This is a genomic window from Megasphaera lornae, from assembly GCF_000214495.1.
In the GTDB taxonomy this organism is placed as follows: domain Bacteria; phylum Bacillota; class Negativicutes; order Veillonellales; family Megasphaeraceae; genus Megasphaera; species Megasphaera lornae.
The window spans coordinates 57,672-115,342 of the sequence record NZ_AFIJ01000032.1 but is presented as its reverse complement, the minus strand read 5'-3'; the positions used below and the strand labels follow the sequence as shown (position 1 = coordinate 115,342).

The 57,671-nt window shown below is 46.9% G+C and carries 45 protein-coding genes, 5 tRNA genes, 1 other RNA gene and 1 pseudogene (2 of these 52 cut by a window edge); all 52 read left to right on the top strand.

Annotation, left to right across the window (positions count from 1 at the left end):
• Window positions 1-458: the 3' portion of a bifunctional methylenetetrahydrofolate dehydrogenase/methenyltetrahydrofolate cyclohydrolase gene (locus HMPREF1039_RS04975; protein ID WP_007391266.1), read on the top strand. The gene continues 370 nt to the left of window position 1, outside the view; only the last 458 of its 828 coding nucleotides appear in the window; its start codon lies beyond the left edge, outside the window; the stop codon is at window positions 456-458.
• Window positions 459-484: 26 nt separating this feature from the next.
• Window positions 485-1,651, top strand: coding sequence for a class I SAM-dependent methyltransferase (locus HMPREF1039_RS04970; RefSeq protein ID WP_007391283.1), 1,167 nt, complete (start codon window positions 485-487; stop codon window positions 1,649-1,651).
• A gap of 211 nt (window positions 1,652-1,862) precedes the next feature.
• Window positions 1,863-5,396, top strand: a complete 3,534-nt coding sequence (nifJ, locus tag HMPREF1039_RS04965; protein ID WP_007391296.1) for a pyruvate:ferredoxin (flavodoxin) oxidoreductase — start codon at window positions 1,863-1,865, stop codon at window positions 5,394-5,396.
• A gap of 72 nt (window positions 5,397-5,468) precedes the next feature.
• Complete coding sequence (locus HMPREF1039_RS04960) at window positions 5,469-6,050, top strand: histidine phosphatase family protein (RefSeq protein ID WP_007391216.1); 582 nt, start codon at window positions 5,469-5,471, stop codon at window positions 6,048-6,050.
• A gap of 245 nt (window positions 6,051-6,295) precedes the next feature.
• Window positions 6,296-7,567 carry a UDP-N-acetylglucosamine 1-carboxyvinyltransferase gene (gene murA, locus HMPREF1039_RS04955; protein WP_007391248.1) on the top strand — a complete coding sequence of 424 codons (1,272 nt, stop codon included), beginning with the start codon at window positions 6,296-6,298 and terminating at the stop codon, window positions 7,565-7,567.
• Complete coding sequence (gene mreB / locus HMPREF1039_RS04950; RefSeq protein WP_288888998.1) at window positions 7,536-8,621, top strand: rod shape-determining protein; 1,086 nt, start codon at window positions 7,536-7,538, stop codon at window positions 8,619-8,621. The genes murA and mreB overlap by 32 nt, the downstream gene beginning before the upstream one ends.
• Window positions 8,622-8,632: 11 nt before the next feature.
• Window positions 8,633-8,926: a DUF2118 domain-containing protein gene (locus HMPREF1039_RS04945; protein WP_007391232.1), complete on the top strand. Its 294-nt coding sequence runs from the start codon at window positions 8,633-8,635 to the stop codon at window positions 8,924-8,926.
• Window positions 8,927-8,938: 12 nt separating this feature from the next.
• On the top strand, window positions 8,939-10,894 hold the full coding sequence (locus HMPREF1039_RS04940) for a SpoIVB peptidase S55 domain-containing protein (RefSeq protein ID WP_007391290.1): 1,956 nt from the start codon (window positions 8,939-8,941) through the stop codon (window positions 10,892-10,894).
• Between the two features lie 164 nt (window positions 10,895-11,058).
• Window positions 11,059-11,820: an MlaE family ABC transporter permease gene (locus HMPREF1039_RS04935; protein WP_007391264.1), complete on the top strand. Its 762-nt coding sequence runs from the start codon at window positions 11,059-11,061 to the stop codon at window positions 11,818-11,820.
• Between the two features lie 8 nt (window positions 11,821-11,828).
• Window positions 11,829-12,593, top strand: a complete 765-nt coding sequence (locus HMPREF1039_RS04930) for an ABC transporter ATP-binding protein (RefSeq protein ID WP_007391322.1) — start codon at window positions 11,829-11,831, stop codon at window positions 12,591-12,593.
• Window positions 12,577-13,812, top strand: coding sequence for an MlaD family protein (locus tag HMPREF1039_RS04925; RefSeq protein WP_007391292.1), 1,236 nt, complete (start codon window positions 12,577-12,579; stop codon window positions 13,810-13,812). The genes HMPREF1039_RS04930 and HMPREF1039_RS04925 overlap by 17 nt, the downstream gene beginning before the upstream one ends.
• 62 nt (window positions 13,813-13,874) lie before the next feature.
• On the top strand, window positions 13,875-15,320 hold the full coding sequence (locus tag HMPREF1039_RS04920) for a TolC family protein (protein ID WP_007391291.1): 1,446 nt from the start codon (window positions 13,875-13,877) through the stop codon (window positions 15,318-15,320).
• 128 nt (window positions 15,321-15,448) lie between these two features.
• A complete protein-coding gene (locus tag HMPREF1039_RS04915) occupies window positions 15,449-19,744 on the top strand; it encodes a translocation/assembly module TamB domain-containing protein (protein WP_007391312.1) in 4,296 nt (1,431 codons plus the stop codon).
• A gap of 15 nt (window positions 19,745-19,759) precedes the next feature.
• A complete protein-coding gene (locus tag HMPREF1039_RS04910) occupies window positions 19,760-20,407 on the top strand; it encodes a sigma-70 family RNA polymerase sigma factor (RefSeq protein WP_007391314.1) in 648 nt (215 codons plus the stop codon).
• Window positions 20,408-20,603: 196 nt separating this feature from the next.
• Window positions 20,604-21,086: a hypothetical protein gene (locus HMPREF1039_RS04905; RefSeq protein ID WP_007391324.1), complete on the top strand. Its 483-nt coding sequence runs from the start codon at window positions 20,604-20,606 to the stop codon at window positions 21,084-21,086.
• 12 nt (window positions 21,087-21,098) lie between these two features.
• The gene (locus tag HMPREF1039_RS04900) at window positions 21,099-23,156 is read left to right on the top strand and encodes a BamA/OMP85 family outer membrane protein (RefSeq protein ID WP_007391305.1); all 2,058 of its coding nucleotides are present in this window, start codon (window positions 21,099-21,101) and stop codon (window positions 23,154-23,156) included.
• A 6-nt stretch (window positions 23,157-23,162) separates the two neighbouring features.
• Entirely contained in the window at window positions 23,163-24,437 is a 1,275-nt protein-coding gene (locus tag HMPREF1039_RS04895; RefSeq protein ID WP_007391241.1) for a hypothetical protein, read from the top strand.
• A gap of 15 nt (window positions 24,438-24,452) precedes the next feature.
• A complete protein-coding gene (locus tag HMPREF1039_RS04890) occupies window positions 24,453-24,938 on the top strand; it encodes an OmpH family outer membrane protein (RefSeq protein WP_007391308.1) in 486 nt (161 codons plus the stop codon).
• A gap of 36 nt (window positions 24,939-24,974) precedes the next feature.
• On the top strand, window positions 24,975-25,868 hold the full coding sequence (locus HMPREF1039_RS04885; protein ID WP_007391317.1) for a hypothetical protein: 894 nt from the start codon (window positions 24,975-24,977) through the stop codon (window positions 25,866-25,868).
• A gap of 15 nt (window positions 25,869-25,883) precedes the next feature.
• A complete protein-coding gene (locus HMPREF1039_RS04880) occupies window positions 25,884-26,303 on the top strand; it encodes an OmpH family outer membrane protein (RefSeq protein WP_007391228.1) in 420 nt (139 codons plus the stop codon).
• A gap of 15 nt (window positions 26,304-26,318) precedes the next feature.
• Window positions 26,319-27,335: a UDP-3-O-(3-hydroxymyristoyl)glucosamine N-acyltransferase gene (gene lpxD, locus HMPREF1039_RS04875; protein WP_176603348.1), complete on the top strand. Its 1,017-nt coding sequence runs from the start codon at window positions 26,319-26,321 to the stop codon at window positions 27,333-27,335.
• An 11-nt stretch (window positions 27,336-27,346) separates the two neighbouring features.
• Entirely contained in the window at window positions 27,347-28,249 is a 903-nt protein-coding gene (locus HMPREF1039_RS04870; RefSeq protein ID WP_176603347.1) for a lysophospholipid acyltransferase family protein, read from the top strand.
• A 118-nt stretch (window positions 28,250-28,367) separates the two neighbouring features.
• Entirely contained in the window at window positions 28,368-30,368 is a 2,001-nt protein-coding gene (gene tkt, locus HMPREF1039_RS04865; protein WP_007391243.1) for a transketolase, read from the top strand.
• 130 nt (window positions 30,369-30,498) lie between these two features.
• Window positions 30,499-30,677: non-coding RNA, 6S RNA (ssrS, locus tag HMPREF1039_RS07830), on the top strand.
• 95 nt (window positions 30,678-30,772) lie between these two features.
• Window positions 30,773-32,092 (top strand): replication-associated recombination protein A, encoded by a 1,320-nt coding sequence (locus tag HMPREF1039_RS04860; protein WP_007391293.1) that lies wholly within the window; start codon window positions 30,773-30,775, stop codon window positions 32,090-32,092.
• A gap of 17 nt (window positions 32,093-32,109) precedes the next feature.
• Window positions 32,110-34,572 carry a DNA translocase FtsK gene (locus HMPREF1039_RS04855; protein WP_007391219.1) on the top strand — a complete coding sequence of 821 codons (2,463 nt, stop codon included), beginning with the start codon at window positions 32,110-32,112 and terminating at the stop codon, window positions 34,570-34,572.
• A gap of 78 nt (window positions 34,573-34,650) precedes the next feature.
• Window positions 34,651-35,028 carry a helix-turn-helix domain-containing protein gene (locus HMPREF1039_RS04850; protein WP_007391229.1) on the top strand — a complete coding sequence of 126 codons (378 nt, stop codon included), beginning with the start codon at window positions 34,651-34,653 and terminating at the stop codon, window positions 35,026-35,028.
• 56 nt (window positions 35,029-35,084) lie between these two features.
• Complete coding sequence (locus tag HMPREF1039_RS04845; RefSeq protein ID WP_007391320.1) at window positions 35,085-36,131, top strand: ABC transporter substrate-binding protein; 1,047 nt, start codon at window positions 35,085-35,087, stop codon at window positions 36,129-36,131.
• Window positions 36,132-37,463, top strand: coding sequence for a 30S ribosomal protein S12 methylthiotransferase RimO (gene rimO, locus HMPREF1039_RS04840; RefSeq protein ID WP_007391275.1), 1,332 nt, complete (start codon window positions 36,132-36,134; stop codon window positions 37,461-37,463).
• A 16-nt stretch (window positions 37,464-37,479) separates the two neighbouring features.
• Window positions 37,480-38,733 (top strand): competence/damage-inducible protein A, encoded by a 1,254-nt coding sequence (locus tag HMPREF1039_RS04835; RefSeq protein WP_007391226.1) that lies wholly within the window; start codon window positions 37,480-37,482, stop codon window positions 38,731-38,733.
• 12 nt (window positions 38,734-38,745) lie between these two features.
• A complete protein-coding gene (gene recA / locus HMPREF1039_RS04830; protein WP_007391299.1) occupies window positions 38,746-39,792 on the top strand; it encodes a recombinase RecA in 1,047 nt (348 codons plus the stop codon).
• Entirely contained in the window at window positions 39,789-40,208 is a 420-nt protein-coding gene (locus HMPREF1039_RS04825; RefSeq protein ID WP_007391267.1) for a regulatory protein RecX, read from the top strand. Before recA ends, HMPREF1039_RS04825 begins: the two co-directional genes overlap by 4 nt.
• A gap of 221 nt (window positions 40,209-40,429) precedes the next feature.
• Complete coding sequence (gene rny / locus HMPREF1039_RS04820; protein WP_007391270.1) at window positions 40,430-41,965, top strand: ribonuclease Y; 1,536 nt, start codon at window positions 40,430-40,432, stop codon at window positions 41,963-41,965.
• Window positions 41,966-42,161: 196 nt separating this feature from the next.
• Window positions 42,162-42,238: transfer RNA gene (locus HMPREF1039_RS04815), tRNA-Asp, on the top strand.
• A 5-nt stretch (window positions 42,239-42,243) separates the two neighbouring features.
• Window positions 42,244-42,319: transfer RNA gene (locus HMPREF1039_RS04810), tRNA-Phe, on the top strand.
• A gap of 8 nt (window positions 42,320-42,327) precedes the next feature.
• A tRNA-Gly gene (locus tag HMPREF1039_RS04805) sits at window positions 42,328-42,402 on the top strand.
• 3 nt (window positions 42,403-42,405) lie between these two features.
• Window positions 42,406-42,479 (top strand) — tRNA-Cys (locus tag HMPREF1039_RS04800).
• A 16-nt stretch (window positions 42,480-42,495) separates the two neighbouring features.
• A tRNA-Leu gene (locus HMPREF1039_RS04795) sits at window positions 42,496-42,584 on the top strand.
• A gap of 63 nt (window positions 42,585-42,647) precedes the next feature.
• Window positions 42,648-43,442 (top strand): segregation and condensation protein A, encoded by a 795-nt coding sequence (locus HMPREF1039_RS04790; protein WP_007391257.1) that lies wholly within the window; start codon window positions 42,648-42,650, stop codon window positions 43,440-43,442.
• Window positions 43,393-44,031 carry an SMC-Scp complex subunit ScpB gene (scpB, locus tag HMPREF1039_RS04785; RefSeq protein ID WP_232217202.1) on the top strand — a complete coding sequence of 213 codons (639 nt, stop codon included), beginning with the start codon at window positions 43,393-43,395 and terminating at the stop codon, window positions 44,029-44,031. Before HMPREF1039_RS04790 ends, scpB begins: the two co-directional genes overlap by 50 nt.
• Complete coding sequence (locus HMPREF1039_RS04780; RefSeq protein ID WP_007391309.1) at window positions 44,003-44,719, top strand: pseudouridine synthase; 717 nt, start codon at window positions 44,003-44,005, stop codon at window positions 44,717-44,719. The genes scpB and HMPREF1039_RS04780 overlap by 29 nt, the downstream gene beginning before the upstream one ends.
• 15 nt (window positions 44,720-44,734) lie before the next feature.
• Window positions 44,735-45,976, top strand: coding sequence for a BaiN/RdsA family NAD(P)/FAD-dependent oxidoreductase (locus HMPREF1039_RS04775; RefSeq protein ID WP_007391263.1), 1,242 nt, complete (start codon window positions 44,735-44,737; stop codon window positions 45,974-45,976).
• Window positions 45,973-46,644 carry a (d)CMP kinase gene (cmk, locus tag HMPREF1039_RS04770; RefSeq protein WP_007391288.1) on the top strand — a complete coding sequence of 224 codons (672 nt, stop codon included), beginning with the start codon at window positions 45,973-45,975 and terminating at the stop codon, window positions 46,642-46,644. Before HMPREF1039_RS04775 ends, cmk begins: the two co-directional genes overlap by 4 nt.
• The gene (locus tag HMPREF1039_RS04765) at window positions 46,641-47,255 is read left to right on the top strand and encodes a lysophospholipid acyltransferase family protein (protein WP_007391284.1); all 615 of its coding nucleotides are present in this window, start codon (window positions 46,641-46,643) and stop codon (window positions 47,253-47,255) included. The genes cmk and HMPREF1039_RS04765 overlap by 4 nt, the downstream gene beginning before the upstream one ends.
• Window positions 47,252-49,159, top strand: coding sequence for a bifunctional 4-hydroxy-3-methylbut-2-enyl diphosphate reductase/30S ribosomal protein S1 (locus HMPREF1039_RS04760; protein WP_007391236.1), 1,908 nt, complete (start codon window positions 47,252-47,254; stop codon window positions 49,157-49,159). Before HMPREF1039_RS04765 ends, HMPREF1039_RS04760 begins: the two co-directional genes overlap by 4 nt.
• 120 nt (window positions 49,160-49,279) lie before the next feature.
• Window positions 49,280-50,611, top strand: a complete 1,332-nt coding sequence (gene der / locus HMPREF1039_RS04755) for a ribosome biogenesis GTPase Der (RefSeq protein ID WP_007391315.1) — start codon at window positions 49,280-49,282, stop codon at window positions 50,609-50,611.
• Window positions 50,608-51,225 carry a glycerol-3-phosphate 1-O-acyltransferase PlsY gene (plsY, locus tag HMPREF1039_RS04750; RefSeq protein WP_007391301.1) on the top strand — a complete coding sequence of 206 codons (618 nt, stop codon included), beginning with the start codon at window positions 50,608-50,610 and terminating at the stop codon, window positions 51,223-51,225. The genes der and plsY overlap by 4 nt, the downstream gene beginning before the upstream one ends.
• Window positions 51,226-51,289: 64 nt before the next feature.
• Window positions 51,290-51,862 (top strand): 16S rRNA (guanine(966)-N(2))-methyltransferase RsmD, encoded by a 573-nt coding sequence (gene rsmD, locus HMPREF1039_RS04745; RefSeq protein ID WP_156210601.1) that lies wholly within the window; start codon window positions 51,290-51,292, stop codon window positions 51,860-51,862.
• Window position 51,863: 1 nt separating this feature from the next.
• Window positions 51,864-52,354: pseudogene (gene coaD / locus HMPREF1039_RS04740) on the top strand (pantetheine-phosphate adenylyltransferase).
• An 11-nt stretch (window positions 52,355-52,365) separates the two neighbouring features.
• A complete protein-coding gene (locus HMPREF1039_RS04735) occupies window positions 52,366-52,833 on the top strand; it encodes a hypothetical protein (protein WP_007391234.1) in 468 nt (155 codons plus the stop codon).
• Window positions 52,834-52,991: 158 nt separating this feature from the next.
• Complete coding sequence (locus HMPREF1039_RS04730; RefSeq protein ID WP_007391238.1) at window positions 52,992-55,397, top strand: DUF3656 domain-containing U32 family peptidase; 2,406 nt, start codon at window positions 52,992-52,994, stop codon at window positions 55,395-55,397.
• Window positions 55,398-55,409: 12 nt separating this feature from the next.
• Window positions 55,410-57,671, top strand: partial view of an endonuclease MutS2 gene (locus tag HMPREF1039_RS04725; RefSeq protein WP_007391313.1) — the 5' portion only. Its footprint extends 111 nt past the window's final position; only the first 2,262 of its 2,373 coding nucleotides appear in the window; the start codon lies at window positions 55,410-55,412; its stop codon lies beyond the right edge, outside the window.

The following is a 57,671-nucleotide window of genomic DNA, read 5'->3' as shown; positions in this document are numbered from 1 at the left end:
GTGTGGCACGATTATATACAGGCAAGCCGTCGTTTATACCGTGTACGCCTAAAGCGGTGATGGCAGTATTGGCGTATTATCATATTGCGTTGGCAGGTAAAGAAGTGGTGATTGTAGGGCGCAGTAACATTGTAGGCAAACCGTTGGCACAATTATGTTTGCAGGAAAATGCGACGGTAACCGTTTGTCATTCTCATACGCAGGCGTTGTCGCAAGTAGTACGTCGGGCCGATGTTGTTATAGGGGCGGTGGGAAAAGCGGCATGTATTACAGGGGATATGATTAAGCCGGGCGCCGTCGTGATTGATATCGGTATTAATTGTAAAAACGGTAAGACTGTCGGCGATGTTGCGTTTGACGAAGCGGCAAAGATTGCCGGAGCGATAACACCTGTACCGGGGGGGATAGGCGCTGTGACGACTACTATGGTATTGGAAAATGTACTTACACACAAATGAGAAAGTTAAAAAAGGGGTGCTTGATTATGAATATTTTAGATTCGTTTTTTATTCACTATTTACATCGGTTCGATAAATATTGTTTTACCGTAGAACTTCATGGGAAAAAATATACTATCGGTGCGGGGGAACCGGCTTTTGAAATTGCTATTCATAAAGACATTCCCAAGCGGGAATTGTTATCTTCAACTTCTCTGGCTTTAGGGGAAGCCTATATGCGCAAAGATTTGGAAATTAAAGGGGATTTATTTACGGCTTTGCAATGTATGTTGAGTCAAAATAATCAATTTTCCTTGGATAAAAGTGCGTTAGGAAGAATTTTATATACGTCGGAATCAAAATCCAAACAGAAGGAACAAGTATCCTCTCATTATGATTTGGGGAATGATTTTTATTCGTTGTGGTTGGATCCTTCTATGAGTTATTCGTGTGCATATTTTAAGAACGACACGGATACATTGGAAGAAGCGCAGCATAATAAGGTGCATTATATTTTAGAAAAATTACATTTGCAACCGCAGATGACGTTGTTGGATATTGGTTGCGGCTGGGGATATTTATTGATTGAAGCGGCAAAAAAATACGGCGTGAAGGGATTTGGCTGCACCTTAAGTAAGGAACAATGGAAAAAAGGGCAAGAACGTATTAAAGCGATGGGATTGGAAGGGCAAGTTCAGATTGAATTGATCGATTATCGGGACTTGGAACAATCGGGGCGTACCTTTGATCGTATTGTCAGTGTGGGGATGTTGGAACATGTAGGCCGCTCCAATTATCCGTTGTATATGGAAACGGCGGAACATTTGTTGGTAGAAGGCGGGTTGTTCTTGTTGCATTATATTAGCGGACATGATGAAACGGTAGGGAATCCGTGGATGCGCAAATATATTTTTCCCGGCGGTACCTTGCCGTCTTTGCGGGAAATCATCAGTTTGGCATATGACAATGATTTCCAAGTTATTGATGTAGAAAGTTTGCGACGCCATTATTATAAAACGTTGATGTGCTGGTACCATAATTTCCAAGGTGTACGGGATCGGGTTATTGCGGCAAAAGGTGAAGAGTTTGCACGTATGTGGGATCTGTACCTTTGCGGTTGTGCCGTCTCGTTCTTTATCGGAAATATTGATGTGCATCAGGTGTTAATGACGAAGGGCACGAATAATGAATTGCCGATGACACGGTGGTATTAAAAAGTTGTATATATCGGATTCGGAACGTATCTGCGAAGCGGATACGTTCTTTTTTTGGGAAAGAAGAGATACTTGCATTCTCGATATTTTTTAGAAATAATAATGCCTAAATGGCAATCATAATATGCTTTACTTTTATCGCTTGCTGAACTATACTTAAGTTAAACGTATAACTTTTGTCGATATAGAGAATAAGAAGGGAGCTGGTTTTATGGTCGGACAACTTACGAAAACCATGGACGGCAATGAAGCAGCGGCACACGTGGCCTATGCGTTTACGGAAGTGGCAACGATTTATCCCATTACGCCGTCTTCACCTATGGCGGAGCATGTGGACGTTTGGGCAGCCAAGGGCAGAAAGAATATTTTCGGCCAGCCTGTAAAATTAGTGGAAATGCAGTCGGAAGCCGGTGCTATAGGTGCGGTTCACGGCGCGGCGGAAACGGGGAGTTTGTGTTCGACCTTTACGGCTTCTCAAGGTCTGATGCTTATGATTCCTGTCATGCATCGCTTGTCGGGTCAGTTAAAACCGGTGGTAATGCATGTGGCGGCACGAACGGTCGGATCGCATACGATGTCGATTTTCGGGGATCATTCGGACGTTATGGGGTGTCGTAATACGGGATTTGCCATGCTTTGCAGTGCGAATGTGCAAGAATGTGCCGATTTGGCGGCTGTGACACATTTATCGGCGATTAAAGGACATGTGCCGTTTATGCATTTTTTTGACGGCTTTCGTACATCCCATGAAATTCAAAAAATTCAATTGTTGGACGAGGATACATTGGCGGCGTTAGTGGATCGGGAAGCCTTGTATGCGTTTAAACATCGGGGCCTGAATCCGGAACATCCGGTGATGCGCAGTACGGTTACCAATCCGGATATGTTCTTTCAAGCACGAGAAGCAAATAATCTCTGGTATGAGCGGTTGCCGGGGATTGTGCAGGAATATATGGATGCGATAGGGGCTTTAACGGGGCGGACGTATAAAATATTCGAATATTACGGCGCGGCGGATGCGGAAGATATTGTTGTAGCGATGGGATCCGTTGCGGGGACGATTCAAGAAACTGTAGATGCCTTAAATCGGGAAGGAAAGAAAACCGGTTTGCTACAGGTGCGGTTGTTCCGGCCATTTTCATTGGAACATTTTTTGCAAGTGTTACCGCCTACTGTCAAGCGCATTACTGTTATGGATCGGACGAAAGAACCGGGCGCCTTGGGAGAACCTTTGTATTGTGATATTTGTGCAGCTTTGGAACATAGAGGCTTGCCGTTGTCGGTCTATGCCTGTCGGTACGGGCTTTCCTCTAAAGACGTGCCGCCGGCCTCTATTCATGCAGTGTTTCAAAATATGTGGAATCCGGCGCCGAAAAAGCATTTTACCATAGGAATTTTGGACGATGTTACGAAGTTATCCGTTCCGGATACACCTATTTCGGTAGACATGCGGGGAACGATAAATTGTAAGTTTTGGGGATTCGGTTCGGACGGAACGGTCGGTGCGAATAAAAATTCGATTAAAATTATCGGTGATAATACGGATATGTTTGTACAGGCTTATTTTGAGTATGACACGAAAAAATCGGGAGGGGTTACCAAATCCCATTTGCGCTTCGGACAGCAGCCGATTCGGGCTACATACTATATAAAACAGGCGGATTTTTTAGCGTGTCATAAAGAAGCCTATATGGATACGTATGATATTATGGATGAAGTGCGGGTAGGGGGCACTTTCCTTTTAAATTGCAGTTGGCGTGCGGAAGAATTGGAAACCCGTCTTTCGGCGGCGGTTAAACGGAAGCTTGCCGAAAAGAAAGTAAAGTTTTATATTATTGATGCGGCGGCGATTGCGGAAGAAATCGGCTTGGGAAGAAATCATACCAATATGGTTTTACAGGCGGCATTTTTTGCGTTGACCCGTATTTTACCTTTGGAAGATGCGGTGAAATACATGAAAAAAGCCATTGTCGAGACATATTTAGTAAAAGGTGAAAAAGTTATTGCCATGAATCAGGAAGCGGTAGACCGCGGTATTAACGGATTGGTGGCCGTGTCGGTACCGGAACATTGGGCGACGGCGGAAGACACTCGTCCCGTTGAAGAACGTCGGGTTCCGGATTTTATTAAAAAAATTGTAGATCCGGCCAATGCACAGAAGGGCGATTCCATACCGGTCAGTGAGTTTGTGCCGTATGTGGACGGCTCGTATCCGTTAGGCACTACACAGTATGAAAAACGCGGCATTGCTTCGACCGTTCCCGAATGGATTCCGGACCGTTGTATACAATGTAATCGCTGCGCTTTGGTATGTCCGCATGCCTGTATTCGGCCGTATTTAGTCGATGAACAGGAAAAAGCGGCGGCGCCGGCTTCTTTTGTGACCAAAAAGGCGATCGGCAAAGACATGGGGGCATATGAATTTCGTATCCAAGTATCGCCGTTGGATTGCTATAGCTGTGATACGTGCGCCAATGTGTGCCCCGCAAAAGATAAGGCGTTAGTAATGCGCCCCTTGGAAACGCAACGACAGGAAGATGTGAATTGGCAATTTGCACAAACCGTACAACCAAAAGTGACGGGAATGGATAAATTTTCGGTTAAAGGGAGTCAATTTAATAAACCGCTTTTGGAGTTTTCGGGGGCTTGTGCCGGTTGTACGGAAACGGCATATATGAAGATTTTGACACAACTTTTCGGTTCGCGTATGTTGGTGGCCAATGCCACCGGGTGTACGCAGGCTTGGGGCTCGGCAATGCCCAGTATTCCGTATACGACGAATCATGAAGGGTATGGGCCGGCATGGTCCAATTCCGTGTTTGAAGATAATGCGGAATTTGCGTTGGGAATGGCCTTGTCTATGGAGCAGCAACGGGAAGACATACGGCTGAAGACCGAACAATTGGCGGCCCTTACGGTCGGCCCGTTGCAAGAGGCGGCTGTCGCCTGGTTGGCGTCCATCGGTGTCGACAATGAAGGCGAAGTGACGGAAGATATCAGTCGTCGGTATATTCACGAATTACAGCAAGTTACGCTGACGGGAGAAGCGGCCGTACTACAACAATACATTTTGGCACATAGAGAACATATAATAAAGAAAACAATTTGGATGTATGGCGGTGACGGTTGGGCATATGATATCGGCTATGGCGGACTGGATCATGTGATGGCCATGGATGTCAATATTAATATTATGATTGTTGACACGGAAGTGTATTCCAATACGGGCGGGCAATCTTCCAAAGCAACGCCTATAGGAGCGGTGGCGCAATTTGCGTCATCCGGTCGTAAATTTAATAAAAAAGATTTAGGACGTTTACTCATGACATACGGTCATGTGTATATTGCACAAGTGGCGTTGGGCGCCGATCCCGGTCAGCTGATCAAGGCGATTAAAGAGGCGGAAGCTTACAACGGACCGTCCGTTATTATTGCCTATGCACCTTGTATTAATCACGGCTTAAGCTGCGGCATGGGACACGCGCAGGAGGAAATGAAGCGGGCCGTGGCTTGCGGATACTGGCATTTGTATCGCTATAATCCGGTATTAAAACAAGAAGGAAAAAATCCTTTTATATTGGATTCCAAAGAGCCTCAGGAATCGTTCCGGGATTATTTAATGGGGGAAACTCGCTATGCGGCGTTAACCCGAACGTTCCCGGAATTGGCGGAAGAATTATTTGTAAAGGCGGAAGAATTTGCCAAACAAAAATATGAAGTATACAGGATGTTGGCGGGCAAATAGAGAAACGGCAAGCATACAGTCGGAAAAGGGCCGTATGCTTGCTTTTCCGCATATAGAAAGGAGGAGAAAAGAATGAAAACCATTTGGTTTGTGCGTCATGGAGAAAGCGTAGCCGATAGGGGGGAAGCTACGGAAAATCCGCAATTTATTTTTTTATCGTCGGCAGGCATTACGCAAGCCGGAACCTTTGCGGAGCGCTTTCCGTGGCAACCGGAACTGATTCTGACATCTCCTTATTTGCCGGCGGAACAAACGGCGTTAAAAATGATTGCCCGGTTTCCGGAAGCGGCAACGGGGATCTGGGAATGTGTGCGGGAATTTGTGTGTTTATCTCCCGGACGTTTTATGAGCACCACTTCCGCCGAACGGCAACCGGCATTGGCAGCCTATTGGCAACGGGAAGATCCGGATTTTGTTGACGGCCCGGGAGCGGAAAGTTATCGGCAGTTGGCGGCGCGAACGGAGCATATGTGGGAATTATTAAGCCGGAGAAGAGAGCGACATATTCTTATATTTTCGCACAGTCGTTTTATCAGCAATGTATTATTGCAATATTATCATCCCGGGTTGGCGGCGGAGACTTATATGCGACTTTTTCCTCGAGAAAAAGTAATCCCGCCTTGTACGGTACAGGAAGTACAAGTTTTTCAATGAAATATAAGGGGCGACCGTTGTATTCGTTCGGGCTTGGGCGCGGAAAAATTTTTTCAAAAAGCGTTATTGATGTTTTTTCTTTAGGGAGCGGCAATCGGACCGTTCGGTTTGCTGTAAGTTTCTCTTTCGGTTTCGGCATATTTATGGTACAATGACTTGATAGTGAAACTATTTATTATGGCGGAGCATGGGATCATTTTGCTCATAAATATACCTTGACTCAAAGCTATCAGGAGGCAACGGATTTGGAGAAGCTTGTTATTCGTGGTGGAAAACCTCTTCGGGGAACGGTACGTGTCAGCGGTGCAAAAAATGCTGTTTTGCCGATTATTGTCGCATCCATGTTGGGAATGACGCAAAGTACCCTGACGGAAATTCCGGAATTGGCGGATGTGCAGACGGTTTGCGATGTCATTCGTTCTTTAGGCGTAGAGATTAAAAAGTTACAAAAAGGCGTGTTGGAAATCGACGCGGCAGGATTAAATGCAACGGCGGCACCCTATGATTTGGTACGACGTATGCGTGCTTCTTTTTTGGTAATGGGACCGCTGTTGGCACGCAAAAGAAAGGCGGAGATTTCCCTTCCCGGCGGATGTTCTATCGGTGCGCGCCCGATTGATTTGCATTTAAAAGCATTTGAAGCGATGGGGGCGTCTATTACGTTGGCGGACGGCAATATCAAGGCGGAAGTGCCGCAAGGGTTGAAAGGCGCACAAATTTATTTGGATTTTCCGAGTGTAGGGGCTACGGAAAATGTGCTGATGGCGGCGGCTATGGCGGAAGGTAAAACGATTTTGGAAAATGCGGCGGAAGAGCCGGAAATAGTGGATTTGGCGACTTATTTAAACAGTATGGGCGCCAACATTCGCGGTGCCGGTACGAATGTTATTCGCATTGAAGGCGTGAAAACATTACATGGAGCCGCACATGCCGTTATTCCCGATCGTATTGAAGCCGGCACGTTTATGGTGGGTGCCGCAATGACCGGGGGCGATGTGTTTGTGGAAAATGCGTTATCAGAGCATTTAAAACCTTTAATTGCCAAGTTGAAAGAGGTAGGTGCAACGGTTGAAGAAGAAATTGACGGCATTCGGGTCATGGGCGGTTCGCAGCGGCGTTCTGTAGACATTAAAACGCTGCCGTATCCGGGATTTCCGACGGATATGCAGGCACAATTTATGGCCTTAACGACCATCTGCAAGGGTACGAGTGTAGTCACGGAAACTGTTTTTGAAAATCGCTTTATGCATGTGGATGAATTTAAACGAATGGGTGCAAAAATTCGCATTGAAGGAAGAAGCGCCGTGATTGAAGGGGTGCCTGTGTTGCGAGGCGCTTCCGTGAGTGCTACGGATTTACGTGCCGGTGCGGCGTTGGTTTTGGCCGGATTGGTAGCGGAAGGCGAAACCAAAGTGGGATATTTGTATCATATCGATCGCGGCTATGATAATTTGGTAGCAAAATTGCAAAGGCTAGGTGCTGATATTGTTCGGGTCAATATGGAAGAAGAAAACTGATACTTCATCATGCCGGCAAGAAAAGAAATCCGTTTGGTCGAAAAATCATTGGCCGGGAAAGGATATTGCCATTGATTTGGGGACGGAGAACATTGTCATATATGTAAAAAAACGGGGAATTGTGGTGAATGAACCGTCGGTCATTGCTGTGGATACGGAGCGAAATACAGTGGTGGCGGTAGGGAAAGAAGCGTATGCGATGCAAGGACGAACGCCCGGAAATATTGCCGCCTACCATCCGTTGCAGGCCGGCGTGATTGCCGATTATGACGCCACCGCATATATGTTACATTATTTTATCGGTAAGGCAATCAGAAAAGTACGTCTTTTTAAGCCGCGCGTGTTGGTTTGTGTACCGTCGGGTATTACGAATGTAGAGCGTCGGGCGGTTATGGAAGCGTTGGTACAAGCCGGCGCCGGTAAAATTGTTATTATGGAAGAAACGTTGGCGGCGGCAGTAGGCGCCGGTATAGATACGGCCCGTTCGAACGGCTCTATGGTAGTGGACTTGGGCGGCGGTACTACGGATGTGGCCGTTTTAAGTTTAAGCGGGATCGTGATCAGTGCGTCTTTGCGGCTGGGAAGTCGGACGTTCGATCAAGCCGTTCAGCAGTATTTGGAGCGGTATAAACATATTACAGTAGGCTGCGGTACGGCGGAAAAATTAAAAATATTGATCGGCACGGCGTTGGCGGACGGTAAGCAGGATACGGCGGTAGTGCATGGACGCAGTACGGAAACGGGATTACCTGCGGAAGCGGATATTGACTCCCAAGAAATTCGACAGGCGTTACAGGAACCGTTGGATTGTATTTTAAAAACTATTTTGGATATGTTAGAAAAAACGCCGCCCGAATTAGCTGCGGATATTGCGGATCACGGTATTTTATTGACCGGCGGCGGCATGTTGTTGGACGGATTGGACCGATTGATTGTACAAAAAACGGGCATTGCCGCTTATTTATGTGAGGCGCCGTTGCTCTGTGTTGCACAAGGTGCCGGAAAGGCGTTGCGCCATATGAATGATTTTAAAAATAATATGGAAGATATTTAAAGGAGTGTACCATGCGTATAGTAAAGAATGTGATGACCGTCATGTTGGGGGCGTCCTTCCTGGCGGTAACGCCGGTAATGGCTGAAGAGGTATCTTGCGCCTCCGTATTAACCGGAACGGTGGTATCCGTTGCGGCTGTAGGGACGCAAGTAAAAGAAGGCGATGTTTTGCTGACCGTAGCGTCTTTAGCCGGTCCCATGCCGGCGATCAGAGCGCAAAGGGACGGGGTTGTCAAAGTGGTTAAAACTGCGCCGGGGGCAGAAGTACAACAAGGCGCGGCAGTTATTATTGTGGATGAAAAGTAAGGGTATGCACGCATGATAAATTGGCGAAAAATTCGAAAAATAGCAGGGTATTCCCGGCTGCTGGTATTGTGTTGTGTAATGACCATGTCTGTACAGGCACAAGAATTTATGGCAGTCAAAGATGTGCAGGAAGGCATGACGGGATATGCCAAAACCGTTGTCCACGGTACTGCGATAGAAACTTTTCCCGTTAAAATTATCGGGGTCATGAAAAACAGCGGTCCTTCCGGCGATTTGGTATTGGCGGAATTTTCAGGGCCGTTAATTGAACGCAGCGGCGGGATTGCACAAGGAATGAGCGGCAGTCCCGTATATATTAACGGAAAATTATTGGGAGCCGTGGCCTATGGGTGGTCTTTCACGAAATCGCGTTTGGGCATGATTACGCCTATTACCGATATGGTGAAATTATGGAATGTGCCGAATGAAAATGAAATGCGACCGTTTAATGCGAGAGAAGCTTCTTTAATACCCATTACCACGCCGTTAATGACGTCCGGTTTGGATAGTGCTTCGTTACAGTGGTTTGTGGGAAAGTTACCTCAATATCGGTTTCATCCGGTGGCGGCCCCGACGTCTTCCGGCGACGGCGCATCGGTTGCTTTGGAGCCGGGAAGCGCGGTGGCGGCGGCGTTAATGAACGGTGATATGAAAATGGGCGCTATCGGTACGGTAACCTATGTGGACGGCGATCATATTGTGGCGTTCGGACATCCGTTTCTAAAAAAAGGAAGCATTAATTATTTTATGCATAATGCTTATATATTTACGATTGTCAACAGTTTAAATACTTCGTTTAAATTGGGATCGATAGGACGGGAAACGGGGGTTATTGAACAAGATCGCGGTGCCGGTATCGCCGGGCGCCGCAACGATCTGCGTCCGGGAATCCCGGTCATTATTAAAGCTACCGATGAAGATACGGGGACAACTTTGGAAAAACGAGTAAAAATAGTGGAAGATAATGAGCTGACTCCGGTGTTGGCTTCCACGGCCGTCTATAATACGATTAATAAAACGTTGGATCGATTTGGCGGCGGGACGGTTTCGTTAACGTATACGATCCGGGGTGCCGGGGGGACGGATAGAGATATTACGCGACACAATATGTATTATTCATCAGAAAATATCAATGAAAAAAGTATTGATGAATTATATAATGTGTTGGATATGTTGAAGCATAACGAATTTATTGCGTACCCCGTATTGGATATTCAGATGAATGTGCGTGTATCGCAAGCTAAAAAAACGGCGCGTATTGTAGATGCTTCGGCGGCTCCTGCAGTAGTCGCTCCCGGTGATGAAATTTATTTAAAGGTTAAGTTGCATCCGTATCGCGGTGCCGATGAAACGCGTATCCTGAGTTTTACGGTGCCGAAAGATCAGCCTCCGGGAGAAATGATTTTGGAAATTCGCGGCGGCGGGGTGACGCCGCTTCCGTATTTGATCGAGCGGCAAAAATATAATTTAACGGATGAAATTTTAGCTCGCCTGCGTCATTATAAAGATTTTGCGGAGTTGAAGAAAAAAATTGAAACGGAAGAAAGTAATAATGATTTAGTGGTTGAAATCTTAGATAAAAATGTCAGTATGGTACCGGATAAAAAGGATACATCGGATAAGGTGAAGATTCGTGAAAAAGTAGAGAATCCGACCGATTCGGACTTACGGAAGCCGCACAAAAAAGGGGCAAAAGAGGAAAAGGATACAGAAGCCAAGACCTTGGTTCCTACGCCGTATATTATTCTTGGTGACGGTCAATTGACGTTTCAGGTAGTACGTCCGCAAGAAAGAGAAAAATACAGGAAAAAGTACCGGTCGGCAGCCGGAGCTTCGGCCGTTATGAAAGCGGCGATAGAAACGGCAGAAGGAGCCACAAAAAAAGACCGGAAAGACAGTAAGACAAAGAACGCGGAAGAGGCGGCGGCAGTGTCGGCGGACACGGATACCGTCATAGGCTCTTTATAATCGTAAGAAAACGCCTGTCCTTGGAGGACGGGCGTTTTCTTATGGTGCCTCTTGCTATCAAAGGGGGATAATGCTATTATCATAGATAGTTGAAACTGAAAAATTCGGGCCTTATATGCGCGGGCAGCAGCATCATGAAATATCTGAAGAGGTGACATAGTGGCATGACCGTTTTGGAGTGTATAGGAAATCGGGTACTTTCTCTCTTCTCGCAGGTAGGGGCGTTTACCTTACTTTGGGGACGTACGATTAGACAATTGCCGAATATAAAGTGGCATTTGACGATATATCAAATGGCGAAATTGGGTGTCGATTCATTGCCTATTGTCAGCTTGACGTTATTGTTTGCCGGCATGGTTATGACGTTACAAATTGTGGATATTTTGTTGCGATACGGCGCGCAATCTACGTTGGGCGGGGCTATGTCCGTATCTATGGGGCGAGAACTGGGACCTATTTTAACAGGGGTTGTTATGGCCGGACGGGTAGGGGCGGCGATGACCGCGGAAATCGGGACGATGAAAGTGACGGAACAAATCGATGCCTTGCGGTGTCTGGCCGTGAATCCGATTGCGTATTTAGTTGTGCCGCGGTTTGTTGCCTGTGTGCTCATGGTGCCGCTCTTAGCTTTTTACGGCTATGTTATCGGCACTGCCGGCGGTTATGCCGTGGCTGTATGGGGCGCCGGTTTGGCACATTTTACCTATGTAAATTCCATTGCCGTATTGACGGCGGTCGGGGATATTGTATACGGGCTGATTAAAGCGATGTTTTTCGGCGGTATTATTGCCGTTATTGCCTGTTATGAAGGATTCCATGCCGAAAGCGGTGCCGAAGGAGTGGGCCGGGCGACGACGAAATCGGTGGTTACTTCCATTGTATTCATTTTTATTTGTAATTATATTTTATCGGTTATCTTATATTAGGAGTACGTATGATTTCCTTATGTGATCTAAGCTTTGCGTATAAATCTCAATGTATCTTGGACCATGTTAATTTAGAGATACACCAAGGGGAAACCCTGGCGATTTTAGGTGCGAGCGGTTCCGGAAAAAGTACCTTATTGCGGTTGCTTATAGGCCTGCAGAAACCGACGAGCGGGAAAATATTGTGGGACGGACAAGATATTTCCCGGTTTTCCGAAACGCAGTGGGATCGGGCAAGAATGCGCATGGGTATGGTATTTCAATATTCCGCTCTGTTCGACTCTTTGTCGGTGGGGGAAAATGTAGCTTTCGGTTTGCGGCAACGAACTTCTTTGGCGGATACGGAAATACGGCGTATTGTCGCTGAAAAATTGGCGCTTGTCGGGTTGGCGGGGAAAGAAGAGGCCCGACCGAATGAGTTGTCGGGCGGCATGAAAAAGCGGATCGGTTTGGCTCGGGCGTTGGCGCTGAACCCTGAAATTATTTTGTATGATGAACCGACCGCCGGGTTGGATCCGTTGCGCAGTGCGGATATTAATCGTTTAATACGGGATATGCAACAACAATTACAAGTAACGTCGGTGATCGTTACACATGATATGACTTCGGCTTTTTATGTGGCGGACAGATTGGCTTTTTTGCAACAGGGAAAGTTTCGGTTAATTGCCGATAAAGAAACGTTTAAAAAAACGAAAGATCGGGATATTCAGTTATTTATTCATGGAGGAATACTTCCGCATATGGAGATGAGAAATAATGAAATGGAATGCTGAAGCAAAAGTGGGGTTGGTTACGATCGTCGGCGTTTTGGTATTTTCGTATGTCATTATTGATTTGGCGCAAGCCGAAATTTTCGGCAAACCCGGCTATGAAGTGCAAGCGTTGGTGGCGGATGCGAACGGATTGCAAAAAGGAAATGTCGTACGCTATGCCGGGGTAAATGTGGGGCGTGTGGAAAAAGTGGTGCCCACCGCCGAAGGCGTCAGGGTGACGCTGAAGTTGAATAATGAGGTAAAAATACCGAAAGATTCGCAAATTTCTATTACAACGGACGGATTGATGGGAGAAAAAATTGTGTCCATCAAAGCCGGACGGGACACGACGCATTATTTGCAGTCCGGAGATCGCGTGGCGGGAATGCCCGCCAAGACGATGGCGGATATGATGGACAGTGCCGGTTCTTTAATGAATAATGCGAATACGATGGTAGAAAATATAAATGCCATTGTGGGAGATGCACGGACGCAACAGGCGGTGCGCGGCTCTTTGCAACATATTAATGGGATTACGGCACAAACGGATGCCTTATTACAGCAAAATTCGGGAAATATTCGACAAATTACACAAAATATGGCCGCTTTAACGGGGCAAATGAACGTTTCTCTGCAACGGCTTGACGGCGACGGCGCGACCTCGGAAAATGTGCGATCCGTAGTGCGAAATATGCAGATTACGAGTGCTAAATTGGCGGTGGTGGCCGATTCTCTGGCAAGTGTATCCGGTGATGCACAAACGCAGTCGGATATAAAAACAACCTTAAAAAATACAGCCGCTATTTCGCAGAAGGTAAATCAGTTATTGTCGGGAAATAACGATGTACAGACTACCGGCGAAGCCGGTATATTATATAATACGAGTAAAAAAGAAACTTATGGATATGCGAATTTTATAGTAAAGCGCAACAAGAAATTTATTTTGTTGGGCTCTGAAGGTATCGGGAATAGAACACGTATGAATTTGCAATATGGAACGGACGGTAAATTGATGGATGCGCGCTGGGGGCTGATTAACGGTGAGTTGGGAATCGGATTGGATTTTTTTGCCGACGGCCCGTTGCGGTTGTCGATAGAGGGATATAATCCGAATCAGTGGCAATATCGTTTTAAGGGACAATATCGCGTGGCTCCGAATGTGTATCTTTTCGGACAAATAACGCGGCCTTTCCGACAGCAGGACGGCGGTAATTATTATGGGCTGAATTATTCTTTTTAGTGTCGAGACCGAAAGGGAAAGATGGGGGTTTTTATGAAAAAAATATAGTACAAAAAATAGGTATGATTATGGCTTTTTCCGCCGTTACGATGACCGTTGCGGCGGCAACCCCGGGGACGGCGGACGGTGTTCCGGAAAATGGGAACATTCGTCCCGTAGATGTAACCCCTTTGATGCGAGAAGAATTGGCCGAACAAATTGCGGCTCATACGGCGGTGATTCGTGAACGGGAAGCAAAAAAAGCGGCGGCTTCGGTTATAACGGACAAGGGAGCGCATACGACGCAGATGACCTTGGATTTGCCCAAAACGGTACGGTTGGCACTGGCGTATAACAGAGATTTAAAAGCGTCTCGTTATGCTGTTAAAAAAGCGGAAGCGGCTATCGGTGAAGCCAAAGCGGCACGCAGTATAACCGGCGAATATACATTTTCCGCCGGACGCGGCTCGGCGGTAACGGCGATGGGACCGATGACGGGCAATCAATATAATCATGAATTGACCGTGTCCTTGCCGTTGTATACGGGGGGGCGGATAGAACACGGGATCGCCTTGGCTGAATTAGGAAAAGAAGCGGCGCAGGAAGACTTGTTAAAAAGCGAACAGAATACGAAATTAGAGGCGGTTAAAGGATATTTTTCTTTATTGGCGGCACGGGAAGTGCAGCGTGTATATAAAGAGGCGGTTGCCAATTTACAAGCGCATGTACAGAATGTAAAAGCGCAATATACGGTAGGTACCGTTGCCAAGGTAGATGTGCTGCATTCCGAGGTTTCATTGGCTGCGGCTAAGACGCGCGCTGTAGGAGCGGATAATGAGGCGGCTTTGGCGGAAGATAATTTGGATAATATTTTAGGATTACCGCTTACGACGGCGTTGACCTTACAAGATCATCGCCTGCCGTTTCAAGCCTATACGTTGTCTTTGCAAGAATCCACGCAGTATGCATTGACGTACAGACCGGAAGTTTTACAGGCGGCGTTGTCTGTACAAAAAGCGGCGACGTATATGGCTTTGGCCAAGGCGGACAATCGACCGACGGCGGGCATTCGGTTTACACAAGCCTGGAATGATACGGCATTTCCCGGCACCAAGCATAAAACATGGTCTTTAGGCGGGCAAATATCCTATCGGTTTTATGACGGCGGAGCCGGGAAACATAAAATTTCTCAAGCTCGGCAGGACTTGAATATTGCCGGTGAAATAGAACAAAAAACGCGAGACGGTGTGCAATTGCAAGTTAAACAGGCTTATTTGGCCGTTCGCAGTGCGGCACAGCGTGTACGGGAAACGCAGGCGGCAGTGACGCAGGCGGCCGAAGGCTTTGCTATTTCACGGGTGCGTTATGAAGCCGGCGTGGGGATCAATTTGGATGTATTGGATGCACAGTTGGCATTAAATCAAGCCAAAATAAACCATATACAAGCTTTGTATGATTATAATGTGGGAATTTCTTCTTTAGAACAGGCGATGGGGATGGACGTGCGTTCCGGCGTTGTTCGGCCTTGATAAAAGGTACCTGTCGGGGCGGCTCTTTCCGGCTTGATTTTATAAGAGGGGATCGGTACAATGAAGAGAGAATTGTGAAGAGAACAGTTCTCTCTTTAATTATTAAGAATCGATAACAGGTGAGAAGCGTGAAAAAAACACAGATTGTCATGGGGACAATCGGGGTATGCGTAGCGGTCGGTCTTGTTGCAATACAAGCGGAGAAACCCGTATTGTTACAAAAGGTTGCGACCGTCATACGGTATTCGGTCAATAAAAAAATAAATGGTTCATTGCAATTTTCTTCTTTGCAGATTGATTGGCAGGGGGCCGTCGTTTTACAGCACCCGGTCATTACCGATCGACAAGGGCGTATTGTGGTATCCGGAAATAAGGTCACGTTACAGTTGAATCCGTGGCGCCTGCTTTCCGTATGGAAAGGCGCGAACGCGGCAGTCGCCATTGATCGCGTGGATATTGATGCGCCTACGTTGCATGTTTGGCGGAATGTAAATGACAAACAGTGGAATATACAATCTATTTTACAATTTGAACAATCGCATACGGATAACGGCTTCAGGGCGGTTATCGGGGTGCGAAACGGCACGATACGCGCTTCTTTGCCCGGAAGAACGGGCATACGGATTAAAGATTGTAACGGTACGGCTGATTTTTCTTCGCCGCAAAAGGTGCGGGTGAATTTGGACGGCAAGCTGGAAGGGCGACAAATTTCGTTACAGGGGATATATGGGTCGTCGCAATTTTGGCAAGGTACCTTGCGCAGTGACGGCATTCCCCTGGTATGGTGCCAAGCGATAATTCCGCCGCAGGCGGTGCCGGTTACGTTTCAAGGCGGCATGATACAGCGGCTGCGGATTGGCGCGTCACAGCACGGGACACAACGAAGGCTGCAGGGGCGATTGGAAATACAAGCCGGTAAAGCCGCAGTTAAAGGGGTGCATTTGACGGCTGTTGACGGTACGTTGGTATTAGATTCTTCGGTGATTCACGTGCGACAAATGCAGGGGAAGGTGAACGGGCAGGCGGTACAAGTAGCCGGGAATGTAGATATTTCCGGCGCCGTTCCGCAATGTAATATGGCGGTAGATGCCGAACGTATACAGCTACGTGCTTTTCCGGCCTATGTGCCGCAGGCGTTGACCGGAGAGGCGGGATTTTCCGGACGGATACAGGGAAAGATAAATGATTTGCAAGTGCAAGGTCGGGTTACCGTTCCTCGGGCTTCGTATCAAGGTGTGTCATTGCGGCAAGGACGGGCGGAAGTGGAATTTAAGCGGCATCGCCTGGCGGTTAAACGAATATACGGACAAGCGGCAAACGGTACGGTGACGGGAGACGGGACGTATGACGGGAAAACGCATATTTTTTCGGCAAAGTTGAAAGTAGCGCAAATGCAATTAGCCAAGATACCCTATTGTCCCCGGTCGTTACAGGGCGTGATTACCGGTAATATTTGGCTGCATGGACCGCTGACAATATCCGGTATACAAGCTGCCGTGCAAGGGACTGTACGGAATTTGACATACAAAGGGGTACAGATTCCGTATTTGCAAGGGAACGTGCAGTATACCGGGGGCATGCTGCGAGTTTCTTCTATGCAGGCGCATGCGGGCGGCGGTGCCGTACAGTTGCAGGGAACCTATGACTATAACCGCCGCATTCCCGATTTTTCTTTCCGTATACAGGGTGTGCAGCCGCAGTTTTTATCTACCCGTCTTCCCATAGCGATCAGGGGAATTTGGAACGGTAAGGGTGCGGTGTATGGTCCCTTATGGCAATGGCGATTACAATTTCAGGCTGTTAAAGGGGCGGTGCAGCAGCGGCGTTTTGATACGTTGACAGGCGAGTTGCAGGGCGATCGCCATATGATTAATATACAGCAGGCGCAATGGCGATATCATGACGGCATTCATACCGCACAGGGCCGGGTGAATGTAGCGGCAAAAACGTTGAATTTATCTATTCACAGCAATCGTGTACGGCTGGAAGATATAGCGGGTAACATGGTACCTCGTCATATGCGCGTAACCGGTTGGGCGGCGAATGATGTACTGATTCGAGGACAGTGGACTCGACCGGAAGCTATCGGGCGCATTCATTTATGGGACGGTTCGGTACAGGGGTATTTATATCAACAAGTGCAAGGGGACTATCATTATCAAGACCATACGTTGTATTTGAATAATGTGACGGCTTCGGCTTATGATGCGAATTTTACCGCCAAGGGGTCTGTAGGGAAAAAGATGGATCTGGCAGTACACGGTCAATCGATTGAAGTGCCGCGATTTATCAGAAATAGTCCCCTGCAGCCGCAGGGCTTTGTGGATGTACAGTTGCATGTCGGCGGTACGCCGACAGCACCCGACCTGCAAGGAAATGTACGGAGTCGACGCTTTATTGTGCAGGGATTTCCCATGGAAGCAGTGAACGGTGATTTTTCTTATGTAAATCATATTTGGCGATTGAACAACTTGTCCTTTAGACAGGGACAGGGTAAATACTCCGCGGTCGGGACGGTAAATGTACGGACGGGAAAACTGTCCGCTTATACGAAAATCGCACAGGGGAATTTGCAAAATATATTGCAAGTGGCCCATATTCCCGTACAGAATGTTAAAGGAAGCGTTGATGGCGAAATTCGAGTGCAAGGGACAAGGAAAGATCCGCATGTAGACGTGGTCGGCACCCTTACGCAGGCGGCTTTAAACGGGTTAAACATAGAGCCTTCACCGGTGCATATTATGTATAACGGGAAAACGGTAACGATCCGTTCATTAGTCTTGAAAAGCGGCGATGCCGTGTTGGCGGTAAAGGGAAAGTATTCGTTTTATGGGCCGGTACATATGCAAGTGGCGTTAAGAAAATTTCCTTCTACTGTATTAACCGGTATATTGGGACATACTCGGCTACCGCTTATTTCTCCTGTCGATTTAGTAGCGGATATAAAAGGAACGGCACAGCAGCTGCAGGCCGATGTCTCGGCGCAGTTGAACGGCGGTACGATTAACGGCATTCCGTTTGACAAGGCGTATGCGTTAGGGAATTTTAAACAGGGAAAATTTATGTTGAATCAGGCAACGATTACGAAAGGTAATTATCGGGTCAGTGCCAACGGCGTGGTTCCTCTGCGGGCATTGACGGATGAAAAATCGCGGGATCCATTGGCGGTTACGTTGAAATTGGACAAAGCCAATTTAGATGCATTAACGTTTTTAACTCCCCGTATACAAGCTGCAACCGGAGAGGTAAAAGGAAATCTCACGCTGGGAGGAACCGCTGCGCGCCCGTTGGTGCACGGTGAAGTGACTTGTGAAGACGGAACGGTTAAATTTCGTGATGTAAAATATCCTTTGCAGCATATAGTCGGGCTTGCTTCGTTTCAAGGTAATCATATGGTAATGGATGTGAAGGCCGCTATGGATAAGGAAGATGCACTTCATCCCGGGACGATAGCCATACAGGGCGAGGCGGATTGGCAAGGACGAAGACTTACGCAGTATAAGGTGACGGCGGATGCGGATCACCCGGTAATATATTCGCCTTATTTTAAAGGCCCGCTGAACGGACATCTTCTTTTAAGGAATCGTCAGCATAAACCGATACTCAGCGGTATTGTGCAAATCGCCCATGCCGTGATCAAGCCGCCTTTAGCGATGAGTTCGTCCGCCTCTTTGCCGAATATAGGATTGGATCTGACCGTATCATCGGGACAGTCTGTACGGTTGTATAATCCGGCAATTTGTGATTTAATGATAACAGGTTCGGCGACTTTCCGAGGGTCCACCCGACAACCGAAGCCTTTCGGTAAATTTGAAGCCCGGTCCGGTCTTGTGCGATATTTGGATACGAATTTTAAAATTGCCAAGGCGCAAGCCGATTTTTCACAGCGAAATTCGTTGTTGCCTACGGTAGATATAGAAGGGAACAGTCGGATCGGTCAATATGATGTGGGGTTGACGTTACGAGGGCCTGTAGAGCGAATGGATTTGATTTTACGGTCGAATCCACCGTTGACGAAACAGCAAATCGTGTCTTTGATTACATTGCGAAACGGGAATGCCAAACAGCAAAGTTCGCTGGATGACAAGGATTTTCATCAATTATTGGGCTCCGGACTTCGGATGACTTTGAATAGTTTGGGGATTACACAGCAATTAGAACGCGTGCTGGCCTTAGATCGGTTAATGGTGACAAACGGTTCCCTGAATTTGAATGATCGTAATACGGATTTAAGTAAGAATTATTATAATATTGAAATGGGTAAGTATATATATGATAATGTGATGCTGACGGCCGCTTTCGGATTGAATCACCAAGATAATCGTGTAGGGATACAGTATGATTTAACGCGCGGTTTAAGTATAGATACTTGGAAATCGAAAGACTCCTCGTTTTTAGGTGCAACCTATCGCTATTCATTTTAAAGGTGGAAAAGGGACATGCTGACTTCGTATTTAGAAGAATTAAAAAAAATAACACTGCTTACTCGTGAAGAAGAACAAACCCTTTGGCGGGCCTATAAAGAACAGGGAAATATGCAGGCGCGAGCGCGACTTATTGAGCAGTATCAGCCGTTAGTATTCAAAGAAGTCATGCGGTTATCGATGCATTCTGAATGGATTCCCGACGCCATTCAGGAAGGAACGGTAGGATTAATTGAAGCGGTGGAGCATTTTCGGATACAACAGGGAGTGGCATTTTCTCTGTATGCAGTGCATCGTATTCGCGGAGAGATTTTAGAATATTTGCGACGTGAAGGGGGGAGCAGCTGTCAATCTTTGAATGAAGTGGATGATATGGGGGTCTCTTTGCAAGACCTGCTTTGTGATCCGGAAAAAGATACCGGCCGACAGACGGAAAAACATTTGTTGGCAGAAGAAGTGTTGCGGCTGTTTCCGCGGTTACCGAAAAAAGAGCGGACCGTGTTGGCCGGGGTATATTTACAGGACAGACAACAAAAAAACATTGCGGCGGAATTATCTGTCAGTGTTGCCTATGTATATCGGTTGCGGCAACGCGGGATTCATCGATTGCGCGGTATGTTCGGACAACTGGTACGAAAAAAAGAAAAAATAGAGGGGATATAAAGTAATGACGTGAAAAGTAAAGAAAAAAAGGAATAAAATAATTATTTTGATATAATTTATCTGTTACAAAATAAGCTCTTTTTTAGGATAGTAATAACATATTCCGAAAGGAGTGGCGCTATGGGAAGGTCGGATAAACGGCTGCTTTTACAACTCCGATCTGCACGTAAATGGTTGGAAAAGGCGGAAACGGAGTTTGCAAAAAAAAGCGGACATTAGAGGAGAATTGAATTTAATGTTGGCTGAGGCGGAAATGAAAAATATGCGCAAGCACCATACTTCGGCCGCGTATTTCAAATCGTACGGGATGTATATTGTTGCCGCTATTGTTTTTATCGGTGCCGGTGTGGGGATCCGGGCTTTATCCGTCGCTCCCGTACCTACCGTAACTTCCGATATTGCAGTACAATCGTTGCATAAAGGAGCCCCGTCGCCGGCCGCAGGAGAAACTGCGGAGCGAAAGGAATCCGCCTCTTTAAGAGGACAAAGAAATTCCGTCCGGGCGACACCCGCGCCTTTACGAACGGTACCGTCGGCAGCCTCGAAAACGGCATGTGTACCGGAGAAAATCGTAACACGTACCGACGATAATGCTGCGGTGTTATCGACACGACAAATGCAGGAAACCGTACAAGCGGCTTGTCGCAGTTTGCAAAGTACGGAAATACAGAATGAATAATGGAGGATTTTTATGAACACACGTAAAAAGAAAATGTTGATTGCGCTGATGACCGGTTCTTTAATGACCGGTACGGTTTTTGCGGCTTCGGCTTCCACTCCCGCGGAAGGGCAAAGTATTGCGACGTCCGGTGTTGCGCATCGGACACAATCGGATATGACGAATCTTTCTACTAAAAAGAATGCGTCTATCGTAAAGCAACAGGCGGAACAGGCGCAAAACGACGCCGTTCGGAACTTACCGGAACCGTTGCCGCTCCTGTCTACTTTACCGGGGACCCCGGTAGGGTATTTTTCGGGCATTAATGATGTTCATATTGATCAGACCGTGCCGAAGTATGCCGTAGCTGTTTTACCGCAAGGACAGGAAATGAGTTTACCCTACGGGGATGCGGTAAGCGATTCGGAGATTGCGCCGTATATAGGAAAAACGATTACGTCTATTAAATTTTCCGCGTTACCGGACGATAAATTGGCGGACGTGTTGAAAAAACGGTTGGCATTGCGCATCGGCGATACTGTAAATGGAGAATATTTACGGCACGATGTGAACAGCATCGGGTCGAGCGGCTTGTTTGCCGTAGTGAAACCTGCGTTTCAGGTTGTTCCCGAAGGCGTTTCGCTGGTATATCATGTACGGGTAAACCCGACGGTTCGGGGAATTGAGCTCACAGGTAATGAATCCATTCCCGCATCGACGCTGGGAAAATTGTTGAATGTACAACCCGGGACGGTCTTAAATACAACCTTAATCAGTAAAGATGTTTCCAATATTAATACGTTATATAATAATTGGGGATACATGCTCAATCATGTGTCGGAAGTGAAGATGGATGACCGCGGGATTTTGCATATTCGTATTGCGGAAGCGCATGTGGAAGATATTTTCATTCGCGGCAATACGAAAACCAAGGATCGGGTTATTTTACGGGAAATGCGTTTCGGTAAAGGTGATATTTTTAATAAGGCGTTGGTCAGCAGAAGTATTCAACGGATTTATAATACAGGGTATTTTGAGGACGTAAATGTACGGTTATTGCAAGGGCAACGAAATCGACAAAATGTCATTTTAGAAATCGATGTAGCGGAACAAAAAACAGGATCGGTCACGATTGGCGCAGGCTATTCCGAATCGGACGGGTTGGTCGGAATTATCGGGCTGAGTGAAACGAATCTTCGCGGTACAGGGGATAAGGTGGCTTTAAATTGGGAGTTCGGCGGTAAAAGCAGTTCCAATAAGAATCATTCCCTTTCGTATACGCATCCGTGGCTGAATAAATACGGCGATTCGTTGGGCTTCAATTTTTATGACCGTAAAGGGCAATATACGGACTATGGCGATAAAGGGGCAGTGGCCTCTTATGAAAAGAAAACACGCGGGTTCAGCGTGACATATGGTCGTTCGCGCAGTGAATATACAGGCGATTATTTTACGTTGGAAGCCAAGAATAATGAATATTCCCGATATTTAAGCGGGTTGAATTATACGCAAGATGAAACGTATTTTAAGAATAATTTCGGACGTGTACATACGTTGACCTGGTCCCATGTTTTTGATAATCGGGATAATGTATTTGACCCGTCGCAAGGAAAGCGATTGGCATTTACCGGTATTATGGCCGGCCATGGGTTGGGCGGTAATTTTAATTATACAAAACTCATCGGCGAAGCACGGTTATATCGGGCTTTAGGTCATGGACATGTTGCCGCGTTGCGGGTTATGGGCGGCACGGCGTTCGGCAGCTTGCCCTATAATGACTTATTTACTTTGGGCGGAGCGGATACGATTCGCGGGTATGAAGACGATGAATTTCGCGGTAATAAAATGTATGCCGTCACATTGGAATATCGCTATCCGATTGCTAAGAAAATACAAGGCGTAGTATTTACCGATGTCGGCAATGCGTGGGGCGGGACGGAAAACATCAGCTGGTATCATTCCAGTCATAAAGTCCATGAATCGGCAGGTGTCGGCTTCCGCGTTACTACGCCTATCGGACCGGTACGGTTGGATTATGCCTGGGGACAGAACGGCGGTAAGTTCCACTTCAGCTTTGGCGGTAAATTTTAAGGTCGTATGGGGAAAGCGTGGATTATTGCAATAGCGGCGGCTATACTTCCCTGCAATATAGTTGCCGCCCGTACGGTAAGTCATGTCACGGTTACCGTACGAACCGTAGGCGTCGGCCTGCCCGCATTGGCTGAAAAACGGATGCAGGCCGGTATACAAACGGTGGGAAATCACGTGCTGTTGGCACGGGATACACAAGATTTGCAACAACGGCAAGAAGAATATAATCGCACATTAAATGATATTGTCAATCGGGTATTAATTGGGTATACTGTTGAGCGGATACAACTGATTCCCGGGACGGATACGCAATTGCAAGTGTATTTACGACCTTGGGGAAATACGGTGCGGGCGGTGCGCGTCGTATATGATTACGGTGCCGTGTCGGCGTCGGGAAAAAGCTATATGCAGGCCGATTTGCAGCCTGTGCAGGCGGTGGCGGAGAATGCGCTGATCGGCTTGCCGATTGACTCTTTGGATTGGGCCGGAAATGCGGTACAGGAAATTTTAACTGCCGAATCGGCACGGGCGCTGCCTGAATTTTATCCTCATATTACGGTGCAACCCGGACGCACGTGTGTGGTAAAGGCGGTCTTCGTTCCTAAACAACCGGTTATTCGTAAAGTAGAGATACGATTGCATTCCGAAAATTTACCGCGTACGCTGTTTTGGGGCGTGCGTCGACATTTGGCCGCGCAGTATTTGTCCCTTATCGGATTGCCGGCGGCGTTTGTCCGGCGACATATGCCCGAATTACAGGAACAGATTAGACAGGAAGTACAGGCGCAGGATATTGTGCGTAACTATAGATTACAAGTACTTTCTTCTCTGCAAGTGGGAGACGAAACCGCGATTATTTCTTTGCAGCCTCATACTGAAAAATATGACGTACAAGGGCGCGTGTATGTGGATATGGGAAGATCCGACACGCAAGGAGATACGGTGGTGGAAGGAACCTTGGGACGTAAATGGGGAGGTTCTTCGGAACTGTTTATATCCGGTCGATTTACACCGGCTACGTTACGATGGAACGGTCTTTTGGGATATTATTATAGGTGGGGACCCGATACGAAGCTGGGAATTCAGTACGAAACGTTTCCGCGGGCGTATTATATTTGGTTCACACAAAAATGGAATGATCATTGGCAAGTTCGGTTGGAACGTAATTTAAAACAAAAAGAAAATGAATTGGGAATTCAATATCGGCCACATGAATATATGGGAATAGAATATATTATTGCTGAAAAAGCGCAATGGGTTCGATTAATAGGGTATATGTAAAGGAGTAATGTCCAGATGATGTCGGAATTGGGAAATAAAAAAAATGTAAAAGTATTTTCTGCCGTAATTGCGTTAGTGTTCGTTTTAAGTATTGCCGGCTTGGCACTTATGCAAATGGGAAATCCTGTAGAAGCCGCGCCTTCCAGTAATGTGGGGGTAGTGGATATGAGTAAAGCGGTACCGCCCGATAATAAGGATATTCAAGCTGCACAACAGCAGATGCAGCAGCTCAGTGCGGCTATGCAAAAACAATTTGAACAACAATCGGCGAATATGACGGATGCACAAAAGCAAGAGTTATTTCAGAAAATGCAGGGAGAATTGGCCCAAAAAAATCAGGAATTGGTTAAAAATGTGCAAGGAAAAGTAGAAAGTGCCATCGGTGATGTGGCCAAAACGAAGGGACTCAGCGTAGTGCTGGATAAGCGTGCGGTTTTATATGGCGGCACGGATATTACCGACCAAGTGGCCAAGAAGCTAAGTTCGCAGTCGGCACAGTAATTCGTGAAACGGAAAATAGCCATCGCGGCAGGTCTTATGGTCATAATGGGAGCGGCGCTTTTTTTTAGGTGGCAGGCGGTTCAGGTGCAACAACCGGCCCCTGTCGCTTCTCCTATTTATGCCCGGGCCGACGTGGATCGTATACTGATGAGCCATCCTGCGTATGCAACCTATCATCAACAGGAGTTGGAATACCGACGACTGTCTTCGCAATATGAAGCCGCGTGTCGAGAGAGCGCGCTGCAAATGGCGGCGGAAGCGCAGCTTACACGGCAAGACGAGTTGGCGGCGCAGGCTCGGCAGATTATGATGGAGGCGGATATACGTGAAAAGCAGGAACAGAAAGAACAGGAAGTACAAGAAAAAGTATTAAAGCGGTATGCCGCATTGGCGGCCGGCGAGTCGGAGCAGGCGTCGTCGGCAGCTAAAGAAGAAACATTGCAGTTGGTTAATTTACAACTGCAAGAACAAAATAGCGGTCTTAGTAGGGAAGAACGGCAGCAGCTTCGTCGGCAATGGCAACAACACGTACAACAAATGCGGTATGGAACGACGGGAAAGCTGAGTCCGCAGGATGCGAAGGCGCTTGCCGACTATCAGCAACGATTGCAAAGCGAATGTGACGTATATCGGCGGCAGTTGCAGCAACAGGAAAGGCTTCGACAAGAGCAGCGGCTTGCCGCGCAAATCCGGCAACGGGAAGCACGGCGGGCACAACAAATGACTGCGGTACAACAACGGAAATGGCAACAACGATTAGCACAAAAACAAAAAAGACTAGTGGATTTACGAGAAAAAATGATAGCGGATATTCGGACACAGGCGGCTGCAGTGGCGCATGAACAGGGCTTGGCACTTATTGTTGATACTCCTTATCCTGAAGGCGAGGCTCGTGATGTAACCGACGATATTATCATTAAAATGAAATAAATAGGAGGCAGGAACATGAAGAATGTAAAAAAAAGAATCGGGGCAGGTATATCTATTTTAATGATCGCCGCGATGATGGCCGGCTGCGGTAATGGTGATAAAATCGGTACGGTAGATATGAATCAAGTAATGGAAAAAGCGCCGGCGGCACAAAAAATAAAAAAACAAATAGAAGCGAAACAAGCGGCACAAGAAAAAGATTTGCAGCAGGCTAAGGCAACGTTGTCCCCGGCGGCATATCAGCAACAGGAACAAAAAATACAGCAAAATATGCAAGCTTACAGTATGAGCATGCAACAGCAGTTCCAATCACAAATGGAAGGAAAGCTGGCGGAAATTGCAAAAGAAAAAAAAGTCGGAATTATTGTGTATAAAGAAGCGGTACCGCAGGGCGGTATCGATGTAACAGCGGATGTTATTGCAAAATTAAAGTAAAAGGGGCCGTAAATGGTGAGAAAAACAATACAAGAATTGGCAACATTTTTAGGCGGGCATGTAATCGGAGACGGCAACCGATATATTACTGATGTTAAAAGTCTGGCGGAAGCGAAAAAAACAGATATTACGTTTGCCGTAGCTCCGTATACGGAATATGTGCCGCAAGTAGATGCGGGTGCCGTTATGGTGACGGCGGAGATTCCGGCAGGAAAGAATACGCTGTTGGTGGTAGAAAACCCGCGTTTGGCATTTTCACGATTGCTGACATTATTTCATCCGCGACAAACGGTTGAACCCGGCATTCATCCCACGGCCGTGATCGACAAGAGTGCCGACATTGGCGCATACACGGCCATTATGCCGTATGCGGTTATCGGTAAAAATGTCAAGATTGGCGCACATTGTACTATTTATCCATATGTGTTTATCGGAGATCAAGCACAGATTGGCGAGGGTACTACTGTCTATCCGGGCGCTGTTATTCATGAAAATTGCGTTATCGGTAATCACAATGTCATTCGGGCACATGCCGTTATTGGCGGGGAAGGGTTCGGATTCGCTACGGAACAGGGAAAACATATTCGCATTCCGCAAATCGGCAATGTTACGATTGGCGATGATGTGGAAGTGGGTGCGTGCACTTGTATTGATAACGGTACGATGGGAGCCACGGCGGTCGGTCGAGGTACTAAAATTGATAATCTCGTACATTTGGGACATAATGTGGAAATTGGTGACGATTGTTTTTTAATTGCACAAACCGGTATTGCCGGGAGTACTAAGGCGGGAAATCATGTTACGTTTGCAGGACAGACGGGCTGTACCGGCCATATTACGATCGGAGACAATACTGTTTTTGCCGGTAAAACCGGCATTACGGGGAACATAAAAGGCGGCGGCGTGTATGCCGGATTTCCCGCTCGTCCCCATATGGAATGGAGCAGAACGCAGGCTCATTTAAAGCATCTTCCCGAGTTGGTAAAACGCGTGAAAGAATTGGAAGAAAGATTGGCGGCTTTGGATAAGTAAAAGGTGATATGATGTATAGATTTATGAAGCTGTTCAGTTGGATCGTTTGTCGCTTATCGCGAAAAAAACGGCAAGTACTGGGAACTTTTTTGGGAGAACTTTTTTGGTTGCTGGTGCCTAAGAAAAGAAAACGGCTGGCAAAAGAGCAAATCCTTTCTTGCCGGATTACGACCGATCCGGAACAGGCGACGGCTATTGCGAAAGCCGGTACGACACGGTTCGGGCCGATGATTATTTCCGTATTAACGTATCCGCTGTATAAAAAAAGGGGGTTCGGGTTACAGATTACGTGGCGCGGTAAAGAACATCTCGATGCTTTGCGAAAAAGCGGCAAAGGGGCTGTTATTATGGCTTCTCATGCGGGTAATTGGGAAATGTTGGGAGCCGCGTTGGCAATGGAAGGCTATCCGCTGATTTCGGTGGCACAGAAACAAAATAACAAGGGCGCAGATCGGTTTATTAATGAATATAGAACGATGATGCATCAACAAGTGACGTATAAAACGGGAATTCGGGATATGATTCGCTTGTTGCATAGCGGTCATTACATCGGCTTGTTAATGGATCAGGACCCGGGAATGACCGGAATTGCAGTGAAGTTTTTCGGAAAAACCACGTTGACGGCAGATGGTCCGGCCAAGTTGGCGGGATTGGGAAATTACCCTATTTATTCGTTATTTATTCGGGAACCTGCGCCGTATTGTTATGTTATTGAAGTGACACCGCCCATTTTCCCTTATGACCGGGATAAAACCCTTACGGCGGCGGAGAAAAGAGCGCGGGTGCGGGAGATTACGCAATGTTTAAATGACAGATTGGAAGCCTATATTCGGCAATATCCGGAAGATTGGTTCTGGTTGCATAATCGGTGGAAATGGACCCGACGATATGAAGAAATACAAAATAAAAAATAGATACCGGATGGAGCTTTTTGTTCCGCCGGTATTTTTTTGAAACCGAATCTTTTTCATTGACAGAAGAGGGCGTTTTTATACATAATAAAGACAGTGATAAAAAAAGGGGCGATTACTCATGAATACCATGGATACAACTTGTGTAAATGCAATTCGCGTGTTGGCTGCCGATGCGATTGAAAAAGCAAATTCCGGTCATCCGGGCTTGCCGTTGGGAGCGGCGCCGATAGCGTATGAACTTTGGGCGCGTCATATGAAACATAACCCTAAAAATGCGCATTGGGAAAATCGGGATCGGTTTATTCTTTCCGGCGGTCATGGCTCCATGTTGCTTTATTCATTACTTCATTTATATGGGTACGGGCTTACGTTGGAAGATTTACAATCTTTTCGGCAGGAAGGATCGGTAACGCCGGGGCATCCGGAATACGGACATACGGTCGGCGTGGAAGCGACGACCGGTCCGCTTGGTGCCGGCATGGCCATGGCGGTGGGCATGGCCATGGCGGAAGCTCACTTAGCCGCTGTTTTTAATACGGAAGACTATCCGATTGTGGATCATTATACCTTTGTTCTGGGCGGCGACGGTTGCTTGATGGAAGGCATATCTTCCGAAGCTTTTTCTTTGGCCGGAACGTTAGGATTGGGAAAATTGATTGTGCTGTATGACAGCAATCATATTTCTATTGAAGGCGATACCGAATTGGCGTTCACCGAAAATGTACAACAGCGGCTGGCGGCTTTCGGTTTTCAAACCTTGACCGTAGAAGACGGCAATGATTTGCAAGCTGTCGGAGCTGCTATTGAAACGGCGAAAGCGGATCTTGCGCATCCTTCGTTTATTACGGTTAAAACGGAAATCGGTTATGGTTGCCCTGCCAAGCAGGGAAAAGCTGCGGCTCACGGTTCGCCGCTGGGAGCGGACAATGTGTTGGCATTGAAAAAAAATTTATCTTGGCCCGAACCGGATAAATCATTTGTTGTACCGTCCGCTGTATATGAACATTATCACACATTAGGGCAGCAGGGAGAACAAAAAGAAGCACAGTGGCAAACCTTATTTGCGGCATACAGTCAAGCGTATCCGGAAAAACGGCAGCTGTGGGATCGCATGCATCGTCCGGTAGCGGCAGAAACCTTATGGAAGGATGAGGAATTTTGGTCCTATGCGGATAAACCGCAGGCTACTCGCAGCTTATCGGGCGTAATGATCAATCGCTTGAAAGACCGTGTACCGCAGTTGTTGGGAGGCAGTGCCGATTTGGCGCCTTCGAATAAAACGTATATGGAGGGCGCCGGTGACTTCAGTGCCCGGAACTATGCCGGACGGAATTTGCATTTCGGCGTGCGTGAATTGGCGATGGGCGGCATTGTCAACGGGCTGGCTTTACATGGCGGGGTGCGTCCGTATGCAGGAACCTTTTTCGTATTCAGCGATTATATGAAACCGATGATTCGGTTGGCGGCGTTGATGAAATTACCGACAACGTATGTGTTGACCCATGACAGTATCGGCGTCGGAGAAGACGGGCCGACGCATGAACCGATCGAACAGTTGGCGATGTTGCGGGCAATGCCGAATGTATGTGTGTTTCGGCCTGCGGATGCGACGGAAACGGCGGCCGCTTGGTATTTGGCGGTAACCGGTACGCAAACGCCGATGGCACTGGTATTAACCCGACAAAATGTACCGCAGCTTCAGGGCAGCAGCAAAGAAGCCGTAAAAGGGGCTTATATTTTGGAAGAGGCGGCCAATGCTCAACCGGAGGCCGTTTTAATCGCATCCGGTTCGGAAGTGGCACCGGCTGTAGAAGCGAAGCGGTTGTTAGCCGCGAAGAATATACAGGTACGCGTTGTCAGCATGCCGTCTATGGAGCTGTTTGAACAGCAAGATGAGGCATATCGGGAAAAGGTTTTGCCTACACATATTCGTGCGCGAATTGCCGTTGAAGCGGGGAGCGATTTCGGCTGGGGAAAATATGTCGGCTTGGACGGAGCGACGGTTACTATTTCGCATTTCGGCGCTTCGGCACCGGCAGAAACGTTGTTCACCAAGTTCGGTTTTACGGCTGAACATATAGCGGCTACCGTACAAGCGGTGATACAGAAAAATCAATAATACATATAAAGCGGGGAAAGAGGTCTTTTGGCGACAAGGTCGAAAAAGATCTCTTTTTTTGCGGTATATATAAATAAAACGGGGTATACTTGCAATTTTTTATATTTTTTATTATACTAATGCCATAGAGAAGACCCTACTGTGTACGTAAATGTTCTCGATGTTTTGAACCAACACATTTTACATTGGGAGTTTGGACTCTATTGCAGTTAGGCAATGCCCAGATGGGACTGCCGGGACCGATAGGAGAACACCCACCTGCGTAGGCAGGCTCAAAACTCGGTCTATAAACGGCATAGTGGGGCTTCTTTCTTGCTTATTATCATTGTGGATACAGTATGTTATATATTCGCCGCTAAGAAAGATATCTTGGCGGCGTTCTATTTAACTGAGGGAGCAAACAAATGAACGGGGATGATTTATTTTCTTTAGCTGCGGCAGACCTTCATCGGACGATCCGTCCTTTGGCGGTACGAATGCGCCCGGATACGTTGGAGGAAATATTCGGACAGGAACAACTTACAGGGCCGGGGGCATTTTTACGGGTTATGATTGAAAAGGATATGGTGCCGTCTTTGTTGTTTTATGGACCGTCGGGAGTGGGAAAGACCACCTTGGCTCATGTTATTGCGGCAGAAACGAAATGCAAGTTCGTCAATTTGAATGCCGTTATGTCGGGAACTGCGGATCTGCGGCGGGTTATTGAAACGGCTAAACAGGATATTCAAATTTATCAAAAGCGAACGCTGGTATTTATAGATGAAATTCACCGATTTAATAAAAGTCAACAAGATATATTATTGCCGCATGTAGAAAACGGTACGATTATTCTTATCGGCGCGACGACGGAAAATCCCTATTTTGAAGTCAATCGGCCGTTATTATCGCGGTTGCGGGTGATCGTTCTGCCTCCTTTGTCGGTACAAGCGGTGGTGGCGGTCTTGCGGCGGGCTTTACGCGATGAAGAAAAAGGTTTGGGACAACAACGGATTACGGCCGCCGACGAAACATTACAATCGCTTGCCCGGTTGGCCGATTGCGATGCCAGGATGGCATTAAATCTGTTGGAACAGGTTTGTGCGTTACTTCCTGCGGGCGGCAGGATTACTTCGTCCTATTTGGCCAAGGTCGTCGGACAGCGGGCCTATACCTATGATAAAGGTGGCGATGCACACTATGATACGGTCTCGGCGTTTATCAAAAGTATGCGCGGTTCGGATCCGGACGGGGCGTTACATTATTTGGCTCGGATGATTGAAGCCGGTGAATCGCCGGCATTTATTGCTCGTCGAATTGTCATTTGTGCGGCGGAAGATGTGGGATTGGCGGATCCGCAAGCGTTAATTTTGGCTAATGCGGCAGCGCAGGCCGTACAATCGGTCGGTTGGCCGGAAGGGCGGATTATTTTAAGTGAAGCCGTAGTATACATTGCGTGCGCGCCTAAAAGTAATAGTGCATATCAGGCGATCGATGCGGCCTTGGCGGATGTTCGCAAAGGGAATTGCGGCGAGGTGCCGGCACATTTAAAAGATGCGCATTACTCGGGCGCGGCGGCTTTGGGACACGGTACGGCGTATTTATATCCTCATAATTATTCGCAAGGATGGGTTAAACAAACGTATTTACCGGAATCGTTACAAGGACGGGTATATTATAAAGAAACCGCGTACGGTGAAGAAGGGAAAAAAGCGACCCTTTGGCATAAACGCCGGCAAGAGACGTGAGGCAGAGGTGAAACATAGTGGCAAAGGAAGTAAAACGTAAGGTAGGCAGACCGCCGGGGCGACGTGGAAAAGCAAGAGCGGCAACCGGAAAGATAAGCGGACAAACAGGTACGGGGCTATTAAAATTTGAGATCATCGGTTTGTTGTTAATTTTTTTCGGCATTTTTTCCGCCTTGGGCAGTGCGGGGATTGATACGGGCAGTATGGGATATGCTATAGACGGGGTATTGGCGTATGGATTCGGCTTTTCCCGTATTGTTATTTCTTTGGCATTGATTATTGTCGGCTTAAAATATATTATGTTACGGCGCGGGTGGCCGCTGAATAAAAATTGGGGTATTCGCTTTTGGTTATATATTATATTTTTGAGTTTAGTACATCTTGCCCTCATTCCGGCGGGCTCGGAATGTATGCCCGACAGTATGCGGGTCGGCGGCGGGGTGTTCGGCGCTGTCGTCGCCTCGGCGTTACGGGCGTTGGTCGGCAATGTGTGTGCGTTTATTGTTCTTATTATAGCCGGAGTTGCGACGCTGATTCTTTGGAAACGATGGTCCATTTCCCGACCTGTTACTGCCGTATCCGAAAAAGCCGGGGTGAAAATGGATCGTCTATCCGATAAAGCGGTGGACAGTATACAGGGAGCCACCCGTTCTTTTCAGGAATGGCAGGAAGCCCGCAATCATTTCTTTGATATGCAGAAAGATAAAGGCATATTGCCTCCCGGACGCAGGAAAGAAGAAGCGCAGGAAGAGGCCCTGCCGCTTTCTGCGGACCCGGCAGCGGCGGCTGTGCCGGAAGTCGAGGAACAGGAATATCCTGAAGAGCGGGTAACGGAAAGTCCGGAACCGGCGGGGGAAACCGAAGAAACAATGCCGATTTGCGTGCCTGCGGCAGCGACGGAAGCGGCGCCTATAGACGTTGAAACCCCGTCGACAGACGTTCCGGTGGCAACGATAGACGCTATGGCGGATCTGAAACCGGTAGAAGTGGAACAGACGACAACGGCCGCGGACATCGGCACGGAAGGGTGCGGCGCGGTGCCGAAAGCGCCGGGACAGCAATCCTATCGGCTACCGTCGCTTTCGATGCTTAAGAAAGGCACGCAACAGTCCGGCGGGGTAAGTGATGAAGTGCGACATAATGCGGCGATTCTGCAAGATACCTTACGAAGTTTCAATATTGACGCCAAAATGTTGAACGCCAGTCAAGGACCTGCAGTTACGCGGTTTGAGTTGGAACCGGCAGCGGGAGTGAAAGTCAGTAAAATTGTGCATTTAGCGGATGATATTGCCTTGAAGTTGGCGGCTACGGATATTCGTATTGAAGCCCCGATTCCCGGAAAAGCGGCCGTAGGCATTGAAGTGCCGAATACGTGCGTCGCTCCCGTTACGTTGCGAGATGTATTGGAAAGTGATTCGTTTCGTTTGGCGAAGGGCGGCGTGCCGGTCGGTTTGGGGAAAGATATTGCCGGCAATCCGATTGTGGCGGATTTGACGAAAATGCCGCATTTATTAGTGGCCGGCTCCACCGGTTCCGGCAAAAGTGTATGTATTAATACGTTTATTGCCAGCATTTTATTTAAACAACGGCCGGAAGATGTGAAATTGATATTGGTGGATCCTAAAGTGGTAGAGTTATCCAATTATAACGGGATTCCTCATCTTATGACGCCCGTTGTGACGGATCCGAAAAAAGCGGCGAGTGTTTTGCGATGGGCCGTGCGGGAAATGGATGATCGCTATAAGCGGTTTGCCGTAACGCGGACACGGGATATTTCTCGATTTAATGAATTGCATCCGGAAGAAGCTATGCCGTTTGTGGTGATTATTATTGATGAATTGGCGGATCTCATGATGGCGGCTTCGGGAGATGTGGAAGAATCTATTTGTCGGTTGGCACAAAAAGCGCGTGCCTGCGGTATGCATTTAGTGTTGGCGACCCAACGTCCTTCCGTGGATGTATTAACGGGGTTGATAAAAGCGAACATTCCCAGTCGTATTGCGTTTGCCGTTTCCAGCCAAATTGATTCACGGACGATTTTAGATATGGCGGGTGCCGAAAAATTAATCGGTAAGGGGGATATGTTATTTTATCCTATGGGCGCTTCCAAACCTTTGCGTGTACAAGGCGCATTTATTGGGGACGGAGAAATTGATGCGTTGACGGAATGGATTAAAGAACAGGGAAAACCGCAGTATGATCAGGCTGTACAGCAAGCACAAGAAGAGGATTCTTCCGAAGAGGGGGCTTTTTTTGAAGATGAATTAATGGGACAGGCGGTGGATATGGTGCTGGAAACCGGACAAGCTTCCGCTTCTATGTTGCAACGGCGTTTTCGTATCGGGTATACACGGGCGGCTCGTTTAATTGACACCATGGAAGCCATGAAGATTGTAGGCCCCAATCATGGCAGCAAACCGCGAGAAATTTTGATGACGGCGGAAGAAGTACAGAAAAAATTTTTTTCGGCGCCTGTATAGAGACGGTGTATAGGCATACTTTTCCTGCAGATTTATCTGTTATATAATAAAAATAACAGCAGAAAGAAGGCGCTTTATATGAGGACACCGGGAAGCGCGCTGCAAGCGGCACGGGAAAAGCAGGGGCGGACTTTGCAAGAAGCGGCAAAGGCTCTGCACATTAAAAAAGAATATTTGGCCGCATTGGAAGCGGATGCTTACGAAACCATTCCCGGCGCCGTTTTTGTTAAAGGATTTATGAGAAATTATGCGCAATATTTGGGTGTATCGGCAGAGAAATTAGTGAAAGAATATAGCGGGAAACGCGAATCGTCGAAAAAAACGGCGCCCTCGTCGGTTGCAAATTCTCGGCAGGAAGTCTTAAAAAAAAGGAATACTCGGGGCAAATGGCCGGAAATTACAATTATTGCGGGAATCGTAATTTTTTTATGGCTCATTGCATGGCTACTGTTATGATGCCCGGACAGGAGTGAGCGTGCCGTGAGGACAATAGATTGTGGTGAGAAAACAAGATGAAAAAATATATACCCTTATGCCTATTGGCGGGATTTATATTCTGTATGTTGGGATGGGGATACTATGCGTTGGCACAGAAAGAACGGGCCGCTAAACAAGCGACATATGCCGCGGCCGAACATTTGCTGGTTTATTCGGATTTGCCGGATTCCGTAAATCGCGGCATGGCGGGCGCTTTTTATCAACGTACAGGGTTGTCGGTACAAATACAAACGATGTCGGATCGCAAGTTGCAGGAAACGGTAACGGATATGGGCGGGCAAGAAAAACCGGATCTCATTATTGCGGCCGAGCAAGTCTTGCGAAATGTCGACAGTAAAGGCTTATTAAGAACCTGTTCCGTAACGGGCGCGGAACGTGTATTGCCGTCATTTAAAGACCGTAAAAATCGTTGGCTCGGGCTTTGGTACAATCCTATGGTATTTGCCGTCAGTGCCGATTATTATAAACAATACGGGCATACGTTACAGGGATGGCAGGATATCGTTAAACAAACGAATTGTCGGATTTTATTTCCCGATTTAGCGGCGACGGATATGGCGGGAGACTTTCTTTGTACGCTCGTGGAAATGCAGGGGCGGGACAATACTGCCGCATATTTGCGGCGTATACAACAACAACGCATATCGTACGCCAAAACCTGGGCGATTAATGTGCGACGGGTGGCCGGCGGAGAGGTCGATTTAGCCGTCGTGGATGAAAGTAATGCCGCACAATATCAGGCCGAAGGCGCGCCGCTGGTTATTGTGTATCCCCGGGAAGGCACGTCGTATTGGCTGACCGGGATAGGGCTCACGGTTTGGAATCATGAAAGTGAAATTGCCGCATCGTTTGTAGAGTGGCTGTTATCGCCGGATGTCACTCGGGTTTTGCAACAGCAGCAGGTGTTTGTCGAATATACGACAACACCGCATCCGTATCGGTCGGATGCGGCGGGTAAGCGATTGGTTTTGTTTCCTGTAAAAAAAGAATATACGGATGAAGGACGCAGTGTATTACAAGATTGGTGGTTACGGACAGTACGTTTCGGAAGGGACAGGTAGATGGAGAAAATCGGGTTTGTGAGTTTGGGATGCTCCAAGAATCTTATTGATACAGAGGTTATGTTGGGCATTTTGCGAGAAAAACATATGACAATTACGGAAGACTTGGCACAGGCGGATATTATTATTGTGAATACGTGTACCTTTATTGAAAAAGCAAAGCGCGAGTCTATTCATACTATTTTACAAGCCGCGCAGTATAAAGAGCAGGGATCCTGTAAGATGTTGCTGGTTACCGGTTGTTTAAGTCAACAATACAAAGAAGAGCTGTTACAGGAAATGCCGGAAATAGATGCGTTGCTGGGAACCGGTTCGTGGGATCGGGTATGGGAAGCGATTACAACGGTTCGGCAAGGGAAACGGGTCTGTTTTATGGATAATGTGAGTCATTTATACGATCAGCATACCCGGCGATTGCGTACGACGCCGTCATACAGTGCCTATGTTAAGATCGGGGAAGGCTGTAATAACGGCTGTACATTCTGTATTATTCCTAAAGTTCGGGGAACATTATACAGTCGCTCCATGGATTCTATCGTAGAAGAAGTAACGCAGCTGGCACATGAAGGGGTAAAAGAAATAAATCTTATTGCCCAGGATACGACGAGTTACGGCGTAGATTTAGCGGGACGGTCTTTATTACCTGCGTTATTACGCCGCCTGGTAAAGGTGGAAGGGATTGCCTGGATTCGCTTATTTTATTTATACCCGCATTTTTTTTCAGACGAACTGATGAATTTGATTATTCAGGAAGATAAAATCTGTCCGTATGTCGATTTGCCGTTACAACATATTTCTCAATCCGTATTGCAACGTATGAATCGTAAGGATTCCGAGGCGGATGTGCGGCGATTGGTGGAAAAGTTGTGTCGCGGAGAACGAAAATTGACGTTGCGATCCACCTTTATTGTGGGCTTTCCGGGAGAAACGGAAGAAGAATTCAATACGTTGGCGGAGTTTTTAAAAACGAGCGCTTTTGATGATGTCGGGGTATTCACCTATTCGCAGGAAGAAGGTACGCCGGCGGCAAGTATGAAAGCGCAAGTACCGGAAGCGGTGAAAGAAGAACGTTATCACACCTTAATGGCCATTCAGGCGCAAGTATCGGAAGTACGGAATCGCGCGTTGGAAGGGACGGAACATGTCATGTTGGTGGAAAAAATAGAAACTGAAAACGGTGTGCGACAAGCGGTGGGGAGAATTGAGGCACAAGCACCGGAAGTGGACGGGGTGACATATTTGGAAAATGCGACGACGGTTATGCCCGGCGATATGGTGCGTGTACGGATTGTTCAGGGATTTGCGTATGATTTAGTGGCGGAATTAGCGTGAAACGAGGTGCAGGCAGGTGCGAGTGGAAATTATTACGGTAGGTTCCGAATTGTTGTTGGGAGAAATTTTGAATACCAATTCGCAATACTTATCCGAAGAACTGAATCGTTTAGGGTATTCCGTACTGTATCAGACTACGGTCGGGGATAATAAAACGCGCTTGGCACAAGCGTTGCAACTGGCCTTGCAACGGGCGGACCTGGTGATTACGTCGGGCGGATTGGGCCCGACACAGGGAGATTTGACAAAATTTGTCGGCGCGCAGGTTATGCGGACGCCGTTGTACTTCGATGAAGGCGTATATAAAGCGATAGAACAGTGGTTGCAACGACGGTATACGTCCCCGGTCATTACGGAAAATCAGAAACGACAGGCGATGATTCCTCAAGGTGCGACTGTTTTTTCCAATGAAGCGGGAACCGCGCCGGGAACGGCTTTGCAAAAAAAAGGCAAAACCTTGGTACATTTGCCGGGACCGCCGCGGGAATTACAATGGATGTTCCGGCAGCGGTTGAAACCTTATTTGCTCCGGCAATTCGGCTCACAAGGATATATTGCTTCGCAGTATATAAAGGTATATGATCTGGGTGAATCGCTTATAGAAGAACGGTTGTCGGACTTAGAACGGCAGCAACAAAATCCCACATTGGCCATATATGCCCGACCGGGATTTGTCGAAGTGCGGATAACGGCAAAAGCGGCCTCGGAAGAGGCGGCAAATACAATGCTGCAGCCATTACAAAAAGAAGTGGAACGACGATTGGCTCGTCGCATTGTGACGTATAACAAAGAAACTGTCGCCCATGTGTTGGGACGGTTGTTAAAAGCCGGTCATTGGCATATCAGTGCGGCGGAATCTTGTACAGGCGGATTGATCGGATCGTTATTGACGGATATTCCCGGTGCTTCCGATTATTTTTTGGGCACAATCGGTACCTATACGGATGAAATGAAACAGCAACTGGTGCATGTACCGGCATCGCTGTTGGCGTCCTGCACCGCGATCAGCGCCCCGGTGGCGGCTGCGATGGCGGTGGGGAGTCGACAGTTATACGGCGCGGATATTGCCCTCAGTACAACCGGTTTGGCAGGTCCCGGAGGCGGGACGGAAACGCGTCCGATCGGTTTGGTATATACGGGAGTCAGCGGACCGTGGGGGACGGTGACGCATAAAAACATATATATGGGAGACAGGCGGGAAATAAAATTGCGAGCGGCAGTACGGGCTATTTATTATGGCGTACAATATATTTTAAAACATTCTGCATAGGAGACGACGATTATGGATGCAAAGCAGACCGCATTGGAAAATGCAATGAAAAAAATTGAAAAAGACTTCGGCAAGGGAGCGATTATGCGTCTGGGTGATTTAGCCGGAAAAATGAATTTGGAAGTTATTTCTTCCGGATCATTAGCCGTGGATTTGGCGGTGGGCGTCGGGGGATACCCGCGCGGTCGTGTTATTGAAATTTACGGTCCCGAATCTTCAGGAAAAACAACACTGGCCCTGCATGCGATTGCATCGGCACAAAAAAGTGGCGGTATAGCGGCTTTTATTGATGCGGAACACGCCCTGGATCCCGTATATGCCCGACATTTGGGAGTTGATACAGGGGAATTGCTTATATCTCAACCTGATAACGGAGAACAGGCGCTGGAAATTACAGAAGAATTGGTTCGCAGCGGTGCCGTGGATATTATTGTCGTGGATTCTGTAGCCGCATTGGTGCCGCGTGCGGAAATTGAAGGAGAAATGGGAGATTCGCATGTAGGTCTGCAAGCGCGTTTAATGAGTCAGGCGTTGCGAAAGCTTACAGGGATTATTGCGAAATCTAAGGCCATTGTTATTTTTATTAATCAGTTACGGGAAAAAGTCGGCGTTATGTTCGGTAATCCGGAAACGACGACGGGCGGACGGGCACTGAAATTTTATGCCTCCATTCGTATGGAAATTCGTAAAGGCGAAGTGATTAAGTCGGCGGGAGATGTGACCGGGAATCGGGCTCGTGTAAAAGTAGTAAAAAATAAAGTGGCGCCGCCCTTCAGAAATTGTGAGTTTGATATTATGTACGGCACGGGTATTTCTCGGGAAGGGACGATTTTGGATTTAGGCGCGTCCATGGATATTATTGAAAAAAGCGGCACGTGGTATTCGTATAAAGGCGAACGTTTGGGACAGGGAAAAGAAAATGTTAAATTGTTTTTAAAAGAACATCCGGAAACGGCAGATGAAGTGGAACGGATTATTCGCGATACGTTGGCGGCGGAGCCCGAAAAATTTGAAGAAGTAATGGAAGAAGAAACGGCGGGAGAGGCTACGGAAGAATGACGGCATATGAAGAGGCGTATGAACAAGCGTTAAAATTTCTTGCCGTACGGTTTTTAAGTGAAGGAGAATTGCGTTATAAATTACAACTTCGTCAGGTGCGGGAGGAGCTTATTGATGCGGTGGTAGAGACATTACAACGGGAAGACCTGCTGAATGACGCACGATTGGCGCGAGCGGTGTATCAATATTATGCACGTAAAGGGCAGTATGGGCATGCGTACATCGTTAATAAGCTGAAAAAAAGAAAGTTATCCGTGCCGTCGGATATTTGTCCCGTAGATGAAATGGCGGTGGCGGAGCAGTTACTTTCCCGTCGTTTTTCGGGGCCTTCGCCGGATTGTCGAAAACTCTCCCGCTATTTACAAAATCGGGGGTTTTCCATTTCCATAATCCGTGAAATACTGCACCGCATCTAATTGCAACAACTTATCAAAATGATAATAAGGGCAATTGTAATCCTCGCTTTTTTCTTGACATCGGTATAAAAAAATTTTACAATGAAAAAAGCCGAAGTACCATTCGGCAAGAGACGGAAATATACATTGTAAGGTTTTTTGAAGATGATGTAAGAAATACACTCATAAAAAGCCGAACCCCATGTTCGGTTTTTTTTGTGAAAAAGGAGGTGAACTGTTCCATGTTAGCTGTTATTGCAGCAGCGGTTGCCTGCGGGATTATCGGGATCGGCGTAGGCTATGTGTATCGTCGGAAAATAGCGGAAGGCAAGATTGGTCAAGCTGAAGTGGAAGCGGAGCGTATTTTAACGACGGCGCGACAAAATGCGGAAGCGCGTAAAAAAGAATTGGTTTTGGAAGGAAAAGAAGAAATTCATAAATTGCGCAATGATGCGGAACGGGAAAATAAAGAACGGCGTAATGAATTACAACGACTGGAACGCAGATTGCTACAAAAAGAAGAGCATTTAGATAAAAAAATGGACTCTTTGGAAAAGAAAGAAGAAGGGCTTCTCCATAAAGAGGAAGATATGGATAAGATGCAAGCTCGGATTGAAGCGTTGCACGGGGAAAAGTTGGCTGAATTGGAGCGAATTTCCGGCATGACGTATGAAGATGCCAAAGAGTTGCTGCTTCATAATGTAGAAAGCGAAGTTAAATATGAAACGGCACAGTTGATTAAGAACTTGGAAGAAGAAGCGAAGAGTGAAGCGGAAACCAAGGCGCGAGAAATTATTTCGCTGGCAATTCAACATTGTGCTGCCGATCATGTAGCGGAAACGACGGTTTCGGTAGTTAATTTACCGAATGATGAGATGAAAGGTCGTATTATCGGTCGTGAAGGACGTAACATTCGCGCCATTGAAACGTTGACCGGCGTGGATTTAATTATTGATGATACGCCGGAAGCGGTAATTTTATCGTGTTTTGATCCTATTCGACGGGAAATTGCCCGTATTGCTTTGGAAAAACTTATTGCCGACGGGCGTATTCATCCTGCACGTATTGAAGAAATGGTTGAAAAAGCACGGAAAGAAGTAAATCAAAAAATACGGGAAGCGGGAGAGCAAGCTACGTTTGAAACCGGCGTACACGGGTTGCATCCGGAGCTTATTAAAATTTTAGGGCGTCTTCGGTATCGTACAAGTTACGGACAGAACGTACTTCGTCATTCTATTGAAGTTTCGATGTTGGCCGGGATTATGGCGGCGGAATTAGGGGCTGATGAAATGTTGGCGCGGCGAGCCGGATTATTGCATGATATCGGGAAAGCGTTGGACCATGAAATGGAAGGAACGCATGTTTCTTTAGGTACGGAAGTGGCTAAAAAATACGGCGAATCCAAGTTGGTGGTCAATGCTATTGAAGCGCATCACGGCGATGTGGATCCGTTAAGCGTGGAAGCCGTATTGGTGGCGGCGGCGGATGCCGTTTCCGCCGCTCGTCCGGGAGCCAGACGGGAAACCTTGGAAAATTATCTCAAACGGTTGACTAAATTAGAAGAAATAGCGAAATCGTTTGCAGGCGTTGAAAGTTGTTTCGCCATTCAAGCCGGACGGGAAATTCGGGTGATGGTACAACCGGACAAATTGGATGAAGCGGATTGTATTTTATTGGTCCATGATATTTCCAAACGGATTGAAGCGGAATTGGAATATCCGGGACAAATTAAAGTGGTTGTTATTCGCGAAACACGAATGGTCGACTATGCAAAATAAGAGTAAGTTGTTGCAGGGTAAAGTGTCTGAAGATACTTTACCCTGTTTTATTATAGGCGGCAGGTTGTCAAAAATAGAAAAATACGTAAACTCTCAATAATATTATCAAATATTAAAAAAATACTTGCCAAACAGGATGTTTCATGATAGAATGTTTCTTGTTCGAGGCACATAAGTGCCCGGAGGAGTATGATACGGCCCCGTGGTGTAGCGGTTCAACATGTCGCCCTGTCACGGCGAAGATCGTCGGTTCAAATCCGATCGGGGTCGCCATATTTGCTCAGGTAGCTCAGTCGGTAGAGCAGGGGACTGAAAATCCCCGTGTCGGCGGTTCGATTCCGTCCCTGAGCACCAATTGTTTTGCGGAAGTAGCTCAGTGGTAGAGCACCACCTTGCCAAGGTGGGGGTCGCGAGTTCGAGCCTCGTTTTCCGCTCCAAACGGCGGCATAGCCAAGCGGTAAGGCAGAGGTCTGCAAAACCTTCATCCCCAGTTCGATTCTGGGTGCCGCCTCCATTTTTATTCTCGTCATGCCGAGGTGGCGGAACTGGCAGACGCAACGGACTTAAAATCCGTCGGATAGAAATATCCGTACCGGTTCGATTCCGGTCCCCGGCACCACAAAAACATTGTGCAACATTTTTTTACGGAAGAAAACGGACGCAATGGCTGAAAAAGGTTTGGATGTACATCCAAACCTTTTTTGTAATTTTTCGGCTTTTATTTTATAATAAAAATGGTGATTTTATGGAAGAATGCCGTTATAGAGTATCCGATTTTGAAGGACCGCTGGATTTATTATTATATTTGATTGAAAAGAACAAAGTGGATATTTACAACATTCCCATTGTAGATATAACCGATCAATTTAATGAATATGTTCGGGAATTGGATGGCTTCGACATCAATTATGCGAGTAAGTTTTTTGTTATGGCGGCGACCCTTTTGCAAATAAAATCTCGGTTTTTATTGCCTAAATCCGGGGCGGCGGAAGCGGCCCCGGAAGAAGATTTACAGGCGGAATTAGTACGGCAATTAGTGGAATATAAGCAAATGAAACAAGCGGCGGTACAAGTACGGCAGTTTTGGCGGCAACGCAGTCTTATGTTGGCGCGTGAAGGAACGCCTTTGTTACAGCAGTCTGTTTTTTCCGGGACGATTACGGTGCAATCGTTGTATACTGCATTCTGTACGGTATATGAAGCGTCGGCAAGAAAAAAAACGCCGGTTGTGCAGTTGCAGCGGGAAATATACAGTGTAGAAGAAAGTATGCGGCGTATTATCGGCTATTTGCGCGATATCGGCGGTCCTGTGACGGTGTTGTCCGTATTTCGTTTATGCCGTTCCAAAGTAGAATTGATTGTCGTTTTTTTAGCCGTATTGGAATTATTGAAATGCGGACAATGCCGGACAGTGTGTGTGGGAAAGGATGGAAATACGGTTGCCTTACAGTACGGAGGAGAAGAAACAGGAAAATGAAGCGGCAATTTTAGAAGCTCTTCTTTTTTTGAGCGGGGAGCCTTTGGCCGATGAGAAAATTCGTGCCCATACGGGGTGGAGTCTGCAGAAAATAGAACGTGCGGCAAGAAAATTACAAGATACATTGCAAGCTTACGGCAGCGGCTTGACGGTGCTTCGGGCGGCCGGGGGATATCAATTGGTAACCGACGCGAAATTACATGAGAAGATTCGCTGGGTTCGCACCGAGCAACGGGAGTTGACCAATGCCGCATTGGAAGTGTTGTCCATCATTGCTTTCAAACAACCCGTCATTCGCGCGGATATTGAAAAATTACGCGGCGTTTCTTCGGAACGGGTTATCGGCACGTTATTGCAGCAAGGATTGATTTTGGAAGTCGGACGTAAAGAAACTCCGGGACGTCCTATTATGTACGGTACATCGCCATTTTTTTTAACGTGCATGGGCGTTGAGTCCATGCAAGAATTGACGCGGCAAGTAGGGACGTTTACGGACAACGCGACCGGGGTGAAACATATAAAAAACAATATATTGCAAACTGCGAATGAGGAGAGCGGAAATGGAAAGATTGCAAAAAGTAATGAGTAATTGCGGTGTTGCTTCACGGCGGGCATCGGAACAAATGATTTTAGACGGGCGCGTGCGGGTTAACGGCGTGATTGTTCGTGAGTTGGGAACGAAGGTCAAGCCGGAGCAGGATATTATTTTGGTAGACGGTAGACGGTTGGAAATACAACCGAAACATTATTATTTATTTAATAAACCGAAGGGCGTTATTACTACGTGCAGTGATGAACAAGGACGACCGACGGTGTTGGATTATTTTAAGCGGATTAAAGATCGGATTTATGCGATCGGGCGTTTGGATCAGAATACGGAAGGTTTATTACTGATGACGAATGACGGAGAATTGGCCAATATTCTCATGCATCCCGGTCATATGGTAGATAAAACGTATGAAGTTAAAATCAAGGGATATATTGCGGATGCGGTGTTGCAACAATTGGCGGACGGCGTATTGTTGAGTGACGGCATGACGGCGCCGGCGGATGTGTATTATGTAGGATATGATACGCATACGGGCATTACTTCGTTGGAAATTACAATTCATGAAGGGAAAAATCGGCAAGTACGCCGAATGATGGAACATTTCGGCTATCAAGTGCATAATTTGCGACGTGTACAGTATGCGTTTTTAACGCTAAGCGGGGTAAAACGCGGGGCATATCGCGCATTAACCCGTGAAGAAGTTATGGAATTATATAAATTTAAATAAGAAGGAAGGCATACGATGCAACGAGTTTTCGTCATTGGCGGCGGTGCGGCCGGATGTATGGCGGCATGGGCCGCATCCCGACGGGGAGCGGTAGTGGAATTGTTTGAAAAAAACGATATAGTAGGCAAAAAAATGGGAATTACAGGCAAGGGAAGGTGTAATTTAACCAATAGTTGCCCTATGGACGCGTTCATTGCCAAGACGCCGGGGAACGGCCGGTTTTTACACAGTGCGTATGAACAGTTTACGAATCGGGATTTATGCAGCTTATTGCGGCAATGGGGGATGGCGACGAAGGAGGAACGGGGCGGACGGATTTTTCCGCAAAGTGACAGTGCCGTTGCGGTACGAAAATTATGGTACCATAAATTATTGCAAGCAGGAGTAACCATTCATTTACAGGAAGAAGTGCAACATATTGCGTACAGAGATTCGTTTTTTGTCATTACGACCGCAAACGGTGTGTATGAGGGCGATGCATGTGTGATTGCCACCGGCGGTGTTTCGTACCCGACGACCGGTTCCACCGGAGACGGCCATCGTTTTGCGGCGGCTTTAGGCCATACGGTTACACCGTTAAAACCGTCGTTAATTGCGTTGGTAACCCAAGAAGAATGGCCGAAACAATTGGCGGGATTAACCTTAAAGAATGTAGAGGCGTCTATATGGAAGAACGGCAAACCGACAGCGCGGCAATTCGGCGAAATGGTATGTACGCATACCGGCATTTCGGGACCGATTATTTTACAATTGAGCAGCGTCATGGCGCACCATAAAAAAATGGCTTTTCCGATCGATATTCGTTTAAATTTAAAACCGGCATTGCGCCCGGAACAATTGGAACAACGTATTTGGCGAGAGTTGCAAGCACATATTCGACAAGATGCGAAGAATGCGTTAAAAACGGTATTACCGCAGCGATTATTGGCAGTAGTATTGGCAGCGGCGCATATTTCGCAGGAAACGGTCGCGCATCAAATAACGAAAGAACAGCGGCGCCGGTTAGTTACTGCGTTGCAGGCATTACCGCTTACGGCAGTGTGTACACGACCGATAGAAGAAGCGATCGTTACGGCCGGCGGGGTGGAAGTAAAAGAAATTAATCCTAAAACGATGGAATCAAAATATGTTCCCGGGCTGTATTTTGCCGGAGAAGTATTGGATGTAGATGCGTTTACAGGGGGATATAATTTACAAGCCGCTTTTTCTACCGGGTATGTTGCAGGCAGTGCCGCGGCACAGGAGGATGAAGCATGAAAAAATTGACCGTAGCGATTGACGGACCGGCAGGCGCCGGAAAAAGCAGCGTCGCAAAATTAGTGGCTTCGCAATTGCATTATTTATATATCGATACGGGAGCTATGTATCGGGCGGTGGCTTGGTTGACAGGTGAAAAGGGGATTGCCGCGGATGATGAGGCGGCTATACGGCAGCTGACAGATACGATGCAAATTCGTATGCAGGCGGCAGCGCAGGGATGTCGCATTTGGATTAATGAACGGGAGGTTACGGAAGAAATTCGCAGCCCGGAAGTATCGGCACGGGTTTCGGCGATTGCCGCTTTGCCCGCAGTGCGGTATAAATTAGTGCAATTACAGCGGCAACTGGCACAACCGGGCGGAGTGATTTTGGACGGTCGTGATATCGGTACGGTAGTTTTGCCGCATGCGGATATAAAATTTTTTTTAACCGCTTCTGTACAAGCTCGAGCCCGGCGGCGTTTTTTAGAAATGCAGGAAAAGGGAATGCCAACAACGTTGGCGCAAGTGGAAGAAAATATTGCTTCTCGGGACTATCAAGATTCTCATCGTGAACACTCGCCTTTGCGTCAGGCGCCCGACGCGGTTTTCATTGATAACAGCGAATGGAATTTACAGGAAACGGCAGGATATATTCAACGCTATATAGAGGAGAAACAAGGATGAGAAAATATACGGATCCGATTTTACGGGTATTGTTCAATTTGTATACGTATACTTTTTTGGGAATGAAAGTATACGGAGCGGAAAAGGTACCGGAAACGGGCCCGGTAATTATGATTTTTAATCATGAAAGTTATTTTGATCCGCCGTTATTGGGAACCGCTGTGCGCAATCGGTTTATTCACTTTATGGCGAAGGCGGAGTTGTTTAAAAATCCGGTTATGCGGTTGATTTTTAAATATATGAAAACATTTCCGGTTCATCGCGGGCGGATTGATCGACAGGCTATTGCCGAATCGTTTCGGATTTTAAAAGCAGGGGAAATATTAGGAATTTTTCCGGAAGGGACTCGCCATAAAAAAGGATATTTAGGAAAATTTCATGACGGCTTTGCCGGGATTGCTATTAAAACAGGCGTGCCGGTTGTCCCGGTGGCGATTATAAATTCCCGGTCTCTGCCGAAAAAAACGGGTCCTATTAAAGTTGTTTTCGGAGATCCCGTATTGCCGCCCGAGGGAAAAGCCGGGGATAAAGTATTGGTGGCGAAATTTTGTGAAGACATGCGAAATACGTTGTTGCAGATGGTTATCGATAACGGAGGTAAAGAAGTATGAAAGTGGAAGTAGCCGGTGCCTGCGGCTTTTGTTACGGCGTGCGGCGCGCGGTGGATATGGCCTGCCAAGCGACTGAGGGCACGCGGACATTGGGCCCGATCATTCATAATCCTCAAGTGGTGGAAACGTTGGCGACACAAGGGGTGGCACCGGTACAGTCTTTACAGGAAGTGGATAACGGCTCGACCGTATTGATTCGTTCCCATGGCGTAGGTCCGCAGGTATACGAAGAAGCAAAAGAAAAACATGTTAAAATTGTAGACGCGACTTGTCCTCATGTAAAAAAAGCGCAACAAGATGCGAAAAAAATTGTGTTTGCAGAAAAAAAATTAGTCATTATCGGAGAAAAATCGCATCCGGAAGTAATTAGTATTTCCCAATGGGGGGTAAATCGTGCTATTATAATAGATAAGGAAGAAGAAGCACAGGAAATTCCTTTTTGTGAAGATATGGGGGTTGTTGTACAAACAACGTTTTCACAGGAGAAATTTAAGCGTATTGTCCGCATTTTGCAGACGAAAACGAATCATCTGGAAACCCATATGACCATCTGTACAGCTACACAACAACGACAGGAAGCGGCGATTGCTTTGGCGCGCAGAGTGGATGCAATGATCGTTGTAGGCGGTAAAAACAGTGCGAATACCGGTAGGCTGGCGCAGGTGTGTCGCGAACAGGATTGCCCGACATATCATGTGGAAACGGCACGAGAAATCAATCCTTCGTGGTTTCATGGTATGAGCTACATAGGCATTACAGCCGGTGCTTCCACACCGGATTGGATAATACAGGAGGTTGTTAAGATTATGGAAAATTTGCAAGCTGAAGGCACAGAAGTAATGAGCGAGGAATTGTTGGACCAGTACGACTATGAAGAAAATCTGAAGAAGGGTGACGTGGTTGAAGGTAAGGTTGTTTCTGTGACTGATGATGCTGCCTTTGTTTCCATCGGTACGAAAGCGGAAGCGATTTTGCCGAAAAAGGAAATAGCCGTTCCTGCACCGGAAAAAGCCGGTGATGTCGTTCACGTCGGGGATGAATTTAAAGTTGTCATTGCAAGTACTGTAAAAGAAGACAGCACGATTGTCGTATCGCTTGTTAAAATGCAAAAAGAAGCGGATTGGGAAGAAGTACGGCAAGCCTATGAAAATGATCAACTTATAGAATGTGTCGGTAAGGAAACGAATAAGGCGGGATTGGTAGTTTCTATTAAATCCTTGCGCGGATTCATTCCTCTTTCCCAGGGAGATGTTCATTTTGTCAAATCGTTGGATAATTTAGTAGGGCAAACATTTCAAGTAAAAATAATTGACTTGGATGAACATAAAAATCGCTTGGTACTTTCTCGTAAAGCTGTTTTAGAAGTGGAACGGGAAGCAAAACGGGCGGAAGCGTTGGAACATATTGAAGAAAACACGGAAATGGACGGCACGGTGGTGAAAATTATGCCGTATGGCGCTTTTGTCGATTTGGGGGGCGTAGAAGGACTGCTTCATATTTCCGATATTTCTTGGAAGCGTATCGGCGCGGTAGAAGACGTTCTTTCCGTAGGGGATACGGTACATGTGCTGGTACAACAATTTGATCGGGAACGGAATCGAATTTCTTTGTCGATGAAAGCGTTACAAAAAAATCCGTGGATTGCGGCTATTGAGAAATTTGCCGTTGGTGACGTGGTCGAAGGAGAAGTTAAAAAAATCTTGAATATCGGGGCTATTTTAGCGATTGATCCGGAAATTCAGGGATTACTTCATATTTCCGCTTTAACGGAGCAACGCGGCGCGGCAGTAAAAGATTTAGTCGCTATTGGCGATAAAATGCAGGTAAAGATTATTAAAATTGACCCTGATAAGCATAAGGTAGCGTTAAGTGTCTTGGCTATTCGAAATGAGGAAGAAGAATAAAGGTTCTTTATAAATGCGGTAGGTTATGGCTGCGAAAGTGTAGAACCATCGCGAGGCTTAAAGTGAGGATAGCCGGTATGACCGGTTATCCTCTTTTGGCATAGGGGAAAGGAGAAGTGTATGTACAAACCGTTAGTGGCTGTTGTAGGGAGACCTAATGTGGGAAAATCAACCTTATTTAATGCGATTGTCAAAAAACGGATCGCTATTGTTGAGGATATTCCCGGCGTTACACGAGATCGGATTTATTTTGATGCGGAATGGTTGGGACGAGAATTTACGATGATTGATACGGGCGGCATTGAATTTGTCGATGCAGCCGACCGTATTTTTACCGATATGCGCTATCAGGCGGAGCTGGCGATTCGGGAAGCGGATGTCATTTTGTTTGTCGTGGACGGTAAAACCGGGATGCAACCGCAGGATGAAGAGGTCGCAAACATTTTACGCACTTGCGGAAAACCGGTATTGTTGGTGGTGAATAAGATTGACAGTGTAGAGCAGGAAATGAACATGTATGAGTTTTATGCCTTGGGAATGGGCGATCCTATCGGCGTGTCTGCTGTAAATTTAATGAATTTGGGAGATTTGCTGGACAGTGTATTACAACACATTCAACATCTTCCGACGCCGGAAGAACGGGAAGATACGATTCATATTGCGTTAGTAGGGCGTCCGAACGTGGGCAAATCATCGATGACAAATGCTTTATTGGGGCAAGAACGGGTGATTGTCAGTAACGTGCCCGGAACGACGCGGGATTCGATTGATACGTACTGGACCTATAATGATACATCCTTTGTCTTGATTGATACGGCCGGTATGCGTCGCAAAGCGAAGGTGGATATTCCGGTGGAACGGTATAGTGTAGTGCGTGCTTTGCGGGCTGTTGATCGGTCCGATGTGGCGGTATTGGTTTTGGATGCGCAGGACGGTGTTACGGAACAGGATAAAAAAATAGCCGGCTATATTCATGAAGCGGGAAAAGGCTGTATTATTGTAGTGAACAAATGGGATTTGATAGACAAAGACAGTAAGACGAGTCAGGCATTTGAAGAAGATATTCGACGAGAATTGGCATTTTTGCAATATGCCCCGATACTGTTTGCGTCGGCATTAACCAAGCAACGGGTGAATCGCTTGGCGGATATGGTCAAATTTGTAGCCGAACAGCAGCATATGCGTGTATCTACAAGTGTTTTAAATGAATTGTTGGAAGATGCACAGTTAACGAATCCGCCGCCGGCAAAAGGCGGTAAGTTGTTGCGTATTTATTATATGACGCAAGCTTCCGTACAGCCGCCGACGTTTATTTTATTTGTTAACGAACCGCGACTTATGCATTTTTCGTATGTACGCTTTTTAGAAAACAGATTGCGAGAAACTTTCGGCTTTGAAGGGACTCCCATACGTTTAATTTTACGTGGCAAAAGAGAGGCGGATGCGCAATGACAGTGGGGATCGGATTATTAGTTGCGGCATATATTATCGGTTCTTTTCCCAGCGGCTTGATAATAGGAAAATTATTTTTCGGTAAAGATCCGCGACAGTACGGCAGTCATAATACGGGAGCAACCAATTCGTATCGTGTGTTCGGCAAAGCCGGCGGCAGTGCCGTATTACTGGCGGATTTATGTAAAGGAATGATAGGCGTGTATTTAGGACAAATGGCGGGGCAGGCAGCGGGCACATTTCCGGAAGTGTACGGCATGATTTTGGGCGGCTTGTTGGCTATTGTCGGGCATTCTTGTTCCGTCTTTTTGCGCTTTAAAGGCGGCAAAGGCGTGGCTACGGGTCTGGGGGTGATTCTTTTTTTAGCGCCGTTACCGACGATTGTCGTATTCGGTATTTGGGCGATTATTGTGGCGGCGACGCGGCTGGTCTCTTTAGGCTCTATTATAGGTGCGGTGGCAACACCGATTTTGATGTATGTCTTCGGGTCACCGTACCCCGTTATTATTTTCGGTATATTGGCGGCTATATTAGTGATTGTTAGACATAAAGAAAATATCGTGCGTTTGTGGCAAGGCAAAGAATTGGAAGTAAAACGGCTCCCTAAAGAATAAGGCCGGTTAAATTTATTCCGGCCAACTACTTTTATATCAAGATAAAACCGTGTATAATAATTACATGCGGGTAGGTGATTGGGTGAGAATTATAGCTGGCAGTGTAAGAGGTCGAAAATTGAAAACTCCTTCAGGACGGCTGACCAGACCTACGTTAGACCGAACGAGAGAAAGTGTGTTTAATATTTTAGCGGCAACTTCCTTAAGAGGAGCGTCTGTTCTCGATGTGTTTGCCGGTACGGGCGCGTTGGGTTTGGAAGCGTTGAGTCGCGGCGCTGTTTCCTGTGTATTTATCGATCAAGCCACACAAGAGTTGCTTAGAAAAAATATTGAAGTTTGCGGTTTTGATGCACAATGTGAAGTCATTGCCGGTCCGGCAAGACGCGCGTTGGCAAGATTGCAGGGCAGACAGTTTCAATTTATTTTTGCCGATCCTCCGTATAATAAAAATTTGGTGAATAATACAATTGCGTTTATATATCAATACAAACTGCTGGCCTTCGGCGGCTTGCTCCTGATGGAACATAGTAAAGAAGAACCTATTGATGACAATCCGTTGTATGAGATCATCAGAGAAAAAGCCTATGGAAAAGATACGCGAATTTCTTTTATTCGCTATCGCCGGGAAGGAGCTTAATGTGCGTATCGGAATTTGCCCGGGGAGTTTTGATCCTGTGACGAACGGGCATATTGATATTTTTGAAAGAGGCAGCAAATTAGTAGATAAGTTGATTATTGCCGTTTTTGAAAATCCTACGAAAAAACCGTTATTTACAATGAAAGAACGGGAAGAATTACTGTTGGAAACGACTAAACATATTCATAATGTGGAAGTTGTCAGTTTTCAGGGCTTACTAAATGAATATGCTATAGCGCACGGTGCTACGATTATTATTCGCGGCTTGCGGGCACTGAGTGATTTTGAATATGAATTCCAACGAGCATTACTCATGAAAAAGGTAGAACCGAAGATTGAAACCGTCTTTATTATGACGAGTACAAACTATTCATACATCAGTTCCACCGGCATTCGCGAGCTGGCTTGCTTTGGGGGGAAGTTGGACGGAATGGTTCCGGCATATGTAGAAAAAAATTAAAAGAACGCTTTAAAAGCAAATACGAGGCATAGGGGTGGAGTACATGAATTCGGATAAGTTGTTGGAAGATTTAGAAAGCGCCATATTAAATGCGGCAAAAATGCCTTTTACGAACAAAAAAATGATTGAAGAAGAGGAAATATTGCAAATTATTGATGATTTAAAAGAGGCTATGCCGGCAGAATTGGATCAATCTAAAAGAATTATTGCCGAACGGGATAAAATTTTATCGGATGCACAACATCATGCCGACAGTATGGTGGCACAAGCGAAGGATTATATTGCCAAATTGACAGAAGAAAGTGAATTGGTGCGGCAGGCACAAGAACGCGCTAATCAAATTATTTTACAGGCAAATAATTCATCCGAAGAGTTGAAAAACAGTTCGATTCGGTATGCCGGAGATGTGTTGAAATATGTGGAATCTACATTGGAAAAAACGTTGTCCAGTATTCAACAAAATCGGGAAAGTTTATTGAAATCAAACAAAAAAGAGGAGGAACAGTCGTAAGTATTTTGCTGTAAGCGGCATATGGCCGGATTCCGGATAAAAGGCAGACATTCATGTAATGTCTGCTTGTTTTTTTATATTTCGGAGGAGAGTTGCTTTTTAGAAAAAAAGAATATAATATAATAAAATGTATATTTTATAAAAGGTAAGGAGTGCGTATGGTGGAATTATTAGCTCCGGCCGGCTCACCGGAACAGGTGAGGGTTGCTGTGGAAGCGGGCGCCGATGCCGTATATTTAGGGGGAAAAGCATTTAATGCCCGTTCCTTTGCGCATAATTTCAGTCGGGATGAAATACAACAAGCCGTACATTGGGCACACCTGTTCGGCGTGCGCATTTATGTTACGGTTAATATTATTGTTGCCGATACAGAGTTGGCGGCGGTAGAGGAATATATTAAATTTTTAGATCAAGTAGGGGCGGACGGTATTATCGTGCAAGATTTGGCGGTGGCCGCCATTGCCCGAAAAATAGCGCCCGCTTTACCGTTACACGGCAGCACGCAAATGACGGTAAGCGACAGCTATGGCGTACAGCAGTTGGCAAATGCCGGTTTTTCACAAGTCGTGTTGGCGCGTGAATTAACATTGCAGGAAATCAAAAGGATTTGTCGTAAAGCCCCGATTGCTGTAGAAGTATTTGTGCACGGTGCTTCGTGTATGTCTTATTCGGGACAATGTTTGATGAGCAGTTTTATAGGGGGACGCAGCGGCAATCGGGGAGCTTGTGCGCAACCGTGCCGATTACCGTACCAATTGGTAAGGGGAACGCAAGCAGTATTGCCGCAACCGGCGTATATACTCAGTCTAAAAGATTTGAATGCGTTGGCGGAAATAAAAGAGTTGGCGGCAGCCGGAGTTTCCTCTTTTAAAATTGAAGGTCGCATGAAGGACAGTCGCTATGTGCAAGCGGCGGTTACGGCTTACCGGCAGGCACTTACGGCTTGTCGGTCCTCCTCGGCCATTGCCGCCGACTTACTGCAACAAGCGCATTGTAAAGTTCATGAAGGCTTTCATCGGGCGGAACAAGCGGATTTTTTACGTGGGCGTGTGGGACGGCAAACCGTTACGGAAAAACCGGGACATAATCAGGGAGAACGTATCGGGACTGTCAGTAAGGTACGGGGAAAAGACCTTTTTATTCAGGCAACGGCAGCTGTACAGGCGGGGGATTGCGTCGGGATTATGCAGGGCGGAAACTTTTCCTTTCTAACGACAGTGCGGGCTTGTATTCCTTTAAAACAGCAAGGACGGTATAAACTTCAAGTAGGGAAAGAGGGGGCAATTCCGGGGAGTTTATATCGAATGCAGTCCAAAAAAGAACCGTGCACGGCACGAAGAACCCGAACGATTCCTATTTATATGTATTTAGAAACCGGGAAAAACGGGCAATTGGTGTTGCGTGTATGGGATGAAAACGGGCATGTCGTAACGGCGGCAAGTACGTATATTCCCGTGGCGGCCACGACCTGTCCGACCGATCGGGACCGGGTGATAAAACAAATGCGGCGGTTGGGCGATACGCCTTTTTCTTTAGCGGCAGTAACTATGTGGGATGAACGCTATATGATTCCCGTCAGTGTATTGAATCAATTGCGGCGACAAGGGATTCAAGCTTTACAAAAAGAAATTATTCATTCGTATAGACGACCGGCAAGTCGGCACGGTGATTGTTCGGTTGCGGAAACTTATGAAAGAAAATTACCGGTTGAACAGGGAGGTACATTGCCGGCTTTATATGTGCGATGTGATACGCCGGAAACGGCGGCGGCCGCCGTGCAAGCGGGAGCGGATACGATTATTTTCGGCGGTGAACGATACGGCGTCACGCCGTGGACCCGAGCGGAGTGGGAGCAGGTAACCGCCATGACAACGGCACGGCAGATTCCCTTGTGGGCGGCTATGCCGCGGGTGTTGCGGGAAAAAGATAAGCCGCAGTTACAAAGGGAGTGGGAAATGATCGTGCAATTTCCTGTACAGGGCGTATATATCGGTGCTTTAGGGGAGTTTGCATGGGTAAAGGAAACGGCACCGACCATGCCCTTGCGGGCAGATTGGTCGTTAAATATTTTTAATACGACAGCCGCCCGAGTATATGCCGGCTGGCGGTGTCAATCCGTAACCGTGTCTCCGGAATGTACGATAAAGCAGATACGGTGTATGATACAGCAGGGAGCGCCGCCGTTGGAAGTGTTGGTGCAAGGCAGGATAGAAATGATGATTACGGAGTTTTCGCCGGTCGAAGCCTTCGGGATGAAGTCGCAGCGGGAGGGTTCCGGACCACGGTATATAAAGGATCGCAAGCAACAACAATTTCCTCTTGTTACGGATCCGTATGGAAGAACCCATATTTTAAATACTCGTGAATTATCCATGTTGCCGTATATAGACCTGTTGAAAGATTGCGGCATTGCGGCAATACGGATAGATGCTCGCGGTGAATCGCCGCGTCGGGTACAAGAATTATGTCGACAATATAAACGTGCTTTAGAGGGAACGACGTCCGCTGTCGCCAAAGAAGATATACGCGTAACGCGCGGGCATTTTTTTCATGGGATCGGTTAATAGGAGTGCAGTATGAATACAAGAAATATGCGGATTTTAGGCTTTTCGCAAATTAAACAGCAGTTGGTACGCTTGGCGCCGTCTTCACTATCTAAAGAAATTGCGAGACGGTTACGGCCCAGTCCTATACAAGAAGAAGTGATCCGTCGCTTACAAGATACGGAAGAGGCGGTACAATATCGCTTGCAAGAAGGTCCAATCGACTACGGTCGGCTGACGGATATTCGCCCGGCATTGGCTAAAGCGGCACGTAATATTGTTCCGGAAAAGGCGGAGTGTATTGCCATATGGCATAATATACAAGCGTATATGATCATCAAAGAGAAACTGGCCGTGCCCGACACGCCCTATGTACAATTAAGTAAACGGGCCGCTTCGATAGCGGATTTTACGGCTTTACAGAAAAATTTTTCGCGAGTATTTGATGAAGATTTACAAATTAGAGATACGGCATCGCCCGAATTATTTCGGTTGCGCACGCGGATAGCCACATTGGAAAATCGTACGAAGCGAATGATTACAGAGATATTGCAACATAAAGAATATCAAAAATATTTTCAAGAACAGCTGTTTACTGTGCGGAATAATCGCTATGTTATCCCTATTAAGCAAGAATATCGTCGAGCGTTTCCGGGGATTGTACATGATACATCGGCCAGCGGTCTGACCTTGTATGTGGAACCGCTGGCGATGGTGGACGGTAATAATGAATTACAAACGGTACGCATGGGAGAAGAAAAAGAACTGGAACGAATCTTTGCCCGTTTAACGGAAGCCATTAAAGCGCAGGACGAGGCATTGCTGCTGGCGACCCGGGCCGCCGGTCAAGTGGAATTTTGCTTTGCGAAAGCGGCGTTGGCGGAAAAAATGGCGGCAATCAGACCGCGTATGGGTGAGGCGGGAGTTATCCGGCTTATACAGGCCCGACATCCTTTACTTTCTCCCGACAAAGTAGTACCCAATACGTTGCGTTTAGGCGATGAGTACCGGGTATTGCTCATTACGGGGTCGAATACGGGCGGCAAAACGGTGGCGATGAAAACGTTGGGACTGCAGGTGTTAATGCATCAGGCCGGATTATTTATTCCTGCAGCGGCGGAATCGGTATTGGCGGTTTTTCGGGAGGTATTTTCCGACATAGGGGACGAACAGGATTTATCACAGAATTTAAGTACTTTTTCAGGCCATATAAAACAATTGGTTTATATTTTACGGCATTGCCGCGAAAAAGATTTGGTATTAATAGATGAATTGGGATCCGGTACCGACCCGACAGAGGGAAGTGCGATTGCCATTGCTATTTTAGATGCATTAAAAACACGCGGGGCGGATGTTATGGTAACGACGCATTATAATGACTTAAAAAATTATGCGTATGAAACGGCCGGCGTAGAAAATGCGCATGTGGAATTTGATGATAAAACCTTACAGCCTACCTATAAATTGCGCATAGGCACGGCGGGAAGCAGTCATGCGTTCAGTATCAGCGCCCGGTTGGGAATGCCTGCAGAGGTGTTGCAATTTGCCGAGAAGATTCGTAAGCAGACGAGCCATGTCGATATGGAACATATATTGGCAAAATTGAATCGACAAGAAAAGGATCTCGAATTGCGGGAAATAGAAACGGCGCAACGTTTACGGGAGATTACCCGGCAACAAGCCGTATTGCAGCGAGAACGCGAAGAAGCGGCAAAAGAGCGGTCGCTGCTGTTGACTGCAGCACGGCAGGATGCCCGGGAAGCAAAGCGCAAGCTGCGAATCGAATCGGAACAGATTATTAAACAATTAAAACAAAGTAAAAAGAAAAGTGCGCCGGAGGAACTGGCCGCGGTCATTCAACGGACGCGACAAAATATTCGCGATTTGTCGCTTCCCGGCAGTAACGAAGGCGGCAGAGTGCCGGTAAAGAGCGAGGAATTACAAAACGGCGATATTGTGTTTGTCAATTCGTTACAGGAAGCGGGGAAGGTCGTTTCGGTACAAGGGAAAAACATAACGGCAGTCGTAGGAACCCTGACCGTACGGGTCAAGGCGAAAGATGTGAGCCTGCCGACGGCTGCGGAAATACAGGAAGAGAAGCGGCGTGAACAAAAGCAAACGTTGCAGACTGCGACACATACGTGTAAACCGGTAACCCGGATTGCTACGGAAGTAAATGTTATCGGGAAAACGTATGCGGATGCCTTACCGGATATTGAACGATTTTTGGATCAGGCATTGGGAGCGGGATTCAGTCCGGTGAAAATCATTCACGGTAAGGGAAGCGGCGCTCTG

What these genes read in the sequence shown, in the direction of transcription:
- HMPREF1039_RS04970 (WP_007391283.1), top strand. Translation starts at nt 485, where the DNA reads ATGAATATTTTAGATTCGTTTTTTATTCACTATTTACATCGGTTCGAT.
- nifJ (WP_007391296.1), top strand. Translation starts at nt 1,863, where the DNA reads ATGGTCGGACAACTTACGAAAACCATGGACGGCAATGAAGCAGCGGCA.
- HMPREF1039_RS04960 (WP_007391216.1), top strand. Translation starts at nt 5,469, where the DNA reads ATGAAAACCATTTGGTTTGTGCGTCATGGAGAAAGCGTAGCCGATAGG.
- HMPREF1039_RS04945 (WP_007391232.1), top strand. Translation starts at nt 8,633, where the DNA reads ATGCGTATAGTAAAGAATGTGATGACCGTCATGTTGGGGGCGTCCTTC.
- HMPREF1039_RS04940 (WP_007391290.1), top strand. Translation starts at nt 8,939, where the DNA reads ATGATAAATTGGCGAAAAATTCGAAAAATAGCAGGGTATTCCCGGCTG.
- HMPREF1039_RS04935 (WP_007391264.1), top strand. Translation starts at nt 11,059, where the DNA reads ATGACCGTTTTGGAGTGTATAGGAAATCGGGTACTTTCTCTCTTCTCG.
- HMPREF1039_RS04930 (WP_007391322.1), top strand. Translation starts at nt 11,829, where the DNA reads ATGATTTCCTTATGTGATCTAAGCTTTGCGTATAAATCTCAATGTATC.
- HMPREF1039_RS04925 (WP_007391292.1), top strand. Translation starts at nt 12,577, where the DNA reads ATGAAATGGAATGCTGAAGCAAAAGTGGGGTTGGTTACGATCGTCGGC.
- HMPREF1039_RS04920 (WP_007391291.1), top strand. Translation starts at nt 13,875, where the DNA reads ATGATTATGGCTTTTTCCGCCGTTACGATGACCGTTGCGGCGGCAACC.
- HMPREF1039_RS04910 (WP_007391314.1), top strand. Translation starts at nt 19,760, where the DNA reads ATGCTGACTTCGTATTTAGAAGAATTAAAAAAAATAACACTGCTTACT.
- HMPREF1039_RS04900 (WP_007391305.1), top strand. Translation starts at nt 21,099, where the DNA reads ATGAACACACGTAAAAAGAAAATGTTGATTGCGCTGATGACCGGTTCT.
- HMPREF1039_RS04895 (WP_007391241.1), top strand. Translation starts at nt 23,163, where the DNA reads ATGGGGAAAGCGTGGATTATTGCAATAGCGGCGGCTATACTTCCCTGC.
- HMPREF1039_RS04890 (WP_007391308.1), top strand. Translation starts at nt 24,453, where the DNA reads ATGATGTCGGAATTGGGAAATAAAAAAAATGTAAAAGTATTTTCTGCC.
- HMPREF1039_RS04885 (WP_007391317.1), top strand. Translation starts at nt 24,975, where the DNA reads ATGGTCATAATGGGAGCGGCGCTTTTTTTTAGGTGGCAGGCGGTTCAG.
- HMPREF1039_RS04880 (WP_007391228.1), top strand. Translation starts at nt 25,884, where the DNA reads ATGAAGAATGTAAAAAAAAGAATCGGGGCAGGTATATCTATTTTAATG.
- HMPREF1039_RS04870 (WP_176603347.1), top strand. Translation starts at nt 27,347, where the DNA reads ATGTATAGATTTATGAAGCTGTTCAGTTGGATCGTTTGTCGCTTATCG.
- tkt (WP_007391243.1), top strand. Translation starts at nt 28,368, where the DNA reads ATGAATACCATGGATACAACTTGTGTAAATGCAATTCGCGTGTTGGCT.
- HMPREF1039_RS04860 (WP_007391293.1), top strand. Translation starts at nt 30,773, where the DNA reads ATGAACGGGGATGATTTATTTTCTTTAGCTGCGGCAGACCTTCATCGG.
- HMPREF1039_RS04850 (WP_007391229.1), top strand. Translation starts at nt 34,651, where the DNA reads ATGAGGACACCGGGAAGCGCGCTGCAAGCGGCACGGGAAAAGCAGGGG.
- HMPREF1039_RS04845 (WP_007391320.1), top strand. Translation starts at nt 35,085, where the DNA reads ATGAAAAAATATATACCCTTATGCCTATTGGCGGGATTTATATTCTGT.
- rimO (WP_007391275.1), top strand. Translation starts at nt 36,132, where the DNA reads ATGGAGAAAATCGGGTTTGTGAGTTTGGGATGCTCCAAGAATCTTATT.
- recA (WP_007391299.1), top strand. Translation starts at nt 38,746, where the DNA reads ATGGATGCAAAGCAGACCGCATTGGAAAATGCAATGAAAAAAATTGAA.
- HMPREF1039_RS04825 (WP_007391267.1), top strand. Translation starts at nt 39,789, where the DNA reads ATGACGGCATATGAAGAGGCGTATGAACAAGCGTTAAAATTTCTTGCC.
- rny (WP_007391270.1), top strand. Translation starts at nt 40,430, where the DNA reads ATGTTAGCTGTTATTGCAGCAGCGGTTGCCTGCGGGATTATCGGGATC.
- HMPREF1039_RS04790 (WP_007391257.1), top strand. Translation starts at nt 42,648, where the DNA reads ATGTACATCCAAACCTTTTTTGTAATTTTTCGGCTTTTATTTTATAAT.
- scpB (WP_232217202.1), top strand. Translation starts at nt 43,393, where the DNA reads ATGGAAATACGGTTGCCTTACAGTACGGAGGAGAAGAAACAGGAAAAT.
- HMPREF1039_RS04780 (WP_007391309.1), top strand. Translation starts at nt 44,003, where the DNA reads ATGGAAAGATTGCAAAAAGTAATGAGTAATTGCGGTGTTGCTTCACGG.
- HMPREF1039_RS04775 (WP_007391263.1), top strand. Translation starts at nt 44,735, where the DNA reads ATGCAACGAGTTTTCGTCATTGGCGGCGGTGCGGCCGGATGTATGGCG.
- cmk (WP_007391288.1), top strand. Translation starts at nt 45,973, where the DNA reads ATGAAAAAATTGACCGTAGCGATTGACGGACCGGCAGGCGCCGGAAAA.
- HMPREF1039_RS04765 (WP_007391284.1), top strand. Translation starts at nt 46,641, where the DNA reads ATGAGAAAATATACGGATCCGATTTTACGGGTATTGTTCAATTTGTAT.
- HMPREF1039_RS04760 (WP_007391236.1), top strand. Translation starts at nt 47,252, where the DNA reads ATGAAAGTGGAAGTAGCCGGTGCCTGCGGCTTTTGTTACGGCGTGCGG.
- der (WP_007391315.1), top strand. Translation starts at nt 49,280, where the DNA reads ATGTACAAACCGTTAGTGGCTGTTGTAGGGAGACCTAATGTGGGAAAA.
- plsY (WP_007391301.1), top strand. Translation starts at nt 50,608, where the DNA reads ATGACAGTGGGGATCGGATTATTAGTTGCGGCATATATTATCGGTTCT.
- rsmD (WP_156210601.1), top strand. Translation starts at nt 51,290, where the DNA reads ATGCGGGTAGGTGATTGGGTGAGAATTATAGCTGGCAGTGTAAGAGGT.
- HMPREF1039_RS04735 (WP_007391234.1), top strand. Translation starts at nt 52,366, where the DNA reads ATGAATTCGGATAAGTTGTTGGAAGATTTAGAAAGCGCCATATTAAAT.
- HMPREF1039_RS04730 (WP_007391238.1), top strand. Translation starts at nt 52,992, where the DNA reads ATGGTGGAATTATTAGCTCCGGCCGGCTCACCGGAACAGGTGAGGGTT.